The 57,671-nt window shown below is 66.5% G+C and carries 47 protein-coding genes, 1 tRNA gene and 1 riboswitch (2 of these 49 only partly in view); of the genes, 26 read left to right on the top strand and 22 right to left on the bottom strand.

What is annotated here, in order from left to right; all coding sequences use genetic code 11:
- From CKJ82_RS06475 to CKJ82_RS06445, 7 genes are all read left to right on the top strand, one after another.
- Window positions 1–1,746, top strand: partial view of an ABC transporter ATP-binding protein gene (locus CKJ82_RS06475; RefSeq protein WP_095537487.1) — the 3' portion only. 135 nt of this gene lie to the left of the window's left edge; the window shows 1,746 of its 1,881 coding nt (coding positions 136–1,881); its start codon lies off the left edge, out of view; the stop codon is at window positions 1,744–1,746.
- Window positions 1,747–1,857: 111 nt separating this feature from the next.
- Entirely contained in the window at window positions 1,858–3,153 is a 1,296-nt protein-coding gene (locus CKJ82_RS06470; protein WP_095537486.1) for a Na/Pi symporter, read from the top strand.
- A gap of 9 nt (window positions 3,154–3,162) precedes the next feature.
- Complete coding sequence (locus CKJ82_RS06465; protein ID WP_095537485.1) at window positions 3,163–3,459, top strand: hypothetical protein; 297 nt, start codon at window positions 3,163–3,165, stop codon at window positions 3,457–3,459.
- A gap of 16 nt (window positions 3,460–3,475) precedes the next feature.
- Window positions 3,476–4,426, top strand: a complete 951-nt coding sequence (locus tag CKJ82_RS06460; protein ID WP_095537484.1) for a substrate-binding domain-containing protein — start codon at window positions 3,476–3,478, stop codon at window positions 4,424–4,426.
- A gap of 66 nt (window positions 4,427–4,492) precedes the next feature.
- Entirely contained in the window at window positions 4,493–5,125 is a 633-nt protein-coding gene (locus CKJ82_RS06455) for a DUF1707 SHOCT-like domain-containing protein (RefSeq protein ID WP_095537483.1), read from the top strand.
- 9 nt (window positions 5,126–5,134) lie between these two features.
- Entirely contained in the window at window positions 5,135–6,433 is a 1,299-nt protein-coding gene (locus CKJ82_RS06450; RefSeq protein ID WP_095536039.1) for a pyridoxal phosphate-dependent aminotransferase, read from the top strand.
- Window positions 6,434–6,664: 231 nt separating this feature from the next.
- Entirely contained in the window at window positions 6,665–8,188 is a 1,524-nt protein-coding gene (locus CKJ82_RS06445; RefSeq protein ID WP_095275695.1) for an ABC-F family ATP-binding cassette domain-containing protein, read from the top strand.
- Between the two features lie 91 nt (window positions 8,189–8,279).
- Here the strand turns inward: CKJ82_RS06445 and CKJ82_RS06440 are convergent, their stop codons facing one another.
- Together CKJ82_RS06440 and CKJ82_RS06435 are read right to left on the bottom strand one after the other, a co-directional pair.
- On the bottom strand, window positions 8,280–9,815 hold the full coding sequence (locus tag CKJ82_RS06440; RefSeq protein WP_095537482.1) for an FMN-binding glutamate synthase family protein: 1,536 nt from the start codon (window positions 9,813–9,815) through the stop codon (window positions 8,280–8,282).
- A 32-nt stretch (window positions 9,816–9,847) separates the two neighbouring features.
- On the bottom strand, window positions 9,848–11,167 hold the full coding sequence (locus tag CKJ82_RS06435; protein WP_095537481.1) for a UDP-glucose dehydrogenase family protein: 1,320 nt from the start codon (window positions 11,165–11,167) through the stop codon (window positions 9,848–9,850).
- A 201-nt stretch (window positions 11,168–11,368) separates the two neighbouring features.
- On the opposite strand from CKJ82_RS06435, the gene CKJ82_RS06430 reads away from it, so the two are divergent.
- Window positions 11,369–12,574 carry a Fic family protein gene (locus tag CKJ82_RS06430; RefSeq protein ID WP_095537480.1) on the top strand — a complete coding sequence of 402 codons (1,206 nt, stop codon included), beginning with the start codon at window positions 11,369–11,371 and terminating at the stop codon, window positions 12,572–12,574.
- A gap of 34 nt (window positions 12,575–12,608) precedes the next feature.
- Here CKJ82_RS06430 and dcd read toward each other — a convergent pair whose 3' ends face one another.
- Window positions 12,609–13,172: a dCTP deaminase gene (gene dcd / locus CKJ82_RS06425; protein WP_095537479.1), complete on the bottom strand. Its 564-nt coding sequence runs from the start codon at window positions 13,170–13,172 to the stop codon at window positions 12,609–12,611.
- Window positions 13,173–13,262: 90 nt separating this feature from the next.
- Here dcd and CKJ82_RS06420 point away from each other — a divergent pair.
- Window positions 13,263–13,336: transfer RNA gene (locus CKJ82_RS06420), tRNA-Gly, on the top strand.
- A 219-nt stretch (window positions 13,337–13,555) separates the two neighbouring features.
- Here CKJ82_RS06420 and CKJ82_RS06415 read toward each other — a convergent pair.
- A complete protein-coding gene (locus CKJ82_RS06415; protein WP_095537478.1) occupies window positions 13,556–14,101 on the bottom strand; it encodes a hypothetical protein in 546 nt (181 codons plus the stop codon).
- A gap of 16 nt (window positions 14,102–14,117) precedes the next feature.
- Window positions 14,118–14,229, bottom strand: a riboswitch (SAM riboswitch).
- Window positions 14,230–14,344: 115 nt separating this feature from the next.
- Here CKJ82_RS06415 and CKJ82_RS06410 point away from each other — a divergent pair.
- A complete protein-coding gene (locus CKJ82_RS06410; protein WP_240510714.1) occupies window positions 14,345–15,172 on the top strand; it encodes an esterase/lipase family protein in 828 nt (275 codons plus the stop codon).
- A gap of 7 nt (window positions 15,173–15,179) precedes the next feature.
- Here the strand turns inward: CKJ82_RS06410 and CKJ82_RS06405 are convergent, their stop codons facing one another.
- Complete coding sequence (locus CKJ82_RS06405; RefSeq protein WP_240510713.1) at window positions 15,180–16,883, bottom strand: VanW family protein; 1,704 nt, start codon at window positions 16,881–16,883, stop codon at window positions 15,180–15,182.
- A 67-nt stretch (window positions 16,884–16,950) separates the two neighbouring features.
- Complete coding sequence (locus CKJ82_RS06400; protein ID WP_095537541.1) at window positions 16,951–18,159, bottom strand: glycoside hydrolase family 3 N-terminal domain-containing protein; 1,209 nt, start codon at window positions 18,157–18,159, stop codon at window positions 16,951–16,953.
- A 71-nt stretch (window positions 18,160–18,230) separates the two neighbouring features.
- Between CKJ82_RS06400 and CKJ82_RS06395 the strand changes: the two genes are divergently transcribed.
- Together CKJ82_RS06395 and CKJ82_RS12100 are read left to right on the top strand one after the other, a co-directional pair.
- On the top strand, window positions 18,231–18,440 hold the full coding sequence (locus tag CKJ82_RS06395; RefSeq protein WP_095537540.1) for a DUF2613 family protein: 210 nt from the start codon (window positions 18,231–18,233) through the stop codon (window positions 18,438–18,440).
- Between the two features lie 3 nt (window positions 18,441–18,443).
- Window positions 18,444–21,437: an alpha-(1->3)-arabinofuranosyltransferase domain-containing protein gene (locus tag CKJ82_RS12100; RefSeq protein WP_095537477.1), complete on the top strand. Its 2,994-nt coding sequence runs from the start codon at window positions 18,444–18,446 to the stop codon at window positions 21,435–21,437.
- On the opposite strand, the gene CKJ82_RS06385 is transcribed toward CKJ82_RS12100, so the two are convergent.
- Window positions 21,370–22,410, bottom strand: coding sequence for an acyltransferase family protein (locus CKJ82_RS06385; RefSeq protein WP_095537476.1), 1,041 nt, complete (start codon window positions 22,408–22,410; stop codon window positions 21,370–21,372). The genes CKJ82_RS12100 and CKJ82_RS06385 overlap by 68 nt on opposite strands.
- A 36-nt stretch (window positions 22,411–22,446) precedes the next feature.
- On the opposite strand from CKJ82_RS06385, the gene CKJ82_RS06380 reads away from it, so the two are divergent.
- On the top strand, window positions 22,447–23,172 hold the full coding sequence (locus tag CKJ82_RS06380; RefSeq protein WP_095537475.1) for a porin PorA family protein: 726 nt from the start codon (window positions 22,447–22,449) through the stop codon (window positions 23,170–23,172).
- Complete coding sequence (locus CKJ82_RS06375; protein ID WP_205691390.1) at window positions 23,156–24,595, top strand: MmpA family trehalose lipid delivery protein; 1,440 nt, start codon at window positions 23,156–23,158, stop codon at window positions 24,593–24,595. Before CKJ82_RS06380 ends, CKJ82_RS06375 begins: the two co-directional genes overlap by 17 nt.
- Here CKJ82_RS06375 and CKJ82_RS06370 read toward each other — a convergent pair.
- Entirely contained in the window at window positions 24,520–24,999 is a 480-nt protein-coding gene (locus tag CKJ82_RS06370; protein ID WP_133064029.1) for a hypothetical protein, read from the bottom strand. The genes CKJ82_RS06375 and CKJ82_RS06370 overlap by 76 nt on opposite strands.
- A 250-nt stretch (window positions 25,000–25,249) precedes the next feature.
- On the opposite strand from CKJ82_RS06370, the gene CKJ82_RS06365 reads away from it, so the two are divergent.
- Window positions 25,250–25,495 carry a three-helix bundle dimerization domain-containing protein gene (locus tag CKJ82_RS06365; protein ID WP_095275703.1) on the top strand — a complete coding sequence of 82 codons (246 nt, stop codon included), beginning with the start codon at window positions 25,250–25,252 and terminating at the stop codon, window positions 25,493–25,495.
- Window positions 25,496–25,885: 390 nt separating this feature from the next.
- Window positions 25,886–26,341 (top strand): DIP1984 family protein, encoded by a 456-nt coding sequence (locus CKJ82_RS06360; RefSeq protein WP_095537473.1) that lies wholly within the window; start codon window positions 25,886–25,888, stop codon window positions 26,339–26,341.
- On the opposite strand, the gene CKJ82_RS06355 is transcribed toward CKJ82_RS06360, so the two are convergent.
- A complete protein-coding gene (locus CKJ82_RS06355) occupies window positions 26,342–27,418 on the bottom strand; it encodes a glycosyltransferase family 4 protein (protein ID WP_095537472.1) in 1,077 nt (358 codons plus the stop codon). It lies immediately after the preceding gene.
- 4 nt (window positions 27,419–27,422) lie between these two features.
- Here CKJ82_RS06355 and CKJ82_RS06350 point away from each other — a divergent pair, with 4 nt between their 5' ends.
- Together CKJ82_RS06350 and CKJ82_RS06345 are read left to right on the top strand one after the other, a co-directional pair.
- A complete protein-coding gene (locus tag CKJ82_RS06350) occupies window positions 27,423–28,172 on the top strand; it encodes a class I SAM-dependent methyltransferase (RefSeq protein WP_095537471.1) in 750 nt (249 codons plus the stop codon).
- Window positions 28,173–28,215: 43 nt separating this feature from the next.
- The gene (locus CKJ82_RS06345; RefSeq protein WP_095537470.1) at window positions 28,216–28,635 is read left to right on the top strand and encodes a hypothetical protein; all 420 of its coding nucleotides are present in this window, start codon (window positions 28,216–28,218) and stop codon (window positions 28,633–28,635) included.
- A gap of 634 nt (window positions 28,636–29,269) precedes the next feature.
- Here CKJ82_RS06345 and CKJ82_RS11630 read toward each other — a convergent pair.
- Entirely contained in the window at window positions 29,270–29,740 is a 471-nt protein-coding gene (locus tag CKJ82_RS11630; RefSeq protein ID WP_133064028.1) for a hypothetical protein, read from the bottom strand.
- A 745-nt stretch (window positions 29,741–30,485) separates the two neighbouring features.
- Here CKJ82_RS11630 and CKJ82_RS06340 point away from each other — a divergent pair.
- Window positions 30,486–30,665: a response regulator transcription factor gene (locus CKJ82_RS06340; protein WP_165765396.1), complete on the top strand. Its 180-nt coding sequence runs from the start codon at window positions 30,486–30,488 to the stop codon at window positions 30,663–30,665.
- 43 nt (window positions 30,666–30,708) lie between these two features.
- Here the strand turns inward: CKJ82_RS06340 and CKJ82_RS06335 are convergent, their stop codons facing one another.
- On the bottom strand, window positions 30,709–32,535 hold the full coding sequence (locus CKJ82_RS06335) for a phosphoenolpyruvate carboxykinase (GTP) (RefSeq protein ID WP_095537468.1): 1,827 nt from the start codon (window positions 32,533–32,535) through the stop codon (window positions 30,709–30,711).
- A gap of 383 nt (window positions 32,536–32,918) precedes the next feature.
- On the opposite strand from CKJ82_RS06335, the gene trmB reads away from it, so the two are divergent.
- The 7 genes from trmB to CKJ82_RS06300 are packed head-to-tail and all read left to right on the top strand — an operon-like array spanning window position 32,919 to window position 41,002.
- Window positions 32,919–33,698 carry a tRNA (guanosine(46)-N7)-methyltransferase TrmB gene (gene trmB, locus CKJ82_RS06330; protein ID WP_095537467.1) on the top strand — a complete coding sequence of 260 codons (780 nt, stop codon included), beginning with the start codon at window positions 32,919–32,921 and terminating at the stop codon, window positions 33,696–33,698.
- 3 nt (window positions 33,699–33,701) lie between these two features.
- On the top strand, window positions 33,702–34,373 hold the full coding sequence (locus CKJ82_RS06325; RefSeq protein WP_095275712.1) for an NYN domain-containing protein: 672 nt from the start codon (window positions 33,702–33,704) through the stop codon (window positions 34,371–34,373).
- Between the two features lie 13 nt (window positions 34,374–34,386).
- Complete coding sequence (locus tag CKJ82_RS06320) at window positions 34,387–36,705, top strand: MMPL family transporter (RefSeq protein WP_095537466.1); 2,319 nt, start codon at window positions 34,387–34,389, stop codon at window positions 36,703–36,705.
- Entirely contained in the window at window positions 36,689–37,720 is a 1,032-nt protein-coding gene (locus tag CKJ82_RS06315) for a lysylphosphatidylglycerol synthase transmembrane domain-containing protein (protein ID WP_240510712.1), read from the top strand. The genes CKJ82_RS06320 and CKJ82_RS06315 overlap by 17 nt, the downstream gene beginning before the upstream one ends.
- Before the next feature lie 52 nt (window positions 37,721–37,772).
- The gene (locus CKJ82_RS06310) at window positions 37,773–39,257 is read left to right on the top strand and encodes an FAD-binding oxidoreductase (RefSeq protein WP_095537465.1); all 1,485 of its coding nucleotides are present in this window, start codon (window positions 37,773–37,775) and stop codon (window positions 39,255–39,257) included.
- 32 nt (window positions 39,258–39,289) lie between these two features.
- Window positions 39,290–40,594, top strand: coding sequence for an SAM-dependent methyltransferase (locus CKJ82_RS06305; RefSeq protein ID WP_095537464.1), 1,305 nt, complete (start codon window positions 39,290–39,292; stop codon window positions 40,592–40,594).
- Window positions 40,595–40,648: 54 nt separating this feature from the next.
- Window positions 40,649–41,002, top strand: coding sequence for a DUF3054 domain-containing protein (locus CKJ82_RS06300; RefSeq protein WP_240510711.1), 354 nt, complete (start codon window positions 40,649–40,651; stop codon window positions 41,000–41,002).
- A gap of 170 nt (window positions 41,003–41,172) precedes the next feature.
- Here CKJ82_RS06300 and CKJ82_RS06295 read toward each other — a convergent pair whose 3' ends face one another.
- The 11 genes from CKJ82_RS06295 to CKJ82_RS06245 form a co-directional block, all read right to left on the bottom strand.
- Window positions 41,173–42,714 (bottom strand): acyl-CoA carboxylase subunit beta, encoded by a 1,542-nt coding sequence (locus CKJ82_RS06295; protein WP_095537463.1) that lies wholly within the window; start codon window positions 42,712–42,714, stop codon window positions 41,173–41,175.
- On the bottom strand, window positions 42,698–47,536 hold the full coding sequence (pks13, locus tag CKJ82_RS06290; RefSeq protein WP_095537462.1) for a polyketide synthase Pks13: 4,839 nt from the start codon (window positions 47,534–47,536) through the stop codon (window positions 42,698–42,700). Before pks13 ends, CKJ82_RS06295 begins: the two co-directional genes overlap by 17 nt.
- Window positions 47,537–47,570: 34 nt before the next feature.
- Window positions 47,571–49,430, bottom strand: coding sequence for a FadD32-like long-chain-fatty-acid--AMP ligase (locus CKJ82_RS06285; protein ID WP_095537461.1), 1,860 nt, complete (start codon window positions 49,428–49,430; stop codon window positions 47,571–47,573).
- 29 nt (window positions 49,431–49,459) lie between these two features.
- Complete coding sequence (locus CKJ82_RS06280) at window positions 49,460–50,422, bottom strand: cutinase family protein (protein WP_095536011.1); 963 nt, start codon at window positions 50,420–50,422, stop codon at window positions 49,460–49,462.
- Window positions 50,423–50,434: 12 nt separating this feature from the next.
- Window positions 50,435–50,926, bottom strand: a complete 492-nt coding sequence (locus CKJ82_RS12095; protein WP_095536010.1) for a DUF732 domain-containing protein — start codon at window positions 50,924–50,926, stop codon at window positions 50,435–50,437.
- Complete coding sequence (locus CKJ82_RS06270; RefSeq protein ID WP_095537536.1) at window positions 50,923–52,884, bottom strand: alpha/beta hydrolase-fold protein; 1,962 nt, start codon at window positions 52,882–52,884, stop codon at window positions 50,923–50,925. Before CKJ82_RS06270 ends, CKJ82_RS12095 begins: the two co-directional genes overlap by 4 nt.
- A 298-nt stretch (window positions 52,885–53,182) precedes the next feature.
- Window positions 53,183–54,193, bottom strand: coding sequence for an alpha/beta hydrolase (locus tag CKJ82_RS06265; RefSeq protein WP_095536009.1), 1,011 nt, complete (start codon window positions 54,191–54,193; stop codon window positions 53,183–53,185).
- Window positions 54,194–54,269: 76 nt separating this feature from the next.
- Window positions 54,270–56,093 (bottom strand): arabinofuranosyltransferase AftB family protein, encoded by a 1,824-nt coding sequence (locus CKJ82_RS06260; protein ID WP_095537460.1) that lies wholly within the window; start codon window positions 56,091–56,093, stop codon window positions 54,270–54,272.
- 13 nt (window positions 56,094–56,106) lie between these two features.
- Window positions 56,107–57,087, bottom strand: a complete 981-nt coding sequence (locus CKJ82_RS06255) for a decaprenyl-phosphate phosphoribosyltransferase (protein ID WP_095536007.1) — start codon at window positions 57,085–57,087, stop codon at window positions 56,107–56,109.
- The gene (locus CKJ82_RS06250; protein WP_095537459.1) at window positions 57,084–57,617 is read right to left on the bottom strand and encodes a phosphatase PAP2 family protein; all 534 of its coding nucleotides are present in this window, start codon (window positions 57,615–57,617) and stop codon (window positions 57,084–57,086) included. Before CKJ82_RS06250 ends, CKJ82_RS06255 begins: the two co-directional genes overlap by 4 nt.
- A protein-coding gene (locus tag CKJ82_RS06245; RefSeq protein ID WP_276291592.1) for a glycosyltransferase crosses the window boundary here: on the bottom strand, window positions 57,607–57,671 show its 3' end. Its footprint extends 1,882 nt past the window's final position; 65 of the gene's 1,947 nt are visible here — the last part of the coding sequence; the start codon falls outside the window, past its right edge — the gene reads right to left on this strand; it ends in the stop codon at window positions 57,607–57,609. The genes CKJ82_RS06250 and CKJ82_RS06245 overlap by 11 nt, the downstream gene beginning before the upstream one ends.

Raw genomic sequence — 57,671 nt, 5'->3', positions numbered from 1 at the left:
TACGCGCCCCGCGTGATGGGCCGGGCGATGGACGTGATCTTCTCCGGCGCGATCTCCGCACGCATGCCGGGCGGGGTGACCAAGGAGCAGGCCGTCGAGGGCATGCGCGCCGCCGGCGAGGACCGCTTCGCCGACATGGCGGAGGCGATGGACCTGCGGCCCGGCGAGGGCATCGACTTTGACCACCTGCGCGAGCTGATCATTGTGATCCTCGCCCTGTACGTGTGCTCCTCCGTCCTCATGTGGGCGCAGGGCGCGCTGCTGAACCGGCTGACCATACGCACCATCTACGACCTGCGCGAGCGGGTCGAGACGAAGCTGAACCGGCTGCCGCTCAACTACTTCGACTCCCGCCAGCGCGGCGACGTGATGAGCCGCACCACCAACGACGTGGACAACGTCCAGCAGGCGCTGCAGCAGGCGCTGTCGCAGATGTTCAATGCGGTGATCACCCTGGTGGGCATCATCGTCATGATGTTCTGGCTGTCCTGGCGGCTCGCCCTGCTCGCGCTGCTGGCCATCCCGCTCACCGCGGTGGCGATGGGCGTGGTGGGGACCCGCTCGCAGAAGCAGTTCGCCGCACAGTGGAAGGCCACCGGCGCCGTGAACGGCCAGGTTGAGGAGGCTTTCTCCGGCCACGACGTCGCGCTCATCTTCGGCCGCACCGAGGAGCTGCGCCGCACCTTCGACGCGCGCAACGAGGAGCTCACCGGCGCCGCGCAGAAGGCGCAGTTCCTGTCCAACTCGATGCAGCCCATCATGCAGTTCGTGTCCTACCTCTCCTACGTGGCCATCGCGGTACTCGGCGGGGTGAAAGTCGCCTCGGGCAAGCTCACGCTTGGCGACGCCACCGCGTTCATCCAGTACTCTCGCCAGTTCAACCAGCCGCTCGGCCAGATCGCCGGCATGATGCAGATGGTCCAGTCCGGCGTCGCGTCGGCGGAGCGCATCTTCGAGCTGCTCGACGCTGAGGAAGAGGTGGCGGATGTCGAGGGGGCGTCGACAAGCGCGCGGCCCGAAGGCCTGGTGGAATTCCGCGACGTGTCCTTCTCCTACACCGACGAGCCGCTGATCCAGGACCTCTCGCTGCGCGTCGCGCCGGGGCAGACCGCCGCGATCGTGGGGCCGACCGGCGCGGGCAAGACGACGCTGGTCAACCTGATCATGCGGTTCTACGACGTGGACGAGGGGGCAATCCTTATCGACGGCCACGACATCCGCGATTTCACGCGCCCCCACCTGCGCAGCCAGATCGGCATGGTGCTGCAGGACGCGGTCCTGTTCAAGGGCACGATCATGGAAAACATCCGCTACGGCCGCCTCGACGCGACGGACGAGGAGGTCATCGAGGCCGCGAAGGCGACCTACGTGGACCGCTTCGTGCACGCGCTGCCTGACGGCTACGACACCATCGTGGACCAGGACGGCGGCTCCATCTCCGCGGGCGAGCGGCAGCTGATCACCATTGCGCGCGCGTTCCTCTCGCAACCCGGCATCCTCATCCTGGACGAGGCGACCTCGTCGGTGGATACGCGCACCGAGGTGCTGGTGCAGCGGGCGATGAACGCACTGCGGGCCCAGCGCACCTCCTTTGTCATCGCGCACCGCCTGTCCACCATCCGGGACGCGGACGTGATCCTGGTGATGCAGGCCGGGCGGATCGTGGAGCAGGGCACGCACGAGGAGCTGCTCGAACGCAAGGGCGCGTACTACGAGCTGTACCAGAGCCAGTTCTCACATAGCTAGGCTACCTTTATACAATTCCCCGGAAGTTAACCAGAAATACACAGCAATTCCGCTTTTTGCTCTTAAGGTGCACTCTCGACCAAGTCCATACGACGTTGATTGAGAGCGCACATGAGCAGAGATGCCAAGCACGCCGAGACCGGCGCGCACGAGGCGGCAACCGGCAGCACCGCCCTTGCCACCAAGACGAAACCCGACGCGGACACGGATGCGCCCGCAGACGCCGACGACGAGCCGGCCACCGACCCGCTTAGCTGGCTGCCCCTGAGCGGTGGCGCCAAAAAGGCCGCAGAGTGGATCTCCGTCGTCCTGGCGATCTGGCTGCTGCTCAACGCCGTCGGCATGATCGGCGCGGGTTTCAAGATGGCCGCCGGCGACCAGGCGAAGGAGCTCTTCTCCTTTGCAGAGAACCCGTTCGTCGGCCTGGCGGTGGGCATCCTCGCCACCGCCATCATGCAGTCCTCCTCTACCACCACTTCCATCACCGTCGGCATGATCGCCGGCGGCCTGCCGCTGGAGGTGGCGGTGCCCATGCTCTTCGGTGCCAACATCGGCACCACCGTCACCTCCACGCTGGTGGCACTCGGCCTGTCCGGCAACAAGCAGCAGTTCCACCGCGCGTTCTCCATGGCCACGGTGCACGACTTCTACAACCTGCTCGCGCTGGCCATCTTCTTCCCGCTGGAGATCTTTACCGGCTTCCTGTCCAAGGTCTCCGGTGTGTTCGCCGGCTCTCTCGCGGGTGAGGGCGACGGCGTGCTCGCCGGGATCTTCGAGGCGATCGGCAACGGCGTCGACGCGATCACCAAGCCGCTGGTCAACCTGGCGAAGCTCATCGTCAGCCCACTCGGCGACGTGTGGGGTGGCATCGTGCTCTCCGTCGGTGGCGTGGCGCTGATCCTGGTGGTCATCGGCTACATCGGCAAGATGCTCTCTGCCCTGCTGGTGGGTCGCGCGCAAGAAATGCTGCACGCAGCCCTCGGCCGCGGACCGATCACCGGCATCTTCTCCGGTGCCCTCATCACCACCGCCGTCCAGTCCTCCTCCACCACCACCTCCCTGACCGTCCCGCTGGCAGCATCCGGCAAGTTCAAGGTCAAGGATCTGTTCCCGTTCGTGGTCGGCGCAAACATCGGTACCACCATCACCGGTCTGATCGCCGCGTTTTCCGCCTCCGGTGTCGAGGCCGAAGCAGCAATGCAGGGTGCACTCGTGCACACCATGTTCAACGTCTTCAGCGCCCTGGTCATCATGAGCCTGCCGTTCCTGCGCGCCATCCCGCCGAAGGGCGCAGACTGGCTGGCCACCATGGCGGACAAGAACAAGTGGTACGTCTTCCTCTGGGTCGGCGGTGTCTTCTTCGCCCTCCCGCTGCTCGCCGTCCTCATCACCAACGTCTTCTTCTAAGGAGCCCCCATGACCACCCCCGAGAACGCACAGTCAAAGTCCGGCCAGCGCGCCCAGGAGCTTATCGACGCCGACGCGCCGAACAACGAACTCCAGCAGCTCATCGACGAGCTCGAAGAAACCACGAGCGTCCTGCGCACCGAGCTCGAGATGCGCCGCAAGACGGACCACGAGCGCCTCACGCCGGAACAGCTGGAGGAGCTTAACCGGATCCCGGAGTACCTGGAGATGACCCGCCCGCGCTGGCGCGACGTGCTCACCTTCTTCCGTGAGTTCCGCAACGAAGCAACCAAGAAGCACCAGTAAGGCAGGCACAGCACGTATGAAGCAGCAATTCATCGCACTGACCGCCGCGCTCTCCCTCGCGGCGACCGGCCTGACCGCCTGCGCGGGCAGCGACGCCGAGAACGGCAATGACACGGTCTCCGGCGGCGCGATCCGCGTCACCGGTTCCGCCACCGTCGAGCCGATCACCTCCTTCATCGCGGACCGCACCGACCACGACGTGCGCATCTCCGCCGACGGCTCCACCGACGGGTTCGACGCCTTCTGCGACGGCAAATCCGACCTCAATGACTCTTCCGTGGCCATCCCGGCGGAGTTCCAGCAGCAGTGCAGCGACAATGGTGTCGAGTTCATCGAGCTGCCCATCGCGCTCGACGCAGTGACCATTGTGAAACACGCCGACAACACCTGGGCCGACGACCTCACCACCGAGCAGCTCCACGACATCTGGGCGGCGGACTCCCCGGTGACCAAGTGGTCCGACATCGACCCGTCCTGGCCGGACGAGGAGATTGGCCTGTACGGCCGCCCGGACGGCTCCGGCACCCTCGAGGTATTCAAGGACAAGGTCCTCGGCGGCGACACCATCCGCGACGACTACGAAGCGACCGACAACATCGACGAGCTGTCCGGCTGGATCGCCGACGACCCCAACGGCATCGGCTTCATGGGCGTTGGCAACTACTTGGCCACCGACGGCGAAACCCGCGACCTGATCGACAACGTCACCATCGACGGCGTCTCCCCCTCCCGCGAAGCCACGCAGGAGGGCGAGTACCCGCTGTCCAGGCCGCTGTTCGTCTACGTCAGCGCCGAGGCCCTCGACGGCAACGACGCGCTCGCGGACTTCATGGGCACCTACCTCGACCGCGTCGAAGGAGTACTGCCGCGCGTGTACTTCTACCAGCTGCCCGAGCAGGAGTACGACGACGCCCGTACGCGCTTTCACGACCGCGTCACCGGCGCCGACGAACGGTGGAGCGCCTAGGTCACCTCCCGCAGTGCTATGGTGGGGCCGTTACTCGTTCTGTGAACTGTAAGGAGCATTTCCCCGATGAGCAGCGCTTTCCAGCCCTCCGAGCCGGAGCACATCCGGCTTTCTGACGCGGACCGCACCGAGGCAATGTCCGCTCTCGGGGAGGCGCTGAGCGAGGGCCGCCTCACCCTCGGGGAGTACGACGAGCGCTGCCAGTACTGCACCCAGGCGCAGACCCGTGCGGACCTCGTGCCGCTGTTCGCCGACATCCCCCAGGCGCCCGTCATGGGCTCCAGCGCCGGTATGCCGGCGGCCCAGCACGACGTGCCCGTCTTCACCGCCCGCGAGCTTGTCGAGGCGCGCCGCTCCGGCCGCCGCACCCGCGCCGGCATCTTCTGGCTGGGCACCATCGGCAGCATCACCCTCGCCGGGGCGGCCTCGCTCCCCGCCGTGCTCGCGGTCATCCCGGTCCTGTTCATCCTGCTCTACGTGATGAAGGTGGGGCCGGACTCCTGGTACTCGCCGTCGCTGCGGGACATGGAGCGCTCCAAGCGCCGCCTCGTGCGCGCCAAGCAGCTGGAGCTGGAGGCGGACCGCGCCTACGACGCGGCGCGCAGGAAGGCGGAGCGCCGCGAGCAGATCGACCAACTCACCGGCGATACCCTCAACTTTGCGCAAGAATCCCTCAACAGGTTCCGCCGCCGCGACTAATATGGCCCTATGGCCAAGAAACATCCCAAAAACCCAGACCAGCCAGCCAATCCCGAGACGGTGGCGTCGACACGCAGCAAGCGTGCACACCGCCACTTCGACCAGGCCGACAAGCTCAAAAACGTCTTCTACGACATCCGCGGGCCCGTTTCCGCGACCGCGGAGGAGATGGAGCGCGACGGCCACACCATCCTCAAGCTGAACACCGGCAACCCCGCCGTGTTCGGCTTCGAGGCGCCGGACGTGATCATGCGCGACATGATCGCCAACCTCCCCACCTCCCAGGGCTACACCACCTCCAAGGGCATCACGTCCGCCCGCCGCGCCGTGGTCACGCGCTATGAGCTTATCGACGGCTTCCCGCCCTGCGACATCGACGACGTGTATTTGGGCAACGGCGTCTCCGAACTCATCAGCATGGTCACGCAGGCCGCGCTCAACGACGGCGACGAGATCCTCATCCCCGCCCCGGACTACCCGCTGTGGACGGCGGCCTCCACCCTCGCCGGCGGCAAGGTCGTGCACTACCTGTGCGACGAGGAGGACGACTGGAACCCATCGCTGGAGGACATCCGCTCTAAGGTCACCGACAAAACGAAGGCCATCGTGGTGATCAACCCCAACAACCCGACGGGCGCCGTCTACTCCCGCGAGACCCTCGAGGGCATCGCTGACATTGCCCGCGAGCACGAGCTGATGATCTTCGCCGACGAGATCTACGACCGCATCCTTTACGACGGCGCCCAGCACACCTGCATGGCCGAGGTCGCCCCCGACGTCATCACCATCACCTTCAACGGACTGTCCAAGGCGTACCGCGTCTGCGGCTACCGCGCCGGGTGGATGGTCATCACCGGACCGCGCCGCCGCGCGAAGGGCTTCATCGAGGGCATCGACCTGCTCTCCGGCACGCGCCTGTGCGCCAATGTGCCTGGTCAGCACGCCATCCAGGTGGCGCTCGGCGGCCGCCAGTCCATCTACTCGCTGACCGCCGAGGGCGGCCGCCTGCACAAGCAGCGCGACGTCGCCGTGCGGAAGCTCCGCGAGATCCCTGGCGTTTCCGTCGTCGAGCCGAAAGGCGCGCTGTACTGCTTCCCCAAGATCGACGCGGAGATGTACGGCATCCACGACGACGAGCGCTTCATGCTCGACCTGCTCAAGTCCGAGAAGATCCTCATGGTCCAGGGCCGCGGCTTCAACTACCCCACCCCAGACCACTTCCGCGTGGTCACGCTGCCGTGGGCATCGCAGCTGGAAAACGCCCTAGAGCGGCTGGGGAACTTCCTCGCCGACTACCACCAGCACTAGGGGTCCCTTTGTTGGTGGTTGGGTGCCGCTGCCGGTCCTTCCGCTTCCGCCGCAATCTGTCAGCCGCGGTCCACCTTCAAACCATCACCTATCCCGACTTACAGCAGCGCAAACCCTTGACCCCCGACGGACACTGTCATAGTATCGACGAGGAACTGTCCCCGAAGGAAGGAATAGGCCGTGCTCAAGTTCCGTGTTTCCGCCTAACACGAAACAGAAAGTTGAATGAGCATGCCTATTTCCCTGAATAACGTCTCCCTCGAGTGGCCTAACGGATCCCCCTGCTTCTCGGACTTGAACGCCACTTTTTCAAGTCACCTGACCGGCCTGATCGGCGATAACGGTTCCGGAAAAACGAGTCTGATCAGGGTCATCCTCGGCGAGCTGCAACCGAGCACTGGTTCGGTCGAGCGCCCGTCGAAAATCGCTTACCTGCCTCAGGATCTTGGACTGCAACCGGACACTACAGTTTCAGACGTCTTTGGGATCACCGAAATCATCGAGGCAATCAACGCCATCGAAGGTGGCCAGTTCAATCCCGAATTGTTCGAGCTCATCGGTGACCGGTGGGATGCTGCCGAAGAGACTCGGGCTGTGTTGTCAGCTCATGGACTCGAGCTTAACCTGGCTAGGCCGCTGTCTACCCTGTCCGGTGGAGAGGCTGTTCGTGTTGCACTAGCTGCGCTCATGGCTGACAACCCCGATTTCATTGTCATGGACGAGCCCACGAACAACCTCGATGCGGAAGCGAAAGCCCAGCTAATCCGCTCTCTTTCCAAATCCACTGTTCCTGCGATTGTGGTGAGCCACGATCGCGACTTGTTGGATTCCGTGGACGGAATTGCAGAACTTCACGACGGGAAGCTTCGTCTTTTCCCCGGTAACTACTCCGTCTACCGTGAAGCTCTGGCCAATGAACAGGAAGCAGCGATGCGGGAGGTGCGGGACAAGAAGACGATTCACAGTAGGCAGGTTCGAGAGCGTGAGGCAATGCAAACTCGCATTGCTCGGGACGCTCGTCGCGGAAAGAAGTTCGCTGCTAACAATCGTAAACCTGGCATGGCGATGGGGCTGGACAAGGATCGGTCTGAGAAGACTGCTGCTCGGCGTGGTTCGGCTCATGCCGAGTCTGTGGAGTCGTCTCTCGCTGAGTATCGTCACGCGCAAGACAAGGTACGCGACGACCAACACGTGTACATTGAGCTTCCCGGTACGGCGCTTCCGAACGGAACCCGCGTTGTGGAGATCCCAGGACTCACTGTTGTGGGCCCCGAGCGTGTCCGGATCACTGGACCGAACGGCAGCGGAAAGACGACCCTGCTCAACTCTGTTGCAGACGGAGACGCGGGGTACGCGATTAGGAATGTGGGGTACCTCCGGCAGCGCATTGTTCTTGATCCCAACCGGTCAGTTTTGGAGTTGGTCTCGGAGGCCAACGCGTCTGCTGATCCGCAGTATATTCGGGACCAACTCGCGCAATTGTTGTTTCAGAATGAGACTGTGCACGCGCCTATCGGAACGCTTTCGGGTGGTGAGCGTTTCCGCGTTGAATTTGCCCGTGTTCTTCTTTCGTCGCCTGCTCCGCAGCTATTGCTTCTCGACGAGCCCACCAACAACATCGATATCTCAACCGTGAACTGGCTTGTCTCCGCTCTTGAGAGTTATGCAGGTGCGCTTCTTCTCGTCAGCCACGACGAAGACTTCTGTGAGCGTATGAACCTTGACAGGGAAGTTTCCATCGATGATTTGACCTGATGTTATGGGCCTCTTCCCGAAAATAGTTCCCGGTTTCAAGGCGAACCCGGGAACTATTTTGCAACTCCCGCCTACCTCGGGCGTTGCGGCCCTACACCGGCCGGAAGGTGTCCGCCGAAGCCGCCTGCCAGTCCTCGGCCCAGCCCTGCGGGGCGTCGTCGAGCAGCTGGCCGGGCGCGAGCCACTCGTAGAGCTCCGCATACGAGCGGGCCTCGGTCGGCGAGACGTTGCGACGCAGCATCGCCGGGTTCAGCTCGGCCGGGTCGCTGACACCCATCGATGCCATGAGCCGCACCGCCTGCTGCACCGTCGCCTTCTGGAAGTTGTAGACGGCCCGCGACTTCTCCTCCACCACGACCGCACGAGTGCGGCGCGGATCCTGCGTCGCCACACCCGAGGGGCACTTGCCGGTATGGCAGCGCTGCGCCTGGATGCAGCCAAGCGCCATCATCATGGCGCGAGCGGCGTTGGTAAAGTCGGCACCCTGAATCATGCGCATCACAATATCCGCACCGCCGGCGACCTTGCCGGATGCGCCGAGTTTGACCTGGTCGCGCAGGCCTGTGCCGACAAGCGCGTTGTGCACCGTCATCAGCCCGTCGGTAAGCGGCATGCCCACGTGGTCCTCAAAGTCGATGGGTGCCGCACCCGTACCGCCCTCGGAGCCGTCGACCACGATAAAGTCCGGGGTAGTGCCCACCTCCCGCATCGCTTTGCAGATCGCGAGCACTTCTCGACGGCTGCCCACGCACAGCTTGAAGCCTGCGGGTTTGCCGCCGGACAGCTCGCGCATCTGCGCAATAAATTCGATCAGCTCCGTCGGCGTGGAAAAGACGCGGTGCCTGGCCGGGCTTATGCAATCCTGGCCACGCGGAACCCCACGGATCTGCGAGACTTCTTCGGTGATCTTGTCCGCCGGCAGCACCCCGCCAATGCCTGGCTTCGCACCCTGACTCAGCTTGAGCTCCACCATCTTGACCTGGTCATCCGCAGCCTTTTCTCGGAATTGTGCGGGATCGAAGTCGCCGTCCGGAGTGCGTGCGCAGAAGTAGCCGGTGCCCAGCTCCCAGATCAGGTCACCGTTATTTTCCATGTGGTACGGGCTCAGCCCGCCCTCGCCAGTATCGTGGGCGAACCCGCCGAGTTCCGCGCCCTTGTTCAGCGATCGGATCGCGTTACGCGACAGCGAGCCGAAGCTCATCGCGGATACGTTGAGCAGCGACATCGAATAGGGCTTCGCGCAGTCCTTGCCCCCAATGAGCGTGCGCGGTGGCTCATCTGGCTGCGCGACGGGTGCGACCGAGTGCACGAGGTACTCGTGGCCCGGCTCGCGCGCGTCTTGCACCGTGCCGAAAGCGGTCTCACTTTGGATACCCTTTGCGCGCTCGTAGATAGCGTTGCGCTGGTCCCGGTTGAAGGGTCGGCCGTCCCAGTCCCGCTCAATGAAGTATTGGCGCAGCTCTGGGCCAATATCCGTGAGCAGGTAGCGCATGTGCCCCAGCACTGGATAGTTCCGCAGTACCGGGTACTTTTGTTGCTTCAGATCGTGGACGGCGACCCCGCCGAGGGCCGCCGCAGCGGCACCGAGGGCGCTCTGAACAAGGTGTGGAGACTTCTTATTAGGCATACCTCCATCATGCCCCCGTTTCGTGGCGAGTTCTACAAGCTGCGTCCCAACGCCCGGATCGTCCAGCCCGCCTGCTGCCACGCGGGGACGGGGAGGACGTTGCGGCCGTCGATAAGCACTCGCTGCTCCACGAGCTTGGCCGAGGCGACCGGATCCATCTCCTTGAACTGCTTCCACTCGGTGGCGAGGATGACCAGCTCAGCGCCGGTCAGCGCGTCATCGAGGGTGTCGGCGTAGTCGAGGGTGGGGAAGACGCGGCGGGCGTTGTCCATCGCCTCCGGGTCGAAGACGCGCACCGCGGCGCCCGCGAGCGAGAGCTGGCCGGCGACGGCGAGCGCGGGCGAATCGCGCACGTCGTCAGAGTTCGGCTTGAACGCCGCGCCGAGGACGGTGATGCGGCGGCCGATCAGGCTGCCGAGCTCCTCGCGCGCCATGTCCACCACGCGCTCGCGGCGACGCATGTTCACCGCGTCCACCTCGCGCAGGAACGTGAGCGCCTGGTCGGCGCCCAGCTCGCCGGCGCGCGCCATGAACGCGCGGATGTCCTTGGGCAGGCAGCCGCCGCCGAAGCCAAGGCCGGCGCCCAGGAACTTGCGGCCGATGCGGTCGTCGTAGCCGATGGCGTCGGCGAGCTTGGTGACGTCGGCGCCGACGATCTCGCAGACCTCGCTCACCGCGTTGATAAAGGAGATCTTGGTGGCCAGGAACGCGTTGGCACTCACCTTCACCAGCTCAGCGGTCTGCAGGTCGGTGACGATGAACGGCGTGTCCTTGGACAGCGGGGTGGCGTAGACCTCGCGCGCGATAGCCTCCGCCTGGGAGTGCTCCGGGCGAACGCCCAGCACGATGCGGTCCGGCTCGATCGTGTCCTTCACCGCGTAGCCCTCGCGGAGGAACTCCGGGTTCCACGCGATCTCCACCGACGTGCCCGGCGCGGCCAGCGCATCGGCGCGGGCCTGCAGCTCCGCGGCCGTGCCCACCGGCACCGTCGACTTCCCCAGGATGACGTGCTCGCCTTCCAGGTGCGGCACCAACGAATCGATCACGGCCTCGACGTAACGGGTATCCGCCGCGTAGGAACCACGCTGCTGCGGGGTGCCCACGCCGATGAAGTGTACGTTGCCAAACGCCGCTGCCTCCTCGTACGAGGTGGTGAAGTCCAGGCGATCGGCCGCCATGTTGCGCTCAAGGACCTCGGGCAAGCCCGGCTCGTAGAACGGGACCTTTCCTGCCTTGAGTCGATCGATTTTTGCTTCGTCTACGTCTACGCCAAGCACCTCATGGCCAAGCTCAGCCATGCATGCCGCGTGGGTTGCACCGAGGTAGCCGGTGCCAATTACTGTCATCCGCATAACTGCCTATTATGCCCGTTCCTGTGAGACGGGGCAGGGTGAGGGGGACGCGGGACGCGGCTGCTATTCTTTCAAATTTGCGAAGAAGCAGCGCACGACGCGATCCTATTTTGCAAAAACCCCTGTTTTTGAAAAATAGACCACGCAGATCTTTGCTACGCTTGCAGAATTGCAAAAAACGAACCGCAAAGGACGGCCGAAGTGAGCGATTACAAATCACTGAAGACGCTGTTTCACATGTCTTCAGACGGCCGCCGTGCTGCTCAAGCGGAGTACACATCCAGGTTTAAATCCCCTGCAACCCTCCATTGGAACTTCCAGGTTGGTGAGCACGAACTGTTCGTGGTGCTTACCGGTGAGATCCAGTCGCTCCTCGAACAAGTTTGGCGCACTGAGCTCCAAATAGCTCACAAGTGGGTGACGCTTCCCGGCGTAGCACGTAGTCACTACCTTACCGGCCTTCTCATTGGAGAAATTAAAGCTACGAACCAAATCGAAGGTGTTTACTCGACGCGCAAGGAAATCGTCGATGCCCTTACCAGCCCTAAGAGCGGCCCCCACAAGCGTTTCCGGGAAATGGTTGCCTTCTACAAATCACTGTTGGACCCCAACGAACGCCCGGCTTTTCCAGATTCGTCGGAGGCACTGCGCGCAGAGTACGACAAACTGCTCTCGAAGGAGATCAGCAGCGACGACCTACCCGATGGCGAGCTCTTCCGAGCCGACTCCGTAGAAATCCACGACGGCGTAAGAGAGGTGCACAGGGCCCCGCGCAGCGAACACGACATTGAAACGCGGATGCAAACCTTCCTCGACTCTCAGTTCCGTGAAACGCATGTCCTCGTGAATGCGCTCATCGGTCATTTCATATTCGAGTACACTCACCCGTTCTACGACGGAAACGGACGCATGGGGCGATTTTTGCTTGCGTTCAAGGCGCTCGAGATTCTCTCCCCACCCACTTCAATGTCCCTGTCTCATCAGTTCTCGCTGCAACGGAAGAAGTACTACGCGGCCTTCATAGATGCAGAAAATAGTATGAACTTTGGAGAAGCGACATTCTTTCTCAAGGCAATGCTCGAAATGCTGGTCGATGCCCAAGAAGACTTAGAATCATCTCTTGACCAAAAACACGCCCAACTGAGGAGTTTGCAAGACACTCTATCGGCGTTAAAGCGTGATCAGTATGAACGCGGTCTCCTATTCCTAGCGGCGCAAGCACTGCTTTTTGGACCAGACCTCCCCATTCCACTGAAGGAGGCAGCAGCCGCCATGGAAAGGTCTTGGAACACCCTCCGCCCCGTTGCAGACAAACTCGAATCTGAGGGACTGCTGCACTCAGTATCAAAGCGCCCACTCACCCTTGAGCTGACGGAACTAGGCAGAAGGCACCTGGATCTGATGTAACTCCTGCACGGTGGGCGTCGAAAAGCGAAAAGCCCTACTGGAAGTTCAGGTACGCGCGCGACGGAGTGGGGCCACGCTGCCCCTGGTACTTCGAACCGAGCGCGCCCGTGCCGTACGGGACTTCGGCGGGCGACGACATGTTGAAGATCGCGAGCTGGCCCACCTTCATGCCCGGCCAGAGCGTGATGGGCAGGTTGGCAACGTTGGACAGCTCGAGGGTGATGTGGCCGGAAAAGCCCGGGTCGATGAAGCCCGCGGTGGAGTGCGTGAGCAGGCCGAGGCGTCCGAGCGAGCTCTTGCCTTCCAGGCGGCCGGCCAGGTCCGCAGGCAGCGTGAAACACTCGAGCGTGGACGCGAGGACGAACTCGCCGGGGTGGAGGACGAACGCCTCGCCCTCGGGGACCTCCACGGCCGTGGTGAGGTCGGGCATCTCCAGCTTCGGGTCGATGTGCGTGTACTTCGAGTTGTTGAAGACGCGGAAGAACTTGTCCATGCGCACGTCGATCGAGCTCGGCTGCACCAGGGCAGCATCGTAGGGGTCGATGCCGAGCTTGCCGGAGTCGATAGCGTCGCGGATGTCATGGTCTGAAAGAAGCACGCCACAAGCATACGGCAGGCTCGTTTTCCGTTTCAGCGGGGGACGGTGCTAAAGTGTTGCCATTGTCGCGCTGATTCGGCGCGGCAGAATGCCGGCGTAGTTTAGTGGTAGAACATCAGCTTCCCAAGCTGAGAGTGCGAGTTCGATTCTCGTCGCCGGCTCCAATTTGATGAGGCCCGCTTCCCCGCTTCGTACCGGGAGGCGGGCTTTTTTGTGTGCGGTTTTTGTGTGCGGTGTGTCTGGCTCGGGGCGGGGTTGGGGGTTTGGCCTGTTTGACGAGGGCAGGGTGACGAAGTCGCGGAATTTTTGTCGCACCCTCGTCATCCTGTCCTCGTCATGTAGGGACTCAGAAGGAGGCACCTAACCGCCGGAGCTCCGTCCGCCTACGCCCAGCACGCCCCGATCGGCTGGGCGGCGAGCACGGCGACCTCGCCCGATGCGGCCTCCAACACCCGCCACTTCGGGTGGTAGCGCCACCCGGTGGCCAGCACGTTGGGGTTGTGGAACCAGCCCTGGACCACGCCGTCGTCGGTAGCAAACGTCACGCGCGTGCCCTCGACCTGCAGGATCTCCACCCGTGTCCACCCGCCGGCCTCGCCGTCGCGTGAGTTCGCGGCGCGGGTGACCGGGATCCAGTGCGGGCGGTGGCCATCCGCCACGAGCCTGCAGTGGGTGTGATCCACCGCTGCGTAATCGCGGGCGGGCGGCAGCGGGACCTCCTCGCCGGGGACGCCTCCCTCCGCAGCGGCCGCGCGCAGACGGTTGCGCTCCGGCGAGTACTCAAAGTTCGTACCCACCCGCTGAACCACGTCGAAGGCCGCGAGCTGGGTGCCAAACACGCGGACGTGCAGCTCACCACCAGCGGAAAAGGTCAGTACGGTCTGGTTGATGTTGTCCAAAGTGGCGGGAAGCCACGACGTCAAAGCCATGAGGGCTCTCCTTGGAAGGTCGCACTTTCGGCGCGCGGTGTTGCAAACGCCGACAGATCTTCTCCCGGGGGCACCGTGCGCGATCTGCGCGGTTGCCAGCCGACGGGCCGGGAGGCCTTGCTCAAATCACACTGCAACAGCAGTCACTAGAAAGAGCGCGTCGGACTTCTTGATCCGTCGACCAGAATATCGGAGCGAAAACTCCCGGTCAAGGAAGCGCGCAACCACATATGCTGGATACGCATGAAGCTCGCCACCATGATCGTCGCCGGCTCGGCCGCACTCGGCGCGGCCAACGCCGCGCGCAACCGACCACCGCTGCCCTTCAACGACCCGGACTTCTCGCCCTCGTACACCACCCCGGTCATGTACATCCACGGCGTAACCAGCCGCGCCCGGGCGTTTCGCCCCAACGCGGAGCGCCTGCGCGACGAGGGCTTCTGGGTGTGGGGCGCCGACTACGGCGACATGCTCGCCCCCGGCTTCTACGGCATGGGCAATCTGGACAGCATCATCGAGGACGTGCACGCAAACGTGGACCACGTGCTGAAGCAGACTGACGCGGAGCGGGTGGACATCGTGGCGCACTCACAGGGTGGGCTCATGACCAAGCTGTTCATCGCCAACGGGGGCGCGCCGAAGGTGCGGCGCGTGGTCGCCATGGGCGCGAACTTCCACGGCACCGACGTGCGCGGCCGCGCTCCCCGCTTCACCCCGTTCATTACGCGGCACCCGCGGGCGGCGTCGGCGTTGGCGTCGCCAGGCGTGATCCAGCAGCTCGCGGACTCGCCGTGGGTGCGTACGCGTCTCAACGTGCCCGATACGGTGCCGGGCATCGTGTACACGTCGCTGTACTCGCCCGCGGACGTGCTGGTCACGCCCAATGCGACGTCCATGCTGGCCGCCGTCGACGGGGCGGACGTGGTGAACATCAACGTCGCCGACGCTTATGACGGCTACGCCCCGCGGCACGCGCTGATGGAACGCGACCCGGTCTTCACCGAGCTCACGCTGTGGGGCCTCACCCGCGAGCGCGGGGAGCACACCCCGCCGCCCATCCCGTGGGCATAAACGGGACCTAGCCGCACTTCACAATCGGCTCGGGGTCGTAGACCGTGGTCTGGGTCTCCTGGTCGATGAGGTTGCCGGAGAGGTCGTAAATGCTCCGGGTGTCCGAGGTGGTGAACCCGGGCGAGCCGCTGGAGGGGCTGCACGTCGCGCCCGAAAGGTTCATCGTGTTCGGCTGGGTCTGCGCCCAGCGCCCGCCGTTGGCGGACTCGACGCGCACCGTCTTCACTCCCATGAGGCTCACGGTGAGCTCGCCGCCGCTCACACCGGTCTGGATGCGCACGGGGTGGTTCGAGTCGTTGCGGAACTGCAGGTCGATCGCGCCCTCGTAGACGGTGGCCTCGCGGCCCGCCGGGTAGCGGGAGATGTAGTAGGAGTGCGGCGTGTGCGCGATGTCAGTCATGCCCGCGAAGTACGCGGCGTTGTAGAGCGTTGTCGCGAACTGGGAGATGCCTCCGCCCACGGCCATGTCGGAGTGGCCGTTGAGGATGATGCCGGACTCCACGTAGCCCTGGGCCGTGCCGCGCGGCCCGGTGTAGCCGTTGAGCGAGAAGGTCTCGCCCGGGTTCACAATCGCACCGTTGACGGTCTGCGCCACCAGCGCAATATTGGTGCCGGACGGCCCCGAGAAGCCGCCGGTGGTGAAGGACCCGACCTCCTCGTTGAACGTGGCGTTCTGCGCGTCTTCGGTGGTGAAGTCGGCCTCGACCGGGCGGTACGCGGCGTCCCAAGTGCGCTCGCCGTGGCCAAGGAGGCGGTCCTCGAATCCGTCGAAGGTCGCGTCCCAGTCCACCTCGGTGCCGTCCTGCGAGGGCTCGATCCCGCCGCCCTCGAGCACGCGCGCGTTGCGCATCTCGGTCTGCGTCCCGTCGAGCGCCTCACCAAGGATCGCGCACGCCACGTCGCGGTGCACGTCGGGCTGGATGCGCCCCTCCACGTTGTTGAACTGCACGACCTCGCCCATCCGCTCCTGCGGGATGGTCGCCGTCACGCCGTCGCGGCCGTTGACGGTCAGCGGCCCGCCCAGCGCGGCCTTGATCGGGCCGTCCATCGCCTGCGTGATCGCCGCATCATTGATCGCGGGCTCCACGGGTTGCGGCTCCACGTCCACGCCCTCCGGGTCGAGCCAGCCGTCCGTCACCGCAGCCTCCAGGTCGGCCGGGTTCACCTCTTGCCCCAGCTTCGGGTCGGTCACATTCGCCTTGCCGCCGTCGACGTGGATCGCGCCGTCTACCGGCGCCACGTACAGCTCGTCCTTCACCCGTGCCAGTTCTGGGTCGAGCTTGTGCTTATCGACGCTCCCCTGCACGTCCACCTCGTGCTGCGTAAACAGGCCCGTCAGCCGCGGGATCGGGTTCGCGGACTGGATCCCCGCCGCGTCGACAGTCGCCTGCCAGTCGATCCCCAGCCCCGCCGCCGCCGGCACGAGCTGGGCGCGCTTGTCTGCCGCCGAGACCTGGATTGGTTGCTCGGCGACGTCGCCAAGCTCTCCCTGCAGGTGCTCGCGCGCCTCGTCCGGCGACATGCCGCCGATGGCCACGCCGCCGACCGTGGTGCCGCGGGGGACGTTGCCGCGGTTGAGCGCCAGGTCCGCCAGGTATACGGCCAGGACGACGGCGAGCAGGCCAAGGACGGCGCCGAGCGCGATCTTGCCCGCCTTACCGGACGACCCGGCGCGGCGGTGCGACGAAGTTTGCCTGTGGGAAGTAGTCACCTGTCACAGGGTAGTAGATGGGGTAGTAGATGTAGCAACGAATTCGCATGCGTGGCTGGCCGCTGACTTACAGGCCGGTGTTGATCAGCTGCTGCTGGGCGCGCGCCGCGGCTTCGTTCACGCGCGCCTCGGGCAGCTCGCCCGACTGCACGGCGGCGACGACCCCGTCGATCACCTGCGGCACGTCCGCGCCCGAGGACCAAAGCGCCTGGTCCGCGCCCGCCGCGATCGCGCGCTTGACCGCCTCCGGCGTCGGTGCGTAGTCCAGGATGCCGCGCATGCCGGAGAGGTCGTCGGTGACCACGACGCCCTCGAACGGGACGCCGCCCGGGTAGTCGCCGTCGCGCAGGATGCGGTACGCCTCCGGGTTCAGGGAGCTGGGCACGCCCTCCGGCCCCATGCCGGGGACGATCATGTGGCCCATCATCACGCTCGAGCGCGGGAAGCGCTGCAAAAGCGGGCCGAACGGGCGCATGTCCAGCTCGCGCACCTGGTCCAGCGGCGGCGTCACGGCGAGCTGGTGATGCGTGTCGCCGGAAGCGCGGCCGTGGCCGGGGAAGTGTTTGAAGGTGGGGGTGACGTTGGCGTCGATAAGCCCCTGCGCAAACAGCGTGCCCACGCGCACGACCTCGTCCGGGTGGCCGCTGAACGCGCGGTCGCCGACGATGTCCAGGCCGGAGACATCAAGGTCCAGGAGCGGGGCGTAATCCACGTTGACGCCGCGCCCGCGCAGGGAACGGCCGATGTCGTAGCCGGTGCCCCGAATGACCTCGGGCGGGCGGGCGGCCAGCTCGCGCGGGGCCATGAAGCTGCCCATCACGTCGGTGTGACGCTGGACGCGGCCGCCCTCGAAGTCGATGGCTACGGAAAACGGGTGGTGGTACTGCGCGCGCAGCGCCTCGATGTTGTGGCCCTGCGCGGTAAGCAGCGCGGGGTCGGCCCAGCTCGGGATGATCAAGCCACCGACGCCCTGGTCGAGCGCGGCGCGGGCCTGCGCCTCGTTGGTCACGCCGACCACCATCAGCGACGCCACCCGCGCGCGCAAGTCCGCAGGGACGCGCTGCTGCGCCGGGCTTTGCGGCGCGCTCGGGGCCGGCTGCGGGGCGGGCGGGACGACCGCGGCGGGCTCCTCTGACTGTTCTGACTGTGCAGTCTGTGTGGGTTCTTGCGGGGCCGTGTCGTCGTGCTCGGGGCGCGCGGTGAGGGCGGCGACGAGCAGCGCCACGGCGAGCACGCCGCCGACGCACACGGCGACCGCCCGGTTCCGCTGCAGCATCTTGGACACGCGCGCCCCCTTTGAGTTGGAAGAAACGGTACCAGTGTAGTCGTGCTGGTAGGCTCATGCGCATGTCCCACCAAGTTCTGCGCCTGCCTGCATCGTTGCCGCGCCGTGCCGCCAACCCGGTGATCGCCTCCGCGGTCGTCGGCGCCGTGCTCGGGGTGGTTGGCGTGCTGGGCGTCGCCTCCGTCTCCGGGCAGAGCACCGTGCCCGAGGGCGGGGCCGTGGCTGCGGACGATGCCGTGCTGGGCGGGCCGGAGTACGGCTCTCGGGAGTAGCCGTTGCGCGCACACATTGGCGGCTGGGTGCTGCTGGCACTCACCGTCCTGCTGCAGCCGCCCGGCCGGGTCGCCGCCGACACCAAGCTGGACCTCTCCGTCGACCCGGCGCGCTTCCTCGCCCGCGCCACGCACGCCTACACCGACGAGTTCCCCCTGGGCCAGGTGCAGAACCAGGCCTACGGCTACCTCTTCCCGCAGGGCCCGTTCTTCCTGCTCACGCACTTCGCCGGGGTGCCGGAGTGGGTGGCGCAACGCGCCTGGTGGACCCTCCTTGTGTGCCTGGCGTACTCGGGCGCACTGATCCTGGCGCGCCGCACCGGGGTGCGCGGCCGCGTCCCGCAGGTCACGGCGGCGCTGCTCTACGCGCTGTCGCCGCGCATCCTTACCACGCTCACCGCGATCTCCTCGGAGGCGTGGCCGGTGGCGCTCGTGCCGTGGACGCTTATCCCGCTCGCCCGGGCCCGCCCGCGCGTCGTCGGCGCGGTGCTCGCGGTCGCGGCGATGGGCGCGGTCAACGCTACGGCCACCATCGCCGCCTGCGTGCCCGCGCTCATCTGGCTGTTGTGCCGCCGCGAATACGCCCGCGCCGCCTGGTTCGCCCTCGGCGCGGCGGCGGTGTCCGCGTGGTGGATCGGGCCGCTGCTGGTGCTCGGCCGCTACTCGCCGCCGTTTACGGAGTTCATCGAGTCCGCCTCCGTCACCACCGCCTGGCTCAACCCCGTGGAGGTCCTGCGCGGCGCCACCAGCTGGGCGCCGTTCGTGGACGCCGAGCGCACCGCCGGCTTCCTCGTCGTCGGCGAGCCCGTCTTCGTCCTGGCCACCGCGTTCGTGGCCGGCTTCGGCCTCGTCGGCCTCGCGCGCCGCAACGTCCCGTGGCGCAGCACGTGGGTGGTCATGCTCTGCCTCGGGTTCGCCCTCTTCTGCTCCGCGCATTTCTGGGCCCCGCTTCTCGACGGCCCCCTCGCCCCCTTCCGCAACCTGCACAAATTCGACCCACTCGTCCGCCTCCCCCTGGCCATCGGCGTGGGCCACCTCCTCGCCCGGATCAACCGCCCCCGCGCCGTCGGCGTGGTCCTCACCGCCGCGGTCGCGGTGGCGCCGGCGTGGTCGCTGCGCCTGCTCCCCGACGGCACGTGGACGGAGATTTCGCCCGAGTGGGTCGCCGCCGGCGAGTGGCTGGAGGAGCACGCCGCGGGCACCCGCACGCTGGTCGTGCCGTCGGCCTCGTTCGCCCGCCAGACCTGGGGCTGGACTCGCGACGAGCCGATCCAGGCGCTGACCAGCACCCGCTTCGCGTTCCGCGACGCCGTCCCCCTCGCCGACCCGGAAGCCATCCGGGGCCTCGACGGCCAGGTGCGCGCGGTGGACCCGGAGGCGCTGCGCGCCATCGGCGTCGGCGCGGTGGTAGTGCGCCACGACCTGGAGACCGGCCCGCCCGCCACCACCGCCCCGCCGGTAGACCCCGCCTACGCGGCGCGCAACCTCGGCGAGCCCACCGTGAGCTTCCGGGACGAGGGAGACGACACGGGCGTCGACATCTACCTCCTCGAGCCCCAGCGCGACGCCATGATCACAGACGCGGAACCGGTCACCGTCGACGGCGGCGGCGAGGTCCTCCCGCTGCTGTGGGCGCGGTGGGGGTACTTCCCGGCGCGGCTCGTCGATAGGCATGCGAACGTGGTCACGGACACCCCGGCGCTGGCCGAGCGCAACTACGGTACGCTCCGCGGCGCGCAGTCCGCGCCACTGGCGCAGGGCGAGGGCGGCAACGTGGGCAACCGGCTGCCCGACTACCCGTCGGCCGGCACGCGCGTCGGTGTCGCCGAGGACGGCGGGCAGGTGCGCGCCTCCTCCTCCGCCGCGGACGCGAACGCGTTCGGCGGGGCGGTCGCCGGGGCGTCGCTGACCAGCGCCTTCGACGGCGCCCCGGAGACCGCGTGGTGGCCCGCGCCGGGCGACCGCCACCCGTGGATCGAGGTGCCGCCGGTGGCGGAGTCGCTCACGCTCACCGCAACGCGCACCACCACCGTGGAGCTCACGGGCGGGGCGCAGCGCCGCGTCACCCTCGTCGCGGGCGAGCCGCGCACGATCCGCGCGCCTGGCACCACGCGCATCGGGCTCACCGAGCGCGCCGGCATCGCGGAGGTAGACGCGGGCGTGTCCCGCACCGTGGAGGTCCCCGGCACTGCCGACACCTACTTCTTCCAGCGCCACTTCCCCGAGACGCAGATGATCCAGCGCCGCTTCACCACCGCCGTCGACGCCACGTGGCACCTCGACGCGCCCGCCACCATCGACGGCACCCGCTACCCCGCCGGCCCCGTCCACCTGCCCGCGGGCCCCCACGACCTGTTCACCCGCCGCGACGCCGTCGCGCTCACCCGCGGCGAGGCGCCGACACCCAATTGGTCCCCGCTCCCCGACACGCTCGCCCCCGCCGACCACGCGCGCACCATCATCACCACCCGCGCGTTCAACTCCGGCCTGCGCGCCACCGTCGGCGGTCACGCGCTCGAGCCCACGCTTATCGACGCCGCGACCCAGGCCTTCACCGTCCCCGCCGGAGCCTCCGGCGAGTTCCGCATGTACTTCGCCGGCGAGGCGACCTACCGGTACTCCCTCCTGCTCGGCGGCGCGTTCAGCGCCCTCGTCGCGCTGGCGTGCCTGGTGGCAGTGGTGCGCAGGCGGGGCGACGGCGGCATGGCCGATCCGCCGGAGCTGCCCCGCGTCGACCGCGCCGCGCCGCTGCTCGCCACCGTCGCCGTCGTCGCCGCCGGCCCGGTCGCGGGGCTCGTCGCCGCGGTCTCTGCGTGGGCTATCCGGCGCTTCACCGTACTGCCGTCCGCGTGGCTATCCGGTGGCGCGCTGGTGGTCGCCGGGCTGGTGCTGGCGAGGGCCTCGTGGCCGTCGGCAAGCTATGCGGGCGCTACGCTCCTGCCGGTTGTGGGGTGCTTCGCGGTGGCGTGCCTGGCGTGGCCGGACCGCGACGAGTAGCCAGCGCCGCGCGCACCACCCGCGCGCCGGGCACCTCCACGAGCTCGTAGGAGACGTAGCCCACGGCCAGGCTCGCGGCCGCCGTCACCCCCAGGACCAGCCAGAAGTGTCCGCCGAAGACGGGCACCCCGAGCACCGGAAACACCAGGTCCAGCACCGCCATGTGCCACAGGAACACGGAGTATGACCAGCGCCCGGCCAACATCGCGGGCCGCGTAGACAGCAGCGTCCCACCCTCCCTCGGCCCGAGCGCGTAGGGCGCGACGAACAGGGCGGCGAAGAGCGCGCCGAGCAGGACGCGCACGTTGAACTCGACCGGCGTGGGGTGGATCAGCCCCTCCGGTCCGACGACCCCGGCGAACCACGCCACCGGCATGGCCAGCAGCGGGAACGGCCAGCGCGGGCCGCGATAGCGCACGCCGGCGCGCTCCAGTTCCGCGCAGACAAGCCCCACCGCGAACCAGGGCGCGTACGACGGCGGCCAGATCTGCAGGTTGACCACCTCCGGGTTGGAGAGCGGCTGGATGAGCCACGGCCAGGCCAGCCCCGCCACCACCGCCGCGGCGAGCACCCTCCTGCGCGCCCGCCCGCCGCGCGCCAGGTACAGCGGCAGGACCAGGTAAAACGCTACCTCCACACACAGCGACCACATCTGGGTCAGCCCCGCGATCAGCCCATCGGGCACGTAGATCTGCAGCATGAGCAGGTTCGCGACCGCCTGGCCCACGCCCACCCCGCTTAAGGCGGGCAACGCGAGCAGGGCCACCACCACGCACACCACGTACGCGGGCGCGATGCGCGCCGCTCGGCGCGCGAGGTACCCGGGCCGCGGCCCGCGCCGGGCGAGGACGAACGCGGACAGGGCGTAAAACACGGCGACGAAGTAGTCGAAGCGCGCGAGCAGTGGCGAGTGGTTCGCGGTTTGGAAGGCAACGTGCGTGGTCAGGATCCCGAGGGCGGCGACGGCGCGCAGGCCCTCGAGTTCCGGCAGTAGGTTAGAGTTTCGAGTGTGGTTTTCGGTGAGCTTTTCGATGTGGACATTGTAAAGAAGCGCAAACTTGCGTGGGCGGCGGGCATCGCCGTCGGCGCGCTAGCGTTCAACATTGCATCGCCGATCGTCATCGCACACCAGCGCACCATGCCCACCGGCACGTACGCGATGACCTTTGACGGCCCCGACGGCGAGCACTTCACCCGCACGACGACGTTGGAGAAGTCCACGGCCACTGACCCCACAACGGGCAAGGACAAGGACATCTACACGCTCTCCACCGAGCAGACGGGCCCGAACGCGTTTACTGATTCCTTCCAGATCAACCGCACCACCGCCTTCCCGGAGAAGGACCGCCAGGGCCTCGGCGCCTACCTGCCGTACCGCCCGGAGCGCCGCTCGTACCCCTACTTTGACCCCGGCGCGCAGGCCACGGTCCCGCTGGACTACCTCGGCCCGGGCTCCGTCGGCGGCCTGGACACGTACCAGTACCGCGCCACGCTGCCCGATGGCACCCAGCGCACGGTCAATGCGGAGCGGCGCACGGGCACGCTTGTCGACGAAACCTGGTCCCTCCCCTCCGGCGTCTGGGCGCTCAATGACGCCTCCAAGTCCGCGGCGGTGGACCGCGCCCGCAGCGAAACGACGTGGCTGCGCGCGCTGCAGATCATGGCGCTGCTGACCCGGTTCGTCGCCGCAATTGCAATCGTGTGGGCGTTGGTGCTCCTTGCGCGCCGCCGCTAAGTATCTGCTGCCCGCCTACGGCACCCTGCTGGTGCTGGGCCTGACCTGGCCGTTTTTCCTGCCCGGTGAGGCGTTTGCGCTCCGCGACATGATGGTGCTGCCCGACATGGCGCTCACCCGCGCCTCGCTCGGCTTCGGCGACCTGCCCGCCCGCAACGTGCCACAGGACGCGCTGCTGGGCCTCGTCCCGTTCCCGGTCCTGCTCGTACGCGTGCTCGTCATCGGCGCGGCCGCCGCCGCGGCCTTTGCCGGCCACCGACTGGGCACCCACCCGCTGGGTAAGGCGGCGGCGATGACGGTGGCGGTGTGGAACCCGCTGGTCATCGAGCGTCTGCTGCAGGGCCAGTGGTCGCTCGCCGTCGCCGCGTGGCTCATTCCCCTGGTCGCGCTGGGTGGAAGGGCGGGTCCGGTGGCGCAGTGGGTGGCCTCGTTCACTCCCACTGGGGCGATCGCTGCCGCCTGCTTCGTGCGCGACCGGGCGGGCGTGGTCGTCGCGGTGCTGGCGTGTGCGCCGTGGGTGGTGGCGGGTGCGCTCGCTACCGGCGGCGGGACCGCGACCCCCGAGAGTGCTGCGGCGTTCGCGCCGCGCGCGGAACAGTACGTGGGCACGCTTGGCGCGCTCATGGGGCTGGGCGGCATTTGGAACGGGGCGGCGGTCCCGGCTTCGCGCGAGGTCGGCTTTGCCCTGTTCGGTATTCCGCTGTTCGTGCTGCTCGGGCTGGGGTGGCGTGCGGTTCCGCGCCGCTGGCTGGCGTTGGCGGCCGCGGGTTTCGCTATCGCGCTCGCGTCCTGGGCGGGCCTGACCAACCCCGTGGTCACGCACGTACCCGGTGGCGGTTTGCTCCGCGACGCGCAGAAGTGGCTCATCCTGGCTATTCCGGCGTTCGTCGCGGCGGCGGGGGCGCTGACCCCGCGTCGCGCCGCGGCCGCGTTGGCGTGTGCGCTGTTGCAGGTGCCGGACGGTGCGGTGAGCGTCGCAAAGCTGCGCCCCGCCGCTGTCGAGTGCCCGGCGGTGGAGGCCGCGGGCCGCGATGTGTATTTCGCTGAGCGTGCGCCGCTGACGCTCGTGCGTGGCGAGCCGACCGTCGATGCGGCGCCGAAGTGTATGAATGTCGTGGAGTCCGGGGCTTTGCTTGTCGACGCCACCCTCATCGATCCCCCATCGCCACGGTGGGTCGCGGCGCGCGAGGCTGTGTCGGAGGAGCCGGTCGATGTGGCGCGGCTGTGTGAGCTCGGGGTGGGGCTGGTGGTGTACCCGGACGGGCGGGTGCTGGAGACCGGCGCACCCGCGCGCGGGCTGCCGCCGGTGGGGATTGCGCTTTTCGCGGGTTACGTCGCGTCGTTAGGCTACGCGGTATCTGCGGGGAGGCGCTCGCGCAGCTCGGCGGCGAAGGTCTCGGGGTCGGGCACGGAAACGGCGTAGTCGCCGTCTGCGGTGTTGATGCGTACTGTCGGGCCACCGACGGAGTAGCACTCAGCGCCGTCGACCTTCCGTGGGCCGCTTAAGTGCGGTGGGGAGAACATCCAAGACCACACGCTCGGTTGCGGGCCTGCCTCTTCGACGCCGGTGATCCGATCCAGCGGGATCGCGGTTTCTCGGCCTGCAAGGCGCAGCTGCAGGGCGGAGTTACCTCCACGGTCGTCAACGCAGACGTGCAGCGTGATGCGCGAGTAAAAGAAGGCGTAGGCGGCGAAGCATGCCAGGAGAATCCAGCTGAACGGATCGGAGCGGAATCCACCTACGAGGGGCACCACCATCACCGTGGCCACAATCAGGATGGCCAAAGGGACGCCGTTTACCCTGCGGTCTCGTTCCAGGTTGGTCATGTCACAAGCGTAACAGTGTTCACACTTATTTATATTCACGCATATATGGATCACTGAAATTTCGTAGGCAAACCCGCTTACCAGCGTATATTCCGTTTTTAGTTGGCCCACTCCAATAAATGAGCAGACCCAATCATTGAAATCCTTGCATGATTAAACCCACGCCACTAAAGTTAACCGCAGATGAACAAAAGGTTACGTACCCGGTAGTCCGGGGGAACTACCCCAAGACACAGCAAAGGAGACCCTCATGAAGGACATCAACAACATCGACTTTTCTATTATCCGCGAGCGCGCACTGCGCAACATCCGCGAAGACCTTATCGCCGAGTGGTCCGACCGCTTCGACGCCGAAGAGATCGGCTTGGCCTTCGATTCCATTCTCAAGGCGCACCGCGACAGCGCGACCTTAGACCACTTCATCCCGGTCCTGGTCGAGGCTGAGATGAGCGCGCGCCTGCGCTCCGGCAACTTGTGGCCCGCCACTGCTGCGTAAACGTCGCAGACACAGGCGTCGCGTACGCGAGCCGCAAGCACAGCACAACCGCAGCCCCCTCCCCGCACAACGCGGGCCGGGGGCTGCGGTTTTTGCTATACTGTCCTGCTACATGCTGTCGGTAGCGGGAACCCCGGGCCGCGGCGTGCGTCTTAGCGAACACTCACCCGCGCCAGCCCGGGTAAGGCTGGAGACTCTGATCAGGCCCTTTGCCGCACGGCCACCCCTTGCATTGTGACGCGGCCTGCATCGAGCACACGAGCACTCCCCACCAGGGAACGCACAGATAACTGAGTATTACCGCAGTGTTGGAAGACGCACTCCCGCCACACCCGGGACCCGTGAGGGTTGGGATACGGGGACGCATACGCAAAAAGGAAAGGGGCCACCATGTTGCTTGCAGAGGCACTCGCACAACGCGCCGAGGCGCAGCACCGCCTAGACGAGCTGCGCTCCCGCCTGGTTGAGCAGGCGCGCGTGCAGGAGGGCGACGAGCCCGCCGAGGACCCAGCCGAGCTGCTCAAAGAGGCAGCGCACGTGCTGGAACAGATTGAGGTGTTGGTGCGCCGCATCAACCACACCAACTCGGTCACGCCTTTCGAGGGCGACGCCACGCTGACCGACGCAATCGCGCGCCGCGACGCGCTGGTCCGCGCGGGCCGCTTCTACTCCGCGGTCGCGGACTCGGCGACGGCGCGGATCGACCGCTACTCGCGTTCCGAGGTGCGCTACGTGCCCACCGTGGATGCGGCCGCACTGCGCAAGATGTCCGACGGCGCTGCCAAGGAGTACCGCCAACTGGATACGAAGATCCAGCAGCTGAACTGGGCCACTGAGCTGCGGTAACTAGCGCTTGGCGCCAACCACGCTGCGCAGCACCGCGGCGAACTTCTCTCCCGTTGCCGCCCACGAGTACTTTTCCGCCCGCGCCTGGGCGGCGGCGCCGAGGCGGCGGCGCAGTGGGGCGTCGACAAGCAACTGCTCCACTGCCTGCACAAACTCGGCCTTTGTATCGACGAGCTGGCCGGTTTCGCCGTCGATGATGGAGTCGTTGACGCCGCCGGCGCCGCGGTAGCCGACCGTCGGCACGCCGTGCTGCGCGGCCTCAATGACTGCGATACCCCACCCTTCCTTCGCGCTCGGCATGAGGTGCAGCGCCGCGCGCGAGAGGATCGCGTGCTTATACGCGTCGTTGACATGCCCGTGGAAGCGGATCTCCGCCCGCCCCGCCGCGTACTCGCGCAGTTTATCCTCCCACCAACCGGAACCGAGGATGTCCAGCACCACGTCCTCGTGCCCAGCCACCGCGTCGATCGCGTGCTCGATGCGCTTGTGCGGCACGAGCCGCGACAAGGTGACCACGTGCACCTTGCCGTCGTCGGGCACCACGGGCAGCTCGTCCGGGATCGGATCCACGCCGTTTTCCACAATCGCAATGTCGCGATCGCGCACGCCGAGCGCCACCAGATCGCTTTTCGACGCCTCGCTCACCGTCACGTACCGCGCACCCCGGTACACCCGCGGCGCCACCTTGGACTCCAAAAACCAACCCAGCCGCCCGATGACGGGGCCCGCCACCGGCCACTGATCCTTGTGGCAGTGGTGCGTGAGCAGCACGACCGGGCGGCGCGTGAACATGCGCGCGAAAAATGGGATCCCGTTTTGCGTATCCACGATCACGTCCGGCCGGTTGCGCCAGATCGACAGCGGCGCCAGCGCGTACACGCCGTACTTACCGCCGGCGCGCTCGAAGCGGATGCCGCCACGAGTGCTGCGCCGCGGCGCATCGGTGTGGCTCGAGGTGCGGAAAATGACCTCGTGGCCCTGCGCCGCGAGGTACTCGCCAACGCGTTCCAGGTAGCGTTCGCTGCCGCCACCCTGCGGGTGGGTGGAGTCGCGCCAGCACATCAGCAGTATCTTCATTGCTATGTACCGTACCCGCCGCCTCGCCACCCTGGCGCGTTCGCTGCGCCTTCTGCGCTCGTTTGCCTACGAGCAGTTCCGCCCCGCCGTGTTCTACTCCGGCTTGGCGCGCGACACCCGCTCGCTTCTCGACGCCCTGTGGCAGGACACCACGTCCCCCAGCCCAGCCGGCCTCACCGGCCGTGCTGTGTTGGACGTCGGCGGCGGCCCCGGCTACTTCGCCGATGCTTTTTCGGACACTTTCTACATCGGCATGGAACCCGACGTCTCCGAGCTTTCCGCCGCAGGGTTATCGGGCTACGGCGCGGTGCGCGGCGACGGGGCGCACCTGCCCTTTGCCGACGGCTCATTCGACCTCGTGTACTCCTCCAACGTGGCCGAACACATCCCCAACTGGCGCGCCATGGGCGAGGAAATGCTGCGCGTGGTCAAACCCGGCGGGCTGGTCGTACTGTCTTACACCGTGTGGCTAGGCCCCTTCGGCGGCCACGAGACTGGGTTGTGGGAGCACTACGTTGGCGGCGAGTTCGCACGCCGACGCTACGAGCGCACTCACGGAAAACCGCCCAAGAACGTGTGGGGCACCTCCCTGTTCGCGGTCTCGGCCCGCGAAGGGCTCAAGTGGGCGGAATCAACCGGCCGCTTGCTCACCGCCTTCCCGCGCTACCACCCGCATTGGGCCTGGTGGCTCACGCGCGTGCCCGTCCTGCGTGAGTTTGCGGTAACGAACCTGGTGCTCGTCTTGCGGGGCTAAACTATCCTCACACTCACGAAAATCCGATGAAAGGTAGGACCTCATGCAACTCCCCGCCCAGCTCCAGCGCGCCCTCAAGGGCCTTCCCCTCGATCCGCAAGCGGCCGGGGCAATCGCCGTCGCCGCAGTCACAGCCGTCGCGCTGATTGTGGGGGCAGTCCTCGGCACCATGCCATCTGCTGCCCCAACGGCCGCACCTCAGGGCAAGAAGTCCGTGATCCAAGTCGTTACCGCCGACGGCGCGTCCGCCGGGGTGTGCGCGATCGGCGGGCTGCGCCAAGAAAAGGTGCACTATACCGACGAGGATTCCCTGTACTACTGGGAACTTCAGCCCGGTGAGGAGCGCATCACCGCGTCGTGCCCGAGCGTGGCGGCCTTGTCTTCCGGCAAACGTCGCTTGGAGGGCAAAGCAACCGTCGAAAACTTCGACGCACCGCAAGTTGTCAAAATCGTTGTTCAATAGTGGCGATCAAGAGACGTACAAGGAGTATCGTGGAACCGCAGTCCCACTTCACTTCCGAATTTGCGGGATCGGCTAACACGACGCGGCGACACGTCACGATTGCATACGCTTTCCTCTCAGTCGCCCCTTAGACCGCAAACACCGTCTACCCGGTTTGGCTGCCCCCGCCCGGGAACCATTTTGGGGCTTCGGCCGGTTCCGGTCGACCGACATGGCGTTTCCCTAGGTCGCGACCGCTGTCTACGAAGAAAGTTCCCAAGACCACCGCCTCTTCGCACCAGATTCCAGGTTTTCGGCGAGCGGGTTAGCAAAACCCCAGGTCGCGCAAACCTCATGCAGGAATTTGGTGTGCGCCCGGCCTACCATCACGCCTCAAAACCGTTTAAAGCGTGCGCTTAAAAGCGAGCGATGCAGGTCGCGCATTTTCAACCGACCCCGCCGATTTCCGGCGACCAGCATCGCACGCTTTAAACACCTCGACCGGAACAAAACCGCCCGACCACACAGGTCAACGACGGCGTGGGGTACGCAAGGTGAATCTGAAATTCATTGGGCTCCACACGTAATTTGACCCGTGCCCATGAGGACACGGATCAAATTACGCTGGAAAACTCTCACGCAACAAGCGTGTGATCTACCAGTTCTGGAGCAAGCGGGCCCCTAGTGGCGACTGCAACGTCACCTTCATGGAGGAAGTGGAACTGATCAGGATGCACTCGTCAGGCGATCCTGGAATATTCCCTTCGTACACCCGAACTTTTACTGATGTTGCGGTTTCCGATGTCTCTGCACGGTATCCGTAGCAAGTTTCGGTTCCGGCGGGGAAGAACACGCGTATTTGTGTGGGGCTGATTACTTGGTAGCCCGACCATTTGACTTGACGCTCATTTTTGAGATCGTTGCGCGCCTCCACGTCGGAGGGTTGTTGCCGCGTTTTGTGGACGATCCCCATTGCGCTGCTGAGTTCGTCGCCGACAGGGGTGGCTGAGACTATTCCTACCGCACTACCCACCACCGCCAACACCGCTAAAATAGCGCCGATCAAATGTACATTTTGTGCGTTCAGCCCCACGTTTATGCCGAATTTAGATAATATGCCAGACATATTCGCTCCTTACTTCACTGGCCGACTTGCCGTTGAATCAGCTTCTTCTCCGATGAATGATTCCTGAGCATGGACTGCCACTGGCGCCACAGCCATGGCCAGACAAGCCGATGATGCCAGGACTGTAGCCCGGTTGAAGATCTTTCTGATATGGGAGTTGAGATACATGACAGCTCCTTGGGTAGGGATGAAGGCTGCGTTCGTATGAGATAAACACATTATAACGACACCATCACGAGCGTTACTCTTTTTCAATATTGTGATATGTGACATAGTTTACCTTTGGGACTGACATCGAAAATACATATGCACCCCACCTGCGGTGACTCTCGTTGAATGCCTACCCAGAACAGTTCCACACCAAGACGGATCAAACCACTACCTTCCCTACGCAGGGCAGATTACGGGCGCGCCTGAGACTGGGTCGTAAAGGACGCGGGCTTCGATGCCGTAGACGTCTTGGAGGAGTTCGGGGGTGAGCACGTCGAGGGGTTCGCCGTGCGTGATTACGCGGCCGGCTTTCATGACCAGGAGTTCGTCGCAGTAGCGGGCGGCGAGGTTGAGGTCGTGGTGTTCAGAAGACTGAAATGGTAGCGGTGTGGTGAGTATCTGGTAGCGCCTGAGGGCTGTCCGCGCCGCAGCTCACGGCAACGTGGCCATCGCAATGCAAAGCTCTGAACGAATGCTGCGCATGTTGCGCCCACAGGTCACACAGGATGCTAAGCAACACCTGAAGGATATAGATATGTCTGAAGAGGAGCGTGCGATCGTCCTGATGATTAGCAAGGGTTATACCAATTGGCAGATTGCACAGCGCCTCAACTACGCAGAAATCACCATCAAGAAGAAGGTCTCTGCTCTCCTCCGGGAATACGGAATGCAGAACAGAGCAGAGCTAGCGACACTTGCCGCAAAATTCGCATAACAAAAGGCCCGCCAATCGGCGGGCCTTTCCTCATGCGCGAGGGCTAGCTGCGCGCTGCCTTCACGCGCTCAGCAAGCTGGTCGAGCTGGTCGAACAGTTCCTGCGGTACGCGGGAGCCGAGGCCCTCGAGGTAATCGCGGCCGTCCGCCACGTCGTGAGCCCACAGCTCCGGATCCGGGTAGAGCGCCTCCTTGACATCCTCGGCCGGGGTGTCCAGGCCGGTCAGGTCCAGGTCCTCCACCCGTGCGGTGTGGCCAACCGGGGTCTCCTCGGCCCCGACCTTGCCCTCGATGCGCTCCACGACCCACTTGAGCACCCGGGAGTTCTCGCCAAAGCCCGGCCACAGGAAGCGACCGTCCTCGCCGCGGCGGAACCAGTTGACCAAGAAGATGGACGGCAGACGGTCGCCACCGCGCTCGCCCATGTCCAGCCAGTTCTGGAAGTAGTCACCCACGTTGTAGCCGATAAACGGCAGCATCGCCATCGGGTCGTGGCGCAGGGAACCCACCTTTGCTTCCGCAGAGGCAGCGGTCTGGCCGGAGGAGAGCATCGCGCCGATGAGGGTACCGTGCTCCCAGCTCAGCGCCTGGGTGACCAGCGGGACGGTGTCCGGGCGACGGCCACCGAACAGGATTGCGTCCAGCTTCACACCACGCCAGTCGTCGAACTCCGGCGCAGCGGTCGGGCACTGCTTGATCGGTACGCAGTAGCGGGAGTTCGGGTGCGCCGCCTTCTCGGCGGAGTCCGGGGTCCAGTCGTTGCCGCGCCAGTCGATGAGGTGGGCCGGCGGTTCGCCGTCCATGTCCTCCCACCACACGTCGCCATCATCAGTGAGCGCAACGTTGGTGAACAGGGTGTTGCCCGGCTCCATGGAACGCATCGCGTTCGGGTTGGACGTGTAGTTCGTGCCCGGCGCAACGCCGAAGAAACCGTTCTCCGGGTTCACGGCATACAGGCCGTCCTCCTTGAGGTGCAGCCACGCAATGTCGTCGCCCACGACCTCGGAGGTCCAGCCCTCCAGCGTCGGGGTAAGCATGGCCAGGTTGGTCTTACCGCACGCCGACGGGAACGCCGCAGCGACGTGGTAGTTCTTGCCCTCCGGGCTGGTGAGCTTGAGAATGAGCATGTGCTCGGCCATCCAGCCCTCTTCACGCGCCATGACGGAGGCGATACGCAGCGCGTAGCACTTCTTGGCCAGGATGGCGTTGCCGCCGTAGCCGGAACCGTAGGACCAGATCTCCTTGGTCTCAGGGAACTGGGAGATGTACTTGGTGTCGTTGCACGGCCATGCAACGTCCTCTTGGCCCGGCTCGAGCGGAGCGCCGACGGAGTGGAGGCAGTGGACGAACTTGTCGCCCTCAATCTTGTCCAGGGCCTCCTGGCCCATGCGGGTCATGATGCGCATGGATATGACCACGTAGGCGGAGTCGGTGAGCTGGACGCCGAGCTTCGGATCCGGATCACTAATCGGGCCCATGCAGAAGGGCACCACGTACATGGTGCGACCCTTCATGGAACCGGAGAAGTGCTCGAGCATTTCCTCCTTCAACGCGGCCGGCTTCATCCAGTTGTTGGTCGGGCCGGCGCCCTCCTCTTCCTCAGTAGAGATAAAGGTGCGGGACTCCACGCGGGCAACGTCGGAGGGGTTGGAGCGAGCCAGGAAGGAGTTCGGGCGCTTCTCCTCGTTCAGCTTGAGCAGGGTGCCCTTCTCTACCAGCTCTGCGGCCAGGCGGTCCCACTCCTCCTGGGAGCCGTCGGCGAAGACCACTTTGTCGGGCTGGAACAGCTCGACCGACTCGTTTACCCAGGCAATAAGTGCTTCGTTGTCGGTTGGGGCCGGGCCCTCCAGGCGGTTCACTGCAGTGGTCATGTGCTCTCCTTCATAGTTCACGTCCGCTTTGCGTCCCCGCACATATCCTCGGGATTTCCAGCGTATCTGAATCGCGGGCGCGCCGGATAAAATCCACGTTTTCCCAGGTAGAACGCTACACCATGGAGTGACGCAAACCATACATTCGCGTGCGAATTTGCGGCCGACGCATCCCCTTTTGGGGGTATACGACCGCCGTAAAACAAACCCGGAACTGCGCAGCTTACTGGGCAAACGGGGGACCGCGCGGGGGTCAAACGGACACCGTTGCCCGACCTGCGTAGCGCCTCCCCCTGGAATGGGGTGGCAAGGGGGGCGTCGATAAGCGCGCGAAAGCTCCTCACAAACTTGCGTCACTGCACGTCATGTGGACAATAAACACAATGAATAACGCTGATTTTTCCCAAACTCCCCGCGAGGGGACTGGCGAGCTGCCCGCCGGGCGCCCGCTGCAAACTGACTTTGGCACCGGGCTGGACTACCCGCGGCTCGGCTCGGTGACCTTCCGCCGCGGCACGCTCACCGACAACCAGGAGGCCCTGTTCAACGAGCACTGGCCGCGCCTCGGCCGCGTGCTCACGAACGAGACGGACGGGCACATCGACGTGGACGAGTGGTTCGGGCGCGCGGGCCACCCCACGATTGTGGAGATTGGCTCCGGCACCGGCACCTCCACCGCCGCGATGGCGCCGCTCGAGGCGGACACCAACGTGATCGCGGTGGAGCTGTACAAACCCGGCTTGGCCAAGCTGCTCGGCGCGGTCGTGCGCGGCGGGATTGAGAACGTCCGCATGGTGCGCGGCGACGGCGTGGAGGTGCTGGCGCGCATGTTCCCGGAAGCCTCGCTCGACGGCGTGCGCGTGTTCTTCCCAGACCCGTGGCCCAAGGCGCGCCACCACAAGCGGCGCATCATCCAATCGGGCACACTCAACCTCATCGCCACCCGCCTCAAGCCCGGCGGGGTGCTGCACGTGGCCACCGACCACGCGGACTACGCCGAGTGGATCGACGAGCTGGTGGATGTGGAGCCGCTGCTGGAGTACAAGGGCTGGCCGTGGCCGGACGCCCCGCTGCTGACGGACCGCCAGGTGATTACTAAGTTTGAGGGTAAGGGCCTGAACAAGGACCACGTGATCCGCGAGTACCTCTGGGAGAGGAAGTAACCAATGGTTCTGCAGGACAAGACGCACCCGTACACCGAGGGCGCACCGGCCGGGCCGGAGTCCTACCTGCTGGTGTGGGACGCGCCGAACCTGGACATGGGGCTCGGCGCCATCCTGGGTAGCCGCCCCACCGCCGCCTACCGCCCCCGCTTCGACGCGATCGGCCGCTGGCTGGTCGGCGAGGCGGACGAGCGCTCCGCGGAGACGGGCACGCAGGTCGAGCCCGAGGCCACCGTGTTTACTAACGTCTCCCCCGGCAACACCGAGGCGGTGCGCCCTTGGGTGGAGGCGCTGCGCAACGTCGGCTTCGCTGTCTTTGCCAAGCCGAAGGTGGACGAGGATTCGGACGTGGACCAGGACATGCTGGACCACATCGAGCGCCGCTACGAAGAGGGCGTCCTGCGCGGCCTCGTGGTCGCCTCCGCGGACGGGCAGAACTTCCAGGAGCGCATCGAGGAGCTCGCCGCCGAGGGCATCCCGGTGCAGGTGCTCGGCTTCCATGAGCATGCCTCGTGGGCCGTGAACTCCGACGCGGTGGACTTTGTGGACCTGGAAGACATTCCGGGTGTGTTCCGCGAGCCGCTGCCGCGCGTCAACCTGGACCACCTGCCGGACGGCGGCGCCTGGATGCAGCCGTTCCGCCCGCTGTCGGCGCTGCTGCACAACCGCGACTAAGGAGGCCTCCCTCGTGTTTTACAGGTGGGGCCGCGTCGCCTTCCGCCACCGCCGGGTCATCCCGCTGGTGGTCATTGCCATCATCCTGGTGATGCAGGTCCTCTTCGGCGCCAAGCTGGGCGACCGCCTCTCGCAGGAGGGCTGGGAAGACCCCGGCGCCGAATCCACGGCCGCCGCACAGATCGAGCAGGACACGTTCGGCCGCGACAACGCCGGCGATGTCATCGTGCTCGTCTCGGCCCCCGGTGGTGTGCAGGACAAGGCGCTTATCGACGCCGCGAATTCCCAAATCTCTGCCCTCCAGGACAATCACCCGGAGCAGATCGACCACGTCACCAGCTACTTTGCCAAGCCGAACCAGCAGCAGGTGACCGCGGACGGCACCCAAGCGTTCGCCGCAATCGGGCTGAAAGGTGATGGGGAGCAGACGCTCAAGGACTTCCGCGCGATCGAGCCGGACCTGCGCGCCATCGAGCTGCCCAGCGACGCGACCGTGCAGATCGCGGGCGCAACCGCCGTGGCCGACGCACTGGATGACGGCATGGCCAACGACATCGCCCGTGCTGAGAAGGTCGGCCTCATCTTTGTGGCCGTCATCCTGCTCTTCGTCTTCGGCGGCGTGGTCGCCGCGGCGATGCCGCTGATCGTGGGCATCCTGTCCATCCTTGGTTCCCTGTCGCTGCTGTCCGTCCTGGCGCAGTTCCAGCAGGTCAACATCTTCTCCCAGTCCGTGATCACGCTGCTGGGCCTGGGCCTGGCCATTGACTACGGCCTGTTCATGGTCTCCCGCTTCCGCGAGGAGCTCGACCGCGGCCTGGACGTGGAAGAAGCGGTGGCGGTGACCACCACGACGGCGGGCAAGACGGTCTTCTTCTCCGCGCTCATGGTGGGCGTGGCGCTGTCCGGCCTGCTCATGTTCCCGCAGGCGTTCCTCAAGTCCGTGGCATACGGCGCGATCAGCGCGGTCGTGCTCGCCGCGGTGATCTCCGTGGCGGTGCTGCCGGCCTTGTTCAGCATGCTGGGCACACGCATCGACATGTGGTCGGTGCGCCGCACCAGCCGCAAGGCCCGTCGTTTGGAGGATACGGTTTGGTACCGCATCCCGGCGTGGGCCATGCGCAACTCCAAGAAGGTGGTCGTGGGCATCACCGCCCTGTTGTTCCTCATCACCACCCCGATGGTGGGCATCACCTTCGGCGGCATCAACGAGTCCTACCTGCCACCGCCGCAGGAGACCCGCCAGTCGCAGGACGCCTTCAACGAGGCGTTTCCCGCCTTCCGCACGGATCCGGTGAAGCTGGTGGTGACCGGGGCGTCGAACGAGCAGCTGGGCAACATTGTCATGCAGACGCGCCAGGTCTCCGGCCTGGCGTCGCCGCTGAAGCCCTCGCACCCCACCCAGGACGGCACCACGATCCTCTCCGCCCCGCTGGCAGACCGCAACGGCGGCCAGGAGGTCGTGGACCAGCTGCGTGGCCTGGACGTCCCGGAGGGCGTGCAGACGTACGTCTCCGGCACACCGGCGATGGAGGTCGAGTCCATCGAGGCGCTCCTCCACCGCCTGCCGTGGATGGCGCTGTACATGGTCGCCGCGACCTTCCTGCTCATGGCGCTCCTCTTCGGCTCGCTCATCCTGCCGGCCAAGGCCGTGATCATGAACGTGCTGGGTATCGGCGCAACGCTCGGGTTCCTTACCGCGGTGTTCGTGGGCGGTGTCGGCTCCGGCCTGCTCAACTTCACCGCGGGCCCGCTGATGAGCCCGGTGCTCGTGCTCATCGTGGCCATCCTCTACGGACTCTCCACGGACTACGAGGTCTTCCTGGTCTCGCGCATGGTGGAGTCCCGCCACAACGGCGCGTCCACCGACCAAGCGATCAAGGAGGGCACGGCACACACCGGCGGCATCATCACCGCTGCCGCCGCCATCATGATCGTGGTCGCGGCCGCCTTCGCCATGAGCGACATCGTGATGATGAAGTACATCGCCTTCGGCATGATCTTCTCGTTGGCGCTCGACGCCACGATCATCCGCCTCCTGCTCGTCCCCGCGGTGATGCACCTGCTGCGCGAGGACAACTGGTGGGCGCCCCGCTGGGTCAAGCGCGCCTACGCCTCCCTCGGTGAAGGCGGCGAGAGCAGCGCGGGCACCGCGGGCAGCCAGCCCGCGCCTGCCGCACCCGCGCAGCCCGCCGACGACCCGGAAACCCACCCGGGCCGCGCCGGCGTCTCGGTGGAAGAGAACCACGAACTCGTCCCGTTCCGCGAGCTCATGCGCCAGCTGGAGGAGCGCAAGGCCCTCGAGTACACCCAAAAGCGTGAGCTCGAACGGTAGCCGCGCGCAGGTGATGCGGTGGGTGCGCTGGCTTGCGCCCGTCGTCTTGCTCGCACTCCTCGTCGCCGCGTTCTGGGAGGAGCTCGACTTCCTCGCGGACTCGTGGCGGGCCCTGCGCCGCGCCGTCGCTCATGCGCCCGGCCCGATCGCCGGTGCCGTCGTCGCCGCGTTTGGCGCGATTGTCGCCATGGCCGCGGTGATGAAGATCCTGCTCAACGTCGACGCCAAGCGCACGGACATGGCGCGCACCACGGCGCTCACACTCGGCTCCAACGCCTGGTCCACCACCCTGCCCGGCGGCCCCGCGCTCTCCGCGTGGTTGACCTACCGCGTCCAACGCTCCTGGGGCGCGTCCCCCGGCCTGTGCGGCTGGTTCTTCGTTATCTCCGGCGCGCTTTCCACGGTGTGGATGGCGCTGATCGGGCTCGCCGCCGTCCTCTTCCTCGGCGCCGACCTGTCCGCGGCTACCTTGTGCACGTCGATCGTGCTCACCGTCCTCGTCATCGTCGCCATGTTCTGGGCCACCCGCCACCCGGCACTGCTGACCCGCTGGACCCGCTTCCTCCCCGGCTCCGTGCGCGGCAAGGTCGCCGACGTGATCACGCAGGTCTCCCAGATCCGCATGACCGCCGGCCAGTTCTTCTCCTCCGCGTTCTTCTCCCTGTGCAACCGGCTCTTAGACGTCGTGGTTTTCTACTTCTGCGTCTGGTCCGTCGTCGGCGACGCGCCCGGACTCCACGCGGAGCTCAACCGGGCGAGCCTCATGGGGGTCACGCTCGCATTCATCATGACCAAGCTCGCCGGCGCCGCCCAAGTCACCCCGGGAGGGGTCGGCACCGTCGAGGCCGCCGCTGCCGCCTCACTCGTCGCTGCGGGCATGACGCTTGTCGACGCCACCGCCGCCACCCTCATCTACCGCATCATCTCCTTCGCACTCATCACCGCGATCGGATGGGTCGTCCACCTCGCCTGCTACGCCGGTCGTGGCTACATGCTCGGAGCGCCGCGCGACTAGGCGCGCTCCCCCCGCCGCGCAAAGTCCAGACGACAGGTCTATCGTGCAACACATGAGCGTATCTGATGGTCTCGCAAGGTCCCTCGCTGGCGTGCGCAGCGTCGACGGAGAACGAGTCACTCCAGTGGGCTGGCATGCGCACAGCCAGGGCGTGGAGACCCTGCTGGCGAGCTTCCGGCAGGTCCCCGCGGGCGAGCGCGTCCGCCTGGCCAAGCGCACGTCGAATTTGTTTCGCAAGCGCGTCGAGCCCGGCGCTGGCCTCGATGTCAGCGGCCTCGGCGGGGTCATTGCCATCGACCCGGTTGCTAAAACCGCGGATGTCCAGGGGATGTGCACGTACGAGCAGCTTGTCGACGCCACCCTGCCCTTCCACCTCGCACCCCTGGTCATCCCCCAGCTGAAGACCATCACACTCGGCGGCGCCGTCTCCGGCATGGGTGTGGAGTCCACCAGCTTCCGCAACGGCCTGCCACACGAGTCTGTCATCGAGATGGACGTGCTCACCGGCACTGGCGACATTGTGCGCTGCTCACGCGAGGAGAACGTGGACCTCTTCCGCGCCTTCCCCAACTCGTACGGCTCCCTCGGCTACGCGGTGCGCCTGAAGATCGAGCTGGAGTACGTCGCGCCGTACGTGGAGCTGCAGCACGCACGCTTCCACTCCCTGCGTGACTTCCAGGAAGCGCTCAGCGCCGTCTCCGCCTCCGGATCGTGGGACGGCCGCACGGTGCACGGGCTTGACGGCGTAGCCTTCTCCCCGGAAGAGCAGTACCTGGTGCTCGCCTTCCAGGCCGACGACGCCCCGGGCACCTCCGACTACACGCGCGACGCGATCTTTTACCGCTCCCTACAGCACCCCGAGGGCATCACGCACGACTTCCTCACGATCCGCGACTACATCTGGCGCTGGGACACCGACTGGTTCTGGTGCTCGCGCGCCTTTGGCACGCAGCGGCCGAAGGTGCGCCGATTCTGGCCCCGCGAGCTGCGACGCAGCGCCTTCTACTGGAAGTTGGTCGGGCTGGACAAAAAGTACGATCTGGAATACCGCTTCCTCAAAAAGCCCAAGAACCTGCCGCGCACCGAGCGCGTCGTGCAAGACATCGAGGTCACCGACGCACACGTCGCCGAGTTCCTCGACTGGTTCTTCCAAGCCAGCGAGATCGAGCCCGTCTGGCTCTGCCCCATCAGGTTGCGCAGCGACTCGGCTGCGCTCTCACAGCTTGGTCTGCCTGAGCACGCCCCGTGGCCGCTCTACCCGCTCGAACCGGGCACAACCTGGGTCAACGTCGGGTTCTGGTCGGGTGTGCCCGCCGACCACGTCTCGCCCGCCCAGGAGCCGGGCGCCTTTAACAAGGTGATCGAGCGCAAAGTAAGCGAGCTGGGCGGCCACAAGTCGCTCTACTCCGAGGCCTTCTACGACCGGCCCGAGTTCGAACGCCTCTACGGCGGCGACCTGCCAGAGCGGATGAAGGCCACGTACGACCCGGACCGACGCTTCCCGGGCCTGTTTGAAAAAACTGTCAACAACGCATAGCGCACACCGCAGCGCACAGGAGAAGAAAGCACATGAGCAAGTTCGTACCAATGACCGTGGCCGACATCGTGGATACCCTGTTCCCCACGTACAACCCGTTCCGCTGGGAAGCGTTCGACGGGTCCTCCACAGGGCCGGTGGGCGCGGAGCACACGGTGCGCGTGAACAGCCCGGAGGGGCTGTCCTACATCGCCACCGCACCTGGCGACGTCGGCCTGGCGCGCGCCTGGGTCACCGGCGGACTCGGGGTCGAGGGCGAGCACCTAGCACACCCGTACGCGGTGTTTGATAAGCTGCGCAACCTCTACGCCCATTACAAGCGCCCGACCCCAAAGGAACTCTGGCGCATCGTGCGCTCCTTGCGCGGCATGGGTGCGTTCCAGATCCAGCCCGTGCCGGAGGCGGAGCAGGCCTCCTGGCTTGAGCGCACCGTTCGCGAGGGCCTCGCGCCCCACTCCAAGGAGCGCGACGCGGAGGTCATCTCCTCCCACTACGACGTGGGCAACGACTTCTACGAGCTGTTCCTCGGCGAGTCCATGGCCTACACCTGCGCCTACTACCCCACCGAGGACGCCAGTCTGGACGAGGCCCAGGAAAACAAGTTCCGCCTCGTCTTTGAAAAGCTCCACCTCAAGCCGGGCGACCGCCACCTGGACATCGGCTGCGGCTGGGGCACGATGGTGCGCTACGCCGCCAAGCGCGGCGTGAAGTCACTCGGCGTCACCCTGTCCAAGGAACAGGCCGAATGGGCACAGGCGAAGATCAAGGAGGAGGGGCTCGAGCACCTCGCGGAGGTGCGCCACCTGGACTACCGCGACGTCTCCGAGTCCGGCTTTGACGCGGTCTCCTCCATCGGGCTCATGGAGCACATCGGGGTACAGAACTACGCCTCCTACTTCGACTTCCTCTCCAGCAAGCTGCGCCCGGGCGGCGTGATGGTCAACCACTGCATCACGTTCCCGGACAACCACAAGACGAACAAGGACGATTTCATCGGCCGCTACATCTTCCCGGACGGCGAGCTCACCGGCTCCGGCACTATCGTGCGCAAGATGCAGGACCACGGGTTCGAGGTTGTCCACGAGGAGAACCTCCGCTTCGACTACATGCGCACGCTGCGCGATTGGTGCGAAAACCTTAAGGAACACTGGGACGAGGCGGTCGAGCTCGTCGGGCTGAACACGGCCAAGCTCTGGGGCATGTACATGGCGGGCTCCGAGTGGGGCTTCGAGCACGACATCGTGGAGCTGCACCAGGTGATGGGCATCAAGCTGGATAGCGAAGGCTCCCGCGCCGGCACGCCCGAGCGCCGTTGGTGGAACGACTCGGTATTCTAGGCGCGGCGTGCAAGGCGCGGTGTTTTCAGTACCGCGAGGCGCTAGCATGGCGGCATGAAGAAAACGATTTCGAAGCCGTACGCTATCGCCGCCGACTACGTCGCTATCGCGGTATTTGCACTGCTCGCGCGCGCCGCGCACCAGACCGAGGAGATGCCGTTTAACTTCACGGGCTGGCTGTCCACCCTGTGGCCATTCGCCCTGGGCGTGACCCTCGGCTGGCTCATCGCCCGCGATAACAAGGGCGGCATCATCTGGCCGGTCACCGTGATCACGGGCCTGGTGATTTGGGGGATCCGCAACCAGTCCATCCCCCACTGGTCCTTCATCATCGTGGCCACCGTGATGTCCGCGCTGCTCATGCTCGGCTGGCGCGGGGTGGCCAAGCTGGTGGCAAAGAAGGCTTAGAAGCTCGAGCCAAAGTTGTACATCGGGTCGCCGGTCTGGATGCCGTTGACAAACCAGACGAGCATGCTGATCAGGTCGCCGGCGAGGTCGAGGGTGGAAGAGAGCATCGAAGCTATACCTTTCTGGTGAGGAGATCGTACGGTTAGCCTATCGGCACCGTAACCATTTCGTTACAGCGGGCTGATCGTGTGCTTCTTCGGCAGATCGGACTCCCGCTTGGTGGAGAGCTGGCGCAGGGCTCGTCGTAAAGCAATGCGCGTTTCGCTCGGCTCGATCATCTGGTCAATGTACCCGCGCTCCGCGGCGACGTAGGGCGAGGTCATGTTTTCGTCGTAGAAGTCCATGAACATCTTCTTCATCGCCTCGCGCTGCGCGGGGTCCTCAATGGCGGCGAGCTGCTTGCCCTGGATCATCACCACGGCAGCAGAGGAACCCATCACGGCGATCTGGGCGGTGGGCCACGCCAGGTTGATGTCGCCGCACAGGTTCTTCGAGCCCATGACCGCGTAAGCGCCGCCGTAGGCCTTACGCACGATCAGCGCCACCTTGGGCACGGTCGCCTCCACGCCCGCGAAGGCGAACTTCGCGCCGCGGTGGATCAGGCCCTCGCGCTCCTGCTGCACGCCCGGCAGGTAGCCCGGGGTGTCCACCACGTAGATGATGGGGATGTTGTAGGCGTCGCAGGTGCGGATGAAGCGCGCGCCCTTGTCGGCAGCATCGGCGTCGATGCAGCCAGCCTGGTACATGGGATTGTTGGCCACAAAACCGACAGCGCGGCCGTCGATACGCCCGAAGGCACAGATGAGGTTCTCCGCGTAGTTGGCCTGGATCTCCACCAGGTCCTCGTCGTCGCCGAGCTGGACCAGCAGGTCCATCATGTCGTAACCGGCGTTCGTGTCGTCGGGCATGAAAGAGTCCAGCTCGCTGTCGTCGAGCTCCTCGTCCTCCGGTGCATCGACGACCGGGGCCGGGTCGAACGTCGAGGTAGGCAGGTGCGCGAGCAGGTCGCGAACGTAGTCGAAGGCCTCCTCCTCGGACGCCACCACCGCCTGGATGTTGCCGGACTGCTCCTGCACACGCGCGCCACCCAGCTCTGCGGAGGTAATGTCCTCGCCGGTGACCTCGCGGATCACGTTCGGGCCGGTCACATACATCTCGGACTCGCCGTCCACGGCGACCACGAAGTCGGTGGTCACGGGCGCGTAAACGGCGCCACCGGCGGACTTGCCCAGCATGATGGAGATCTGCGGGCTGCGGCCCGACAGCGGGAGTTGGCGCTTCGCAATCTCGGAGTACATGGCCAGCGACGTCACCGCGTCCTGGATGCGGGCGCCACCCGAATCCTGGATGCCGATGACGGGGCAGCCGATCTTGATGGCAAATTCCATCACCTCGACCACCTTGCGGCCAAAGGTCACGCCGACAGAACCGCCGTAGACGGTCTTATCGTGCGCGTAGATCGCCACCGGGCGGCCGTCGATACGCCCGTAGCCCGTGACCACGCCGTCGGAGTAGACGGCCTTGTCATCACCCGGGGTACGCGCGAGCGCGCCGATCTCTACGAAGGAGTCTTCGTCCAACAACGCGGCAATGCGCTGGCGCGGAGTCGTGCGGCCGGCGTCGTCGCGGCGTTTCCGCGAACGCTCCGAGCCCGGGTCCTGGGCCTTTTCCAGCCGGGCGCGCAGGTCTGCAAGCTTATCGGCGGTTGTCATGCTCAATCCAATCGTTCATGTGCTTGCCCACGATCCCCACCGCGGGCTCGTCCACCACGGCGAGGTGGTCGCCGGGAAGGTGCACGATGGTCAGGTCCTTTACGATAGCGCCCCAGCCACCATCTTCGTCAATGTGCGCGTAGTTCGGCTCCAGCTGGATCGCGCCGTCGTGCATACGCTCCGCGCGGAACAGCAGCACCGGCACGGTCACGTCGGCCCAACGGGTGAAGTCCAGGTGGTTGAGGATCTGGTTGTCCACAAAGGAGGCGCGCTGGTGCTCAAGCACCCCGGCGGCCAGGCCGTGCTCGGAGGCGTCGGTCGTAGCGAGGAACTGCGTGAGCATCTCCAGCAGCGCGTCCTCGCCCGCGGTCTCGAGGAGGTCGTAGGGCACCTCGAAGTCCAGGCCGTACGTCTCCTTGGCAAAGGCGGCGTAGCGGCCCCAGCGCGCCTTCGTCTCCTCCGGCGTGTCCGGGATCGGCTCGCTGGGCTGCGTGGTGTCGAGCAGCGCAATGAAGTCGATCTTCTCATTGCCCAGCTGGTGCGCGACCTCGTAGGCCAGCGCGCCGCCGAAGGACCAGCCGGCGAGCACGACCTTGCGCCCCTTCGCCAGCTCGGTGATGTCCTTCACGTACGCCGCGGCACGCTCCTCAAGCGAGCCCTCGAGGCGCTCCACGCCGTAGACCGGCACGTTGTCGCCGAGTCGGCGCGCCAGCGGGGCGTACACGCTCGAGGACCCACCCGCCGGGTGGAACACAAAGACGGGGTTGACCTCGTCGGAGCCGTCGCGGAAGACGCGAATGTTGCCCTCAACCTCGGTCTCGAGCCCCTCGCGCACAATGTTCGCCAGCGGCTCCAGCGTCTCCGCCTCGAGTACCTGCTGCGCGGTGACCTCGATGCCGGAGCGCTCGGTGAGGTGGGTCGCAATGTCGTGCGCTTGGGCCTCGCTTATCGACGCCAACGGGGACGTCACACCAGCCGCGGCCTTCCCTGCGTACTTCGCCCAGGCGCCAAACACCATGCGCTCGGAGGCGTCGCGCGGGGCGACGCCGACGCCCTGCGCCGGTTCGGCGGATTCCGCCTGTGCGGAAGGCGTGCTGGGCTCCGCCGGTGCCGCGGCCGGAGTTTCCGCCTGTGCGGAATTTTCGCGGCCGGCCACGGCCTCTTCGACGATGCGGATGACGTCGGAGACGGAGGCGTCGCGAAGCGTCTGCACCTGCAGCGGCGGGATCTGGAAGTCGTTTTCCACCTGGTTCTTGATGCGCATGCCCATCAGCGAGTCCAGGCCGAGGTCGATCAGCGGCAGCTCGTCGGGCAGGTCCTCCGGGTCGTAGCCCATGGACTCGGAGACGATGCCGCGCAGGCGGTCCGCCACCGTCTCGCCGGAGGCGGGGTCCCAGCGCACGGCCTCGACACCTTCGGCGTCTGCGGCACCCTCGCTCGCGCTCGGTGCGGTGGCGGCGTCACCCGTCGGGGCGATCTCCGCCACGCCCGCGAGCTGCTCATCGCCGCCGAGCGACAGCGTGGTGACAAACCCCTCCGCGAGCAGCGTGTCCTCGTTGAATACCTTCACGCTCGCGCCACCCAGGCTCGGCTGGACCACCGTGGTGACCTCGCCGTCGGCGGGCAGGTAGCTGTGCTCCTCGCTCGCCACGACGCGGCCACCGGGGAGGACCTCGGCCGCCGCGGCCTCAATGAGCTGGTAGGGGCTAAAGACCTGGTCGGCCTGGGTAGCAAAGGCGACCTTCCCGCCGGGCAGGCGGACCTTGGCGCCCAGCAGGGACCCGCCCGCCGCCGAGGGGCGGGCGGCTGTCCAGTAGGAGTTTGTGTGGAAGGCGGTGCGGGGGGCGTCGATAAGCGAGCCCTCGCTGTAGAAGCCAGCGAACTTCACGGGCATGCCGCCGACGTAGAGCTTGGCGGCGAGATCCAGCAGCGCGCCGACTTCGTCCACCTTGCGCTTGTTGGTAAACAGCAGCTGCGCGTCCGGCTTGCCCGCGGCGAACGCGGTGTTCATCATGCCCATGAGCGCGACCGGGTTCGGGGTGACCTCCACCAGGGTGGTGTGGCCCGCGGCGAAGGCGGCCTCGGTGGCGTCCTGGAAGTAGACCGGCTGACGCGTCATGCGCAGGAAATAGTCCATGTCGTGCACGACCGCGCCCGCCGGGTAGACCTCGCCGCGGTCCACGGAGGTGAACAGCGGCACAGTCAGCGGGTGCGGCTCGATGCCGGCGATGCTGCCGGCCAGGTCGCCCAGGATCGGGTCGAGCGCGCTCGTGTGGCCCGCGCCGCGCACCTTCAGCTTGCGGGCGAACTTCTCTTCCTTGGTCAGGGCGTCCACGATGTAGTCCACGGCCTTGCCCGGGCCGCCGACGGTGGTCATGCCCGGACCGGCGTAGACGGCGGGCTCCACGCCCGCGGCCTCCGGGTGGGCCTGGATGAACTCGGCGAGCTGGTCGCGGGACAGCTCCACCACCGCCATCGCGCCCTCCTGGTCGGTGCCGGCGATCATGGCTTCGCCCTCGCCCATGAGGCGGGCGCGCTGGGTGGCAATGAGGATGGCGTCCTTGTCCGAGATGCCGCCCGCGGCGTAGGCGGCGGCGATCTCGCCCATAGACATGCCCATGGTTGCCGCCGGGGTGATGCCCATGGCGGCGAGCAGGTCGGTCTGCGCGATCTGGATCGCAGTGATGGTGACCTGGCCGGTCTCGGTGTCGTAGGTCTGGCCGTCGTCCGTGATGATGTCCAGCATGGACCAGCCGCCCTCGAACTGCACGTACTCGTCGAGCTCACGCATGCGCTGCGCAAAGAGCGGGGAGGCGTCGAGCAGCTGCTTGGCCATCTTGCGGTGCTGCGAGCCGAAGCCCGAGTAGACGAAGACGGGGCCGACCGCGCCCGGCGCGTCGGCGGCGACGATGCCGGGGCCGATCTTGCCGTCGGCCACCTGACGCAGGCGCTTCACGGCCTCCTCGGTGGTCGCGGCCTGCACGACGGCGGCGGAGCGGCCGTGGTTGCGCTTGGCCAGCGAGCGGGCGATGGGCGCGAGGTCCGCGTCGGCGCGGCCCTCCAGGAAGTCCGCGAGCTGGGCCGCGGCCTCTTTACGGCGCGAAGGCAGCAGCCCGGAGACCGGCAGCGCGACCTGCTCGGCGGCGCCGGCGACGAAGGCGGCGGCGTCGGTGTTTTCGGTGTCCACGGCCTCTGCGGTGTCCACTGGCTCATAATCAGCGGAGTCGAAGTCGGTGACCACCACGTGCGCGTTGGTGCCGCCGAAGCCGAAGCCGGACAGGCCCGCGACGCGGCGCCCGGAGTACCGGGGCCACTCGCGCGGGTCCTGCACGACCTCGATGCGCTCCGCGTCAAAGTCCACGAAGTGGTTCGGCGCGGTGAAGTTCGCGCTCGCCGGGATGGTGTCGTGTTTGAGCGCCTCGATCACCTTGATCATGGCCACCACGCCCGCGGCGGACTCGGAGTGTCCCACACTCGACTTCGCCGAGCCGAGCAGCAGCGGGTCTGTGGCCTCGCGGCCCCGGCCGAGCACCTCGCCCAGCGCGGTGGCCTCGATCGGGTCGCCCAGGATGGTGCCGGTGCCGTGGGCCTCGACCAGGTCCACCTCGTGCGGGTCCACGCCCGCGTCGGCGTATGCGCGGCGCAGCACGTCTACCTGCGCGTCCGGGTTCGGGGCGGTCAGGCCGTTGGAGTGGCCGTCGGAGTTCGTGGCGGAGCCCTTGATCACGCCGAGGATCTCGTCGCCGTCTGCCATCGCGTCCTCCACGCGCTTGAGCACGACGAAACCGGCGGCCTCGGAGCGGACGATGCCGTCCGCGTCGTCGGAGAAGGCGTGGATGCGCCCGGTGGGGCTGATCACGCCCAGCTCGGAGAACATCAGGGACGCGAACGGGTTGGCCAGGATGTTCACGCCGCCGGCCAGGGCCACGTCCGCCTCGCCGTCGCGAAGCGCGCGCACCGCGTGGTGCACGGAGACCAGCGAGGACGAGCAGGCGGTGTCCACGTTCATGGACGGGCCGCAGAAGTCGAATGCGTAGGAGATACGGTTCGGGATGATCGAGCTCGCCGAGCCCGTCAGCGCGTACGGGTGCGCCTGCGCCGGGTCGGCGCCCATGAGCATGCCGTAATCGTTCGCCGACGAGCCCACGAACACGCCGACCTGCGCGCCGCGCAGCGAGTCGGCCGGGATGTGCGCGTCCTCCAGCGCCTCCCACGCGACCTCGAGCATGATGCGCTGCTGCGGGTCCATATTGGTGGCCTCGAGCGGGGACAGGCCGAAGAACTCGTTGTCAAAGGACGCAATGTCGTCGAGGTAGCCGCCGTCCGTGGACTCCTCCGCCATCTTGGTGCGCAGGTAGGGGTCGCCCGTGTACTCGCTCCACCTGCCTTCGGGCAGCGGGCCGGTGGCCACGGTGCCGTCGACAAGCAATTGCCAAAACGCCGCCTGATCCTTCGCGCCCGGGAAGCGGCCGGCCGAACCCACAATCGCAATGTCGCGCTGCGCCGGGGCAAGTGCTTCACGACGCCCACTCGCCCCCTCACTCACGCCCCCCTTCGGCTCGGGCTGCTCGGGCTGCTCGGGCGCAGTCAGCGCCTTGGCCAGGGAGAGGATGGTCGGGTGCTGGTAGGCGATAGTGGGGTCGACGCGGCGGCCGAGCGTGCGTTCGAGCTCGCCGGAGAGCACCACGGCATCACGAGACGACAACCCGTAGGCCTCGAGCGACTTGGCCGGATCGACCGAATTGGCACCAGTAACATCGGCGGCCTCGGCGGTCTGGGCCACCCATTCCTGCAGCCAGCGGATCAGTTCAGTCTCAGTCATTGCGCGTGAGTTCATAACACCTAAGGTTATCGTCCTACTGCGGGTTCGCGTTAGCGCGCTCCTGGAATTGCTTTGCGTTCACCCGGCGCGCGATCTTGCCCGACGATGACCGCGCGATCTCGTTCGGCGCGCGGAACTCCACCACATCCGGGGACACGCCGTGGTGCGAAGATACAGCCGCGCGGATCGCTTCCTCCGCGGCGGCGTCGCCGGACGCGTCGGCGGTGTTGCCGCGCTCGACCAGGATGACCAGGCGCTCCACGTCATCGCCCGGGACGGAGAAGGCGGCGACGGAGTCCTTGCGCACATGCTCGGACGCCTCCATCACGGTGGCCTCGATGTCCTGCGGGTAGTGGTTGCGCCCCGCCACGACGACCAGGTCCTTCACGCGGCCCGTGATGTAGAGCTCACCGTCCACGAGTACGCCGAGGTCGCCGGTGTTGAGCCAGCCGTCCTTCGGCAGGCTCTCCTGGAGCGTCGTGCCGATGGTGTTGGCAAATGTGTCGGCGGTCTCCTCCTTGCGCTCCAGGTAGCCGCCGGCCACGTTCGGGCCGTGGACCCAGATCTCACCCACCGAATTTTCCGGGACCTCGTCCTTGGTTGCTGGGTCCACGATGGCAAAGCGCATCCAGTTGACCGGCTGGCCGTTGGACGCGAACTGGACGCCCTGCCCTTCCGCCACCTCGGCGGCGGTGCCGGCCGCGAGCTGCTCGCGGTCGAAGGAGGTAAAGCGCGGCAGCTCGGTCGTCTTGCCGGCCTGCGGGGTGGACACCAGGAGGGTCGCCTCGGCCAGGCCGTAGGAGGGGCGCAGGACCTCGCGGCGCAGGCCCGACTTGCCAAACGCGGTGAAGAACGCGTCGACGCCCGGCTTGGTCACCGGCTCGGAGCCGATGATGATGCACTCGAGCTGGGAGAAGTCGTAGTCCTCGGCTGCCTCGGGCCCGTTGGGCGCAGCGTAGCGGGCGGCCATGTCCAGCGCGAAGTTCGGTGCGACAGTGTAGATGCGCATATCCTCCGGGTCCGACTCACGGCGGGAGAGGCGATCCATCCAACGCTTCGGCTGCTGGACGAAGTCCTGCGGCGTAAAGATCTCCATCTCGTTGCCCAGGATGATCAGCAGCGTGGTGACCACGATGCCCATGTCGTGGTGCAGCGGCAACCAGGACACCAGGCGCATCGGCTGCTGCACGCCCACGCCGCTGTAGATCTGGATGACGTTGGACACAATGGACTCGTTGGTCAGCTTCACGCCCGCCGGGGTGCGGGTGGAGCCGGAGGTGTACTGCAGGAACGCGGTCTGGTTCGCGGTGTCCGCGCCGGCGGCACCCGCCGCCTCTGCCGCTGCGCGCAGCTCGCCCCAGCCCTGGGCCAGGGTGTCCGGCAGCGCGTCGACGGCGATGATGCGCGGGCGCTGCGCCGACGGCAGGTCGGCAAAGTAGGCGCGCACCGCGGCGGCGCCCTTTTTATTGGTCAGGACCGTCTTCGCACCGGAGTCATACAGCACGGCGCGCAGGTGGCCCTCGTGGCCGGGCTCGTTCGGGTCATAGAGCGGGACGGGCACCTGGCCCGCGTACATCGCGCCCATGAAGCCGAGGATGTACTCGGGCGAGTTGGCCGCCAGGATGGCTACGCGGTCGCCGGGCTTGCCCACCTGGGCCAGGCGCACGGCGATCGCTTTGATGCGGGTGTTGACTTCACGGCGCGTGTACACAACGGAGTTGCCCTCGGCGCTATCGGAGTAGTCCCAGAACCTGATGCTCACGGCGTCTGCCTGCCCGGCGTGCTCGGCCGCGGCGTAGAGCATCTCCGTCATGGCGGGGATGGTAAATCCCGGCGGGATCGTGATGTTTCCATCCTGGTCGAGGAAGCGTGCGATGATTGCGTCGAGATCCATGTCTGGGCCCTCCAAAAATTAGTTAGTACCTACAAAGCATCTATAGTAGTGCGCGCCCAATCCAGCGTCCACTGTGGTGTGGTCGTTCCCGGAATCACATCCGGGTTTGTCGCATACATCGCGTGGTTTCCGCTTGCCATTACTAACTCCTGCGCACGCTCCAGCGCATTGCCTACGCGCGCGGGCGCATCGCACACGGTGTCCGCGGGTGCGCAGATCTCGAAGGCGCGGTCCGCAACCTCGCCAAACCCGCCGGGGCGCGCGCCCGTCATGGTCGCGCCCGGCGTCACGCCGTCGGCCACCAACTGCAGCGGCTGCAGCGCGATCTCCGCGCCCACGCCGGTCACCGGCGCGCCCGGGTTCACACCCACGCCGTTCTCGCGGCGCCCGTCCGCAATCATCACCGCGCCAAGCAGGCGCTCCGGCGGCACAGCGTTCATCCCGGTACCAATCTCGTTGGCAATGTCGCCCACGATCACCGCGCCCTGGCTGAACCCGGCGATGATGAACTTGGTGCTCGGGCATGTCGTCGCCACGTGCTTCAGCTCGCCGTTGAGCTTCGCCTTGCCCTCGGCGCGGGAGTCGTCATACGTCATCTCGCGCCGGCCATGCTCAGTCTGGATGTTCCGGAACTGCGCGGTGTACGGCACGGTAAACACGCGGACGTGGTTGATGTCGTACTCCTGCTGGAGCGGTTGCGTGATGGAGAGCATGAAGCTCTGCGGGTTGGCCTGCGGATTGAACGGGTCATCATCCGCCGAAGACTCCCAGGTGCCGGGCACGGAGACGAACTCGACGGCCGGGCACCAGTCCGGCTCGGCCGGTTGCTCCGGGTCCTGCGACCCGCCCTCAGTCTCGCCCTGGCCGGGCACCGGGGACAGCGCCGAATCACCGGATTGGTCCGACGCCTGCCACTGGTAGACCCCCAGCCCGATGACTGCGAGGACCACCAGGACGGCTGCAACCACAAAAACGTTGCGCCCTTTGCGCATGAAGTGCCTTTCTTAGCAGAGGTTCGCGCGCGCGGTGTCCGCAATCAGCGTGCCCAGGGCAGCGGGGTCCATGTCGGTGCGCCGCTGCGCCACGAGCTGGCCGGCGACCGCATCGCGCGTGACGGTATCGTCCGAGCACACCGTACGCCCCGTGGCTGTGAGTTGGTCCTCAACTCCCTCCACGTTCAGTCCGTTCTCGCGGAGCTGCTCCAGGTAGGTCTCCTCCTGCGCGGTAAAGCCCGAGGCCTGCTGCGGCACCGAGGTCACCTCCTGCGCCGGCTGGTCCTCCGGCCGCGAGCCGGACTGGGCCGCCGGGGCCTTGGAGCTCGTCGCCTCAGAGCGGGTGGTGCCGGGGGCGGCGGTCGAGGACTCCGCCGGGGCGGAGGAGGACTGCTCAGCGCTTGCCGACGCCTTCGCGTCCTCGCCGTCAACGGTGGTGGAACCGGAGCAGGCGGCGAGGGAGAGAGTGAGCGTCGCTAAGCACAGGGCTCCGAGACGCCTCATCGCTTCACCACCGTGCCATTGACCTGCTCCAGGGTGCCGTGCTGGAAGCTGATGGTGAGACCGCCGGCGCTGATGTCCTGCATGTCCGAGGTGGGCCAGCCCAGCTCGCCCTGTTCGTAGCCGCGCTTGCCCCACTCGTCGAAGATGTCGCCGTAGTAGATGACGTGCGCGCCGGACTCAGCGGACCAGTAGATGTTGCCCTTCTCAAACGGCTGGAAGAACCCGCCCTTGATGGCAATCTCGTTGCCTGTGGGGAAGCCCAGGTCCGAGGTGGCGGTGCCCATCTCGCCGTACTTCGCGCCGATCGCGCCGTGGACGATGTGGTGGGTGCCGTCCGGGTTGCGGGTGAGGAAGCCGCCCTGGAACTGCTGGACGTAGCCCTCGCCAACCTTGTTGGCCTCCTTGACCGGGTACTTCAGGTCGCCTGTCTCATAGCCGTTCTCGCCCCATGCCTGGAACATGTCGCCCGGGATGGCGTAGGCGCCTGTCTCCGGGGTCCAGTAGATGGAGCCGTTTTCAAAGTGCACGAAGCGGCCGACGCCGTCCGGGGTCGCCTGCTCGCCCGTGGTGGGGAAGCCGAGCCAGCCTTGCGCGCCGCCCAGGCCGCTGTACTTGGCCAGGATGGCGCCGTACAGGGCGTGCGCGCCGGTGTTGGGCGCCCAGAAGGCGGTGCCGCCGCGGAAGTCCTGGGCCTTGCCCTGCTTGTCCTTGCCCGCGTCGTACTCGTTGTTCACGCAGGAGCCGATCGAGCCGTCCGCGGTGACCTCGGCGATCGCGCCAACCGGGGTGCAGTCCGCGCTGCGGTCCGCCTCGGCCACGCCGAGCGAGTTGGCGATGTAGGGCCACGCCTGCGTCATCTCGAACTGCCAGTACTCCCAGGAGTGCACGCCGGACGGGCGGAACTTCACAATCGGCTTAACGTTGGTGCGGCTGGCGTAGTCCACGAAGGTCTGGGTGGACAGACGCGAGAGCACCTCGAGGCCCACGCCCGCCGGGTTGGCCGCGCCCTTGGCCACGGAGTCCGGGCTGCCAAAGTCGTCGCGGCCCGAGCCGGAGGAGACGTAGACCGTCTTACCCTCCAGGTTCTCAATGCCCAGCTTGGGGTCGTGGTCGACCCAGTCCTGCGAGCCGAGCGGGCCCCACATGGCCTCCGCGTCGTAGCCGCCCGCGTCCAGCTGCGCCGCCTTGATCGCCGACGGCATGCCGGTGGTCGTGGTGTCCAGGTAGCCGGAGAAGGAGCCGACGAAGTCAAACAGGTGCGGGTTGCGCTCCGCCAGGTTGATTGCCGAGGTGCCGCCCATGGAGATGCCGGTCAGCGCGCGCTTGTCGTTGGAGCGGAAGCGGTTGTGCAGGACCGGGATGAGCTCCTTGGTAAAGAAGGTCTCCCACTTGTAGTTCTTGCCGTTGTTCGGGCGCTGCCAGTCGGAGTAGAAGGAGGACTCACCGCCCACCGGCAGGATCACGTTGACGTTCTTGTCGGCGTAGAACTGCTCGATGTTGGTCTCAATGGTCCAGCCGTTCTCGTCATCACGCGCGCGCAGGCCGTCGAGCGCCCAGACCTCCGGGAACTTCGCGTCCGGGTTCTGGTGCCAGTCGCGTGCCAGGAGGATCTGCACCTGCATGAGTTGGTCAGGCATCGCCGCGGACTTGATAAACACGGCGACGCGGCGGTTGGTCAGCCACTCGATGCGGTCCACGCTCACGCCGTCCGGCAGGCCCGGGATCTGCGGGTGCTCGTCGACCTCGATCGGGGTCCGCGTCGGCGGATCCTTTGGACGGATCGCGTCCGAGAGACCGCGGGAGTCGCCGAACGTGCTGCTGCCACTGCTCAGCTGTGCCTGCGCCTGCGGGGCGACGCCGGGAAGCGCCGATGCGACCATGAGCGCCGCAGTGGGCACTGCTGCTACCCGAGCGATACGGGCACGCAGCCTCGTGTTGGGGGAACGGTGTTCGCGCATGAAGGTGTCCTGCCTCATCAATTCGTCTGGTCATGGGGGCGTCGCGCCCCTGCAGGCCGGTCCGGGGGTTCCCCTCCCCCGGCGTAGCCAGTGCACGAGCGCTTGTGTAACCCAAAGGTTAAGTTTGACTTGAGACTTTACACGGTGACACGCCGGGAACTTTTGGGGCAAATGTTTTCCGTGTGACTGCGCCGCGGGCGGGGCGCGGACAGCGCCCGCACGGTGCCAGAACGGTGCCAGAACGCAAACTGGCCCCGCTCCCGCGAATGCGGGGAACGGGGCCAGCGGCAGCCGGGGTTTACCAGGCGTTCATCACGTTGAGAATGCGCGGCTGAGTGGCCACGAGCTGGGAGCCGAACTGATCCCAGTTGTGCAAGCCAGTCGGCGTGAACACGGCGGTGTGCTGTACGCCCGTCACGGTCGCCTTCGCGCTCCACAGGTGGGTGGTGAAGTTGGCGATGGACTCCAGCGCGATGCCCGACGCGCGGTGCTCCGGCAGATACTTGTCATCGGCCGGACCTGGGACCGCGCTACCGGAGGACACGTAGACGTCCTTGCCGCGCAGGTTCCCCATGTTCAGGAACGGGTCGTTCTCGTAGCGGCGGGGATTGAAGATGGAGCCCCACATGGCGTTGAGGTTGTACAGGCCGCCGTCGAGAAGCGCGACGCGTAGCGCCGTCTGGCCACCAGGGATGGTGGTGGTGAGGTAGCCGGAGTACGAGAGGACCTGGCGGAACTGGTTCGGGTGCAGCGCGGCGAGGTTGATCGCGGCGGTGCCGCCCATGGATAGGCCGAGGATGGAGTTGTTCGTGGGCGAAACGCCGAAGTTGTCCCGCAGGTAGCTCGGCAGCTCCTGGGACAGGAAGGTGTCCCACTTGTAGGTCACCGGGTGGTTGAAGTCGTACGTCGCGGGCGCGTTCCAGTCCGTATAGAAGGAGGACTGGCCACCGACCGGCATGACGAGCGTGATGTTGTTGTCTTTAAACATCTGCGCCGCGTTGACGTCGTTGACCCAGGCGTTGGTGATCTCCGTGGCGCGCAGGCCGTCGAGCATGTACAGGCCCGCGTTGCCACCGCGCTGCGCCGGCTGGATCTGCACGGTGATGTGGCGGCCCATCGCGGGCGACCAGACGGTGCAGCGCTGTACCCAGAAGCCGACGCGGTCCCACTCGCACGTACCCGTGGAGTCGGGGCGCAGCCAGTCGCGGTTTGCTGCCGAGGCTTGCGGGGCGCTCACCACTGCGCCCAGGGCGGTCAGCAGCGCCATGAGCAGCGCAAGCAGACCACGCTTCGATTTCGTCGCGGACATTACTCTCCCAACTTCGGTGAATGTTTTTCAGCTTTTGGTTACAGCAACGTTACCAAGTTGAGACCGTAAGAGCCATTCAATTCACCGGCCAGGCGATCTGCGTCCCCGAAACCCCAGGATCCTTGCCCTTTTTGATCTCCCGCATCGTCTCGTCCGAGAGGTAGACCGTTGGATCTTGCTCAAGCTGGAGCGAGCGACCGTCACCCAGAGAATACTGCACATTTTCCCAGAAACGGTGCCAGCTCATCGGCTCGCGCGAGCTGGCCAGCAGGTCAGCGATAGGCTCCTCGCGCAGCGCCGCGCGCACCGCACGCGCCTGCTCGCGGTCCACGTCCTTGGGCATCGAGTCGATCTTCGTCGCGGAGTCCGCCACCTGCCACTCCATGGGCAGGTACTTGTCGTGCCCGACGCGCCCGTCCGGGTCGCGGGGCATGCGCGCGGCCAGCGGCGTGGCCAGGCCCACCGAGTCCAGCACGCGCATCTCCAGCGGCGCGTTCATGCTCGTCATGCCCAGGTTGGTGAGGTATGCCGTGGTCGGCAGGTCCAGCAGGTCGCTCCCCTTGGCCTCGTCCTCGTCCATGCGGGGGCGCCAGTACCAGGAGTATTCGTCCGGGTGAGTGCTCAGCCGCGCGATGTTGAGCTGCCCGGCGTCGTGCTCCTGCCCGTTCTCCACCGCCTCGGTCCACGATTCCATCAGTTTGGAGCCGAGGAAGTCCTCCGCGTGCAGCGGCGGGTCGGCCGGGCTCTGGCCGATTGCGTAGGACCAGAACTCGCGCTCGTCGACAATGTTCAGCTCCTTCTCACCGCGCTCGTACGCGAACCAGTCGATGGGGTGCGCGCGCACGATCGTCACGCCGGCGAACACCGTCGCGGCAAGCGTCAGCGCGATGGTCACGCGCGTCAGCGGCACCGTCATCATCGGCAAGAGCAGGGCAAACAGCGGCAGCAGCAGCATGCGCCCGTGCATGAAGTCGCCGCCCACGCGCAGCACGTACAGCACGTGCACGAGGGCGCAGCCCGCGGTGAGCAGGACAATTGCCAATCGACGCCCCCTCGCACCCCGCAGCAACCACACCGCACACCCCGCGACGACCAGCAGCGGCAGCCAGAGCCAGTAGTAGCCAACAAAGTCCCAGAAGTAGGTCCCGCCCCGGGCCCACTCCGCGTCCGAGGCGGACTTGGCCACCGCCGTGTGCGGGGTGAGCAGGCCGTAGAAGCCCATGCGGAATAGCTGGTACGCGGCGGGCACCGGCAGCGCGGCTGCGAGGATGCCCGCCCACTTGCGGGGACTGTACGCCAGCAGCACGATGCCGGTCACCCCGCCGTAGAGCGCAAGCTCCGGGCGGACCAGCCACGACAGGCCGCACCAGAACGCCAGCCAATACCCGGACACCGGGAGGGCGCGGCGCCCGATCGGGGCGGCCCACTGGACCAGCAGCGCCCACCACACGGCGAGCCACATGATGCACAGGCCCCACTCCAAACCGGAGGTGGCAAAGTCGCGCGCAGGCGGGAGCGCCAGGTAGATGAGGATGCCAAACGGCAGGACAACGCCGCGGGTGGCGGCAGCCTGGTCCCAGAACCGGCCCGAGCCCACGGTGGCCACGACGGCGCCGATGACGGTGCAGGCGAGCGCGAGCCACATCGCCACGTCCTCGAGCCGGGCGCCCGTGAGCCAGCCGAACGCCGTGATGAGGTACTGCCACAGCACTGAGGTGTTGGCCTCCACGCGCTCGCCGATGTTGAACACGGGGCCGTTGCCCGCGAGCAGGTTGCGCACGGTGCGCAGCACGATGAGTCCATCGTCGGACATCCAGCGGCGGGTAAATCCTCCCCAGAACGCAAAGATGCCCGCGATTGCCGCTGCAGCGAGCAGCGAAATGCGGGCCTGTTTGTTCATTCCAGCGATACTACTAAGCCACCGCCGGAATGACGTAAACCGCCATGACGATGCAGAGGATCCACGCCAGGGCGAGCAGCTGCAGGACGCGGTCCTCCAGCGCGATCTCGTCCGGCGCGCCACCCTTGCCACCGTCCACCTCTGCCGCGTAGCGCAGGATCGCGATGACGAACGGGACCATGGAGATCTGGTACCAGATCGCGGCCGGGCCATCGGTGTCGTTGGACAGCTGGAAGCCCCACAGCGCGTAGCTCATCACGACCGCCGTTGCGGACAGCGTCCACACGAAGCGCAGGTACGTGGCCGTGTAGCCCTCCAGCGCCTTGCGGATCTTCGCGCCCGTCTTCTGCGCCAGCAGCATCTCCGCGTAGCGCTTGCCCGACGCCATGAACAGGGAGCCGAACGCGGCCACCAGCAGGAACCACTGCGACAGGGCGATGCTTGCGGCCACGCCGCCGGCCATCGTGCGCAGCATGAAGCCGGACGAGACCAGCGCGATGTCAATCACCGGGATGTGCTTCCAGCCGAAGCAGTAGCCCAGCTGCAGGGCAATGTAGATGCCGATGACCAGCGCGAGCGCAGGGCCGTCCGTGGCCAGGAAGGACAGGCCCAGGGCCAGGGCGATGAGGATGGCAGCCATGCCGAAGGCCAGCTTGATCGGCAGCATGCCGGAGGCGATCGGGCGGAACCGCTTGGTCGGGTGCTCGCGGTCCGACTCAACGTCCAGGGCATCGTTGACCAGGTAGATGGAGGACGCGCCGAGGCAGAAGACGATGAATGCGAGTGCGACGTCGATAAGCGTGCGGCCCGTAAACTCACCGGCGGCGAGCGGGGCGGAAAGCACGAGCACGTTCTTGACCCACTGCTTGGGGCGCAGGCCCTTGATCATCGCGTCGGGCAAGTTCTTCGGCGGCTTGCGCTTGGTGCTGATGTCCACGCCCGTGGTGTGCGGCTCAGGCTTGAGCAGGGGCTCGTCGTATTCCTTTTCCGTCATCGGGTTGTCCTTTCCACCTCAACTGCAACCTTGGCCACCGCCGCGCCCAGCGCAGCGCCCGCCAGGGTGTCCGTAGGGTAATGCACCCCGAGCACGTTACGCGAACACATCATTACGGGCACGAGAAGCCACGGCAGTTTCGAGCCCGTAATGTCCGCGAGGTGCACCGCGGCCGCCGCCGTGTTCGTCGCGTGCGAGGAAGGAAACGACAGCTGCGACGGCGTCTTCACGCCGATCTGCACGCGCGGGTCGTGGGGGCGCGGCCGCCGCACGATGCGCTTGAGCACCACGCTCGCCGCGTGCGCAACGAAGGTGCCCGCACCCAAGGCCAGCCACTTCCGGCGGTTCGCGCTTGTCGACGCCGCGCCCACCGCAGCCACGCCCATCCAGCCCAAGTCGTGCTCGCCGAAGTGGCTCAGCGTGCGCGCCACCTTCGTGGTGGCCGGGGTAAACGCGCGGTCTTGCAGGGCGATGAGCAGCTCGGCCTCACGGGCGTCGAGCGAGTGCTTGTTACTGGGCTTACTGGGCATCGAAGATCTTCCCCCACTCCTCGTGGCTGGTCAGGCGTGGCATCGCGGCGCGGT

This window comes from Corynebacterium gottingense (genome assembly GCF_002285125.1).
GTDB classification, from domain to species: domain Bacteria; phylum Actinomycetota; class Actinomycetes; order Mycobacteriales; family Mycobacteriaceae; genus Corynebacterium; species Corynebacterium gottingense.
Note: the sequence above shows the minus strand (reverse complement) of the source record. Positions and strands in the feature narration are given on the sequence as shown.

What these genes read in the sequence shown, in the direction of transcription:
- trmB (WP_095537467.1), top strand. Translation starts at nt 32,919, where the DNA reads ATGAATAACGCTGATTTTTCCCAAACTCCCCGCGAGGGGACTGGCGAG.
- CKJ82_RS06460 (WP_095537484.1), top strand. Translation starts at nt 3,476, where the DNA reads ATGAAGCAGCAATTCATCGCACTGACCGCCGCGCTCTCCCTCGCGGCG.
- CKJ82_RS06410 (WP_240510714.1), top strand. Translation starts at nt 14,345, where the DNA reads ATGAAGCTCGCCACCATGATCGTCGCCGGCTCGGCCGCACTCGGCGCG.
- CKJ82_RS06335 (WP_095537468.1), bottom strand. Translation starts at nt 32,535, where the DNA reads ATGACCACTGCAGTGAACCGCCTGGAGGGCCCGGCCCCAACCGACAAC.
- CKJ82_RS06450 (WP_095536039.1), top strand. Translation starts at nt 5,135, where the DNA reads ATGGCCAAGAAACATCCCAAAAACCCAGACCAGCCAGCCAATCCCGAG.
- CKJ82_RS06250 (WP_095537459.1), bottom strand. Translation starts at nt 57,617, where the DNA reads ATGCCCAGTAAGCCCAGTAACAAGCACTCGCTCGACGCCCGTGAGGCC.
- pks13 (WP_095537462.1), bottom strand. Translation starts at nt 47,536, where the DNA reads ATGACTGAGACTGAACTGATCCGCTGGCTGCAGGAATGGGTGGCCCAG.
- CKJ82_RS06435 (WP_095537481.1), bottom strand. Translation starts at nt 11,167, where the DNA reads ATGCGGATGACAGTAATTGGCACCGGCTACCTCGGTGCAACCCACGCG.
- CKJ82_RS12095 (WP_095536010.1), bottom strand. Translation starts at nt 50,926, where the DNA reads ATGAGGCGTCTCGGAGCCCTGTGCTTAGCGACGCTCACTCTCTCCCTC.
- CKJ82_RS06395 (WP_095537540.1), top strand. Translation starts at nt 18,231, where the DNA reads ATGTCCCACCAAGTTCTGCGCCTGCCTGCATCGTTGCCGCGCCGTGCC.
- CKJ82_RS06365 (WP_095275703.1), top strand. Translation starts at nt 25,250, where the DNA reads ATGAAGGACATCAACAACATCGACTTTTCTATTATCCGCGAGCGCGCA.
- CKJ82_RS06355 (WP_095537472.1), bottom strand. Translation starts at nt 27,418, where the DNA reads ATGAAGATACTGCTGATGTGCTGGCGCGACTCCACCCACCCGCAGGGT.
- CKJ82_RS06470 (WP_095537486.1), top strand. Translation starts at nt 1,858, where the DNA reads ATGAGCAGAGATGCCAAGCACGCCGAGACCGGCGCGCACGAGGCGGCA.
- CKJ82_RS06270 (WP_095537536.1), bottom strand. Translation starts at nt 52,884, where the DNA reads ATGCGCGAACACCGTTCCCCCAACACGAGGCTGCGTGCCCGTATCGCT.
- CKJ82_RS06455 (WP_095537483.1), top strand. Translation starts at nt 4,493, where the DNA reads ATGAGCAGCGCTTTCCAGCCCTCCGAGCCGGAGCACATCCGGCTTTCT.
- CKJ82_RS06310 (WP_095537465.1), top strand. Translation starts at nt 37,773, where the DNA reads ATGAGCGTATCTGATGGTCTCGCAAGGTCCCTCGCTGGCGTGCGCAGC.
- CKJ82_RS06360 (WP_095537473.1), top strand. Translation starts at nt 25,886, where the DNA reads ATGTTGCTTGCAGAGGCACTCGCACAACGCGCCGAGGCGCAGCACCGC.
- CKJ82_RS06350 (WP_095537471.1), top strand. Translation starts at nt 27,423, where the DNA reads ATGTACCGTACCCGCCGCCTCGCCACCCTGGCGCGTTCGCTGCGCCTT.
- CKJ82_RS06265 (WP_095536009.1), bottom strand. Translation starts at nt 54,193, where the DNA reads ATGTCCGCGACGAAATCGAAGCGTGGTCTGCTTGCGCTGCTCATGGCG.
- CKJ82_RS06285 (WP_095537461.1), bottom strand. Translation starts at nt 49,430, where the DNA reads ATGGATCTCGACGCAATCATCGCACGCTTCCTCGACCAGGATGGAAAC.
- CKJ82_RS06280 (WP_095536011.1), bottom strand. Translation starts at nt 50,422, where the DNA reads ATGCGCAAAGGGCGCAACGTTTTTGTGGTTGCAGCCGTCCTGGTGGTC.
- CKJ82_RS06415 (WP_095537478.1), bottom strand. Translation starts at nt 14,101, where the DNA reads ATGGCTTTGACGTCGTGGCTTCCCGCCACTTTGGACAACATCAACCAG.
- CKJ82_RS06465 (WP_095537485.1), top strand. Translation starts at nt 3,163, where the DNA reads ATGACCACCCCCGAGAACGCACAGTCAAAGTCCGGCCAGCGCGCCCAG.
- CKJ82_RS06400 (WP_095537541.1), bottom strand. Translation starts at nt 18,159, where the DNA reads ATGCTGCAGCGGAACCGGGCGGTCGCCGTGTGCGTCGGCGGCGTGCTC.
- CKJ82_RS06340 (WP_165765396.1), top strand. Translation starts at nt 30,486, where the DNA reads ATGTCTGAAGAGGAGCGTGCGATCGTCCTGATGATTAGCAAGGGTTAT.
- CKJ82_RS06370 (WP_133064029.1), bottom strand. Translation starts at nt 24,999, where the DNA reads ATGACCAACCTGGAACGAGACCGCAGGGTAAACGGCGTCCCTTTGGCC.
- CKJ82_RS06440 (WP_095537482.1), bottom strand. Translation starts at nt 9,815, where the DNA reads ATGCCTAATAAGAAGTCTCCACACCTTGTTCAGAGCGCCCTCGGTGCC.
- CKJ82_RS06305 (WP_095537464.1), top strand. Translation starts at nt 39,290, where the DNA reads ATGAGCAAGTTCGTACCAATGACCGTGGCCGACATCGTGGATACCCTG.
- CKJ82_RS06260 (WP_095537460.1), bottom strand. Translation starts at nt 56,093, where the DNA reads ATGAACAAACAGGCCCGCATTTCGCTGCTCGCTGCAGCGGCAATCGCG.
- CKJ82_RS06295 (WP_095537463.1), bottom strand. Translation starts at nt 42,714, where the DNA reads ATGACAACCGCCGATAAGCTTGCAGACCTGCGCGCCCGGCTGGAAAAG.
- CKJ82_RS06325 (WP_095275712.1), top strand. Translation starts at nt 33,702, where the DNA reads ATGGTTCTGCAGGACAAGACGCACCCGTACACCGAGGGCGCACCGGCC.
- CKJ82_RS06445 (WP_095275695.1), top strand. Translation starts at nt 6,665, where the DNA reads ATGCCTATTTCCCTGAATAACGTCTCCCTCGAGTGGCCTAACGGATCC.
- CKJ82_RS06300 (WP_240510711.1), top strand. Translation starts at nt 40,649, where the DNA reads ATGAAGAAAACGATTTCGAAGCCGTACGCTATCGCCGCCGACTACGTC.
- CKJ82_RS06345 (WP_095537470.1), top strand. Translation starts at nt 28,216, where the DNA reads ATGCAACTCCCCGCCCAGCTCCAGCGCGCCCTCAAGGGCCTTCCCCTC.
- CKJ82_RS06255 (WP_095536007.1), bottom strand. Translation starts at nt 57,087, where the DNA reads ATGACGGAAAAGGAATACGACGAGCCCCTGCTCAAGCCTGAGCCGCAC.
- CKJ82_RS11630 (WP_133064028.1), bottom strand. Translation starts at nt 29,740, where the DNA reads ATGTCTGGCATATTATCTAAATTCGGCATAAACGTGGGGCTGAACGCA.